48 protein-coding genes and 1 pseudogene (1 of these 49 running past the window's edge) are annotated in these 57,671 nt (G+C 52.9%); 37 read left to right on the top strand and 12 right to left on the bottom strand.

The features are described from left to right. From ppnN to NPX02_RS11880, 3 genes are all read right to left on the bottom strand, one after another. Positions 1 to 547, bottom strand: partial view of a nucleotide 5'-monophosphate nucleosidase PpnN gene (gene ppnN, locus NPX02_RS11890; protein ID WP_260293807.1) — the beginning only. 884 nt of this gene lie to the left of the window's left edge; the window shows 547 of its 1,431 coding nt (coding positions 1-547); the start codon lies at positions 545 to 547; its stop codon lies off the left edge, out of view. Positions 548 to 808: 261 nt separating this feature from the next. Further along, the gene (locus NPX02_RS11885) at positions 809 to 1,984 is read right to left on the bottom strand and encodes a vWA domain-containing protein (RefSeq protein ID WP_260293806.1); all 1,176 of its coding nucleotides are present in this window, start codon (positions 1,982 to 1,984) and stop codon (positions 809 to 811) included. Between the two features lie 6 nt (positions 1,985 to 1,990). Then, positions 1,991 to 2,836 carry an AAA family ATPase gene (locus NPX02_RS11880; protein WP_260293805.1) on the bottom strand — a complete coding sequence of 282 codons (846 nt, stop codon included), beginning with the start codon at positions 2,834 to 2,836 and terminating at the stop codon, positions 1,991 to 1,993. Between the two features lie 288 nt (positions 2,837 to 3,124). Here NPX02_RS11880 and NPX02_RS11875 point away from each other — a divergent pair, with 288 nt between their 5' ends. The 4 genes from NPX02_RS11875 to ppk2 all read left to right on the top strand — a co-directional run bounded on the left by NPX02_RS11875 (position 3,125) and on the right by ppk2 (position 6,576). Next, on the top strand, positions 3,125 to 3,406 hold the full coding sequence (locus tag NPX02_RS11875; protein WP_260293803.1) for a YebG family protein: 282 nt from the start codon (positions 3,125 to 3,127) through the stop codon (positions 3,404 to 3,406). A gap of 452 nt (positions 3,407 to 3,858) precedes the next feature. Continuing rightward, a complete protein-coding gene (locus tag NPX02_RS11870; RefSeq protein WP_260293802.1) occupies positions 3,859 to 5,157 on the top strand; it encodes a nucleoside recognition domain-containing protein in 1,299 nt (432 codons plus the stop codon). Positions 5,158 to 5,166: 9 nt separating this feature from the next. Continuing rightward, positions 5,167 to 5,580, top strand: coding sequence for an alternative ribosome rescue aminoacyl-tRNA hydrolase ArfB (gene arfB / locus NPX02_RS11865; RefSeq protein ID WP_260293801.1), 414 nt, complete (start codon positions 5,167 to 5,169; stop codon positions 5,578 to 5,580). 117 nt (positions 5,581 to 5,697) lie between these two features. Further along, on the top strand, positions 5,698 to 6,576 hold the full coding sequence (gene ppk2 / locus NPX02_RS11860) for a polyphosphate kinase 2 (protein ID WP_260293800.1): 879 nt from the start codon (positions 5,698 to 5,700) through the stop codon (positions 6,574 to 6,576). Positions 6,577 to 6,868: 292 nt separating this feature from the next. Here ppk2 and NPX02_RS11855 read toward each other — a convergent pair whose 3' ends face one another. Further along, positions 6,869 to 7,783 (bottom strand): DMT family transporter, encoded by a 915-nt coding sequence (locus NPX02_RS11855; RefSeq protein ID WP_260293799.1) that lies wholly within the window; start codon positions 7,781 to 7,783, stop codon positions 6,869 to 6,871. Positions 7,784 to 8,116: 333 nt separating this feature from the next. Between NPX02_RS11855 and NPX02_RS11850 the strand changes: the two genes are divergently transcribed. Both NPX02_RS11850 and NPX02_RS11845 read left to right on the top strand, forming a co-directional pair. After that, positions 8,117 to 9,544, top strand: coding sequence for an aminotransferase-like domain-containing protein (locus tag NPX02_RS11850; RefSeq protein WP_260293798.1), 1,428 nt, complete (start codon positions 8,117 to 8,119; stop codon positions 9,542 to 9,544). Positions 9,545 to 9,754: 210 nt separating this feature from the next. Further along, positions 9,755 to 10,426, top strand: a complete 672-nt coding sequence (locus NPX02_RS11845; protein ID WP_260293797.1) for a hypothetical protein — start codon at positions 9,755 to 9,757, stop codon at positions 10,424 to 10,426. A gap of 230 nt (positions 10,427 to 10,656) precedes the next feature. Here the strand turns inward: NPX02_RS11845 and NPX02_RS11840 are convergent, their stop codons facing one another. After that, on the bottom strand, positions 10,657 to 11,340 hold the full coding sequence (locus NPX02_RS11840; protein ID WP_260293796.1) for a DUF3334 family protein: 684 nt from the start codon (positions 11,338 to 11,340) through the stop codon (positions 10,657 to 10,659). Positions 11,341 to 11,647: 307 nt separating this feature from the next. Between NPX02_RS11840 and NPX02_RS11835 the strand changes: the two genes are divergently transcribed. Continuing rightward, on the top strand, positions 11,648 to 12,535 hold the full coding sequence (locus tag NPX02_RS11835) for an HDOD domain-containing protein (protein WP_260293794.1): 888 nt from the start codon (positions 11,648 to 11,650) through the stop codon (positions 12,533 to 12,535). A 52-nt stretch (positions 12,536 to 12,587) separates the two neighbouring features. On the opposite strand, the gene NPX02_RS11830 is transcribed toward NPX02_RS11835, so the two are convergent. The 3 genes from NPX02_RS11830 to NPX02_RS11820 all read right to left on the bottom strand — a co-directional run bounded on the left by NPX02_RS11830 (position 12,588) and on the right by NPX02_RS11820 (position 14,968). Beyond that, on the bottom strand, positions 12,588 to 13,157 hold the full coding sequence (locus NPX02_RS11830) for a phosphoribosyltransferase (protein ID WP_260293793.1): 570 nt from the start codon (positions 13,155 to 13,157) through the stop codon (positions 12,588 to 12,590). Positions 13,158 to 13,247: 90 nt separating this feature from the next. Beyond that, entirely contained in the window at positions 13,248 to 14,171 is a 924-nt protein-coding gene (locus NPX02_RS11825) for a DMT family transporter (protein WP_260293792.1), read from the bottom strand. A 47-nt stretch (positions 14,172 to 14,218) separates the two neighbouring features. Further along, positions 14,219 to 14,968: an alpha/beta hydrolase gene (locus NPX02_RS11820; protein ID WP_260293791.1), complete on the bottom strand. Its 750-nt coding sequence runs from the start codon at positions 14,966 to 14,968 to the stop codon at positions 14,219 to 14,221. Between the two features lie 443 nt (positions 14,969 to 15,411). On the opposite strand from NPX02_RS11820, the gene galE reads away from it, so the two are divergent. After that, complete coding sequence (galE, locus tag NPX02_RS11815) at positions 15,412 to 16,422, top strand: UDP-glucose 4-epimerase GalE (RefSeq protein ID WP_260293790.1); 1,011 nt, start codon at positions 15,412 to 15,414, stop codon at positions 16,420 to 16,422. Between the two features lie 12 nt (positions 16,423 to 16,434). Here galE and NPX02_RS11810 read toward each other — a convergent pair whose 3' ends face one another. Next, positions 16,435 to 16,644, bottom strand: a complete 210-nt coding sequence (locus NPX02_RS11810) for a hypothetical protein (RefSeq protein ID WP_260293789.1) — start codon at positions 16,642 to 16,644, stop codon at positions 16,435 to 16,437. A gap of 272 nt (positions 16,645 to 16,916) precedes the next feature. On the opposite strand from NPX02_RS11810, the gene NPX02_RS11805 reads away from it, so the two are divergent. From NPX02_RS11805 to NPX02_RS11795, 3 genes are read left to right on the top strand one after another with little or no spacing between them, the layout of a single operon-like run. After that, a complete protein-coding gene (locus NPX02_RS11805) occupies positions 16,917 to 17,207 on the top strand; it encodes an HPr-rel-A system PqqD family peptide chaperone (RefSeq protein WP_260293788.1) in 291 nt (96 codons plus the stop codon). After that, positions 17,204 to 18,127: an HprK-related kinase A gene (locus NPX02_RS11800; RefSeq protein WP_260293787.1), complete on the top strand. Its 924-nt coding sequence runs from the start codon at positions 17,204 to 17,206 to the stop codon at positions 18,125 to 18,127. The genes NPX02_RS11805 and NPX02_RS11800 overlap by 4 nt, the downstream gene beginning before the upstream one ends. Positions 18,128 to 18,129: 2 nt before the next feature. Then, positions 18,130 to 19,263 (top strand): nucleotidyltransferase domain-containing protein, encoded by a 1,134-nt coding sequence (locus tag NPX02_RS11795; RefSeq protein WP_260293786.1) that lies wholly within the window; start codon positions 18,130 to 18,132, stop codon positions 19,261 to 19,263. A 55-nt stretch (positions 19,264 to 19,318) separates the two neighbouring features. Here the strand turns inward: NPX02_RS11795 and NPX02_RS11790 are convergent, their stop codons facing one another. Next, the gene (locus NPX02_RS11790; RefSeq protein ID WP_260293785.1) at positions 19,319 to 19,915 is read right to left on the bottom strand and encodes an RNA-dependent RNA polymerase family protein; all 597 of its coding nucleotides are present in this window, start codon (positions 19,913 to 19,915) and stop codon (positions 19,319 to 19,321) included. A 952-nt stretch (positions 19,916 to 20,867) separates the two neighbouring features. Between NPX02_RS11790 and NPX02_RS11785 the strand changes: the two genes are divergently transcribed. The 25 genes and pseudogenes from NPX02_RS11785 (at position 20,868) to NPX02_RS11665 (ending at position 51,861) form a co-directional block, all read left to right on the top strand. Then, positions 20,868 to 21,662, top strand: coding sequence for an outer membrane lipoprotein-sorting protein (locus NPX02_RS11785; protein ID WP_260293784.1), 795 nt, complete (start codon positions 20,868 to 20,870; stop codon positions 21,660 to 21,662). 37 nt (positions 21,663 to 21,699) lie between these two features. Then, complete coding sequence (locus NPX02_RS11780) at positions 21,700 to 23,166, top strand: hypothetical protein (protein ID WP_260293783.1); 1,467 nt, start codon at positions 21,700 to 21,702, stop codon at positions 23,164 to 23,166. Between the two features lie 406 nt (positions 23,167 to 23,572). Then, on the top strand, positions 23,573 to 26,230 hold the full coding sequence (locus NPX02_RS11775; RefSeq protein WP_260293781.1) for an MMPL family transporter: 2,658 nt from the start codon (positions 23,573 to 23,575) through the stop codon (positions 26,228 to 26,230). A gap of 551 nt (positions 26,231 to 26,781) precedes the next feature. Continuing rightward, positions 26,782 to 27,420, top strand: a complete 639-nt coding sequence (locus NPX02_RS11770; protein WP_260293780.1) for an XrtA/PEP-CTERM system exopolysaccharide export protein — start codon at positions 26,782 to 26,784, stop codon at positions 27,418 to 27,420. 208 nt (positions 27,421 to 27,628) lie between these two features. Further along, entirely contained in the window at positions 27,629 to 29,212 is a 1,584-nt protein-coding gene (locus NPX02_RS11765; RefSeq protein WP_260293779.1) for an XrtA system polysaccharide chain length determinant, read from the top strand. Further along, a complete protein-coding gene (locus tag NPX02_RS11760; protein ID WP_260293778.1) occupies positions 29,209 to 30,186 on the top strand; it encodes an XrtA-associated tyrosine autokinase in 978 nt (325 codons plus the stop codon). The genes NPX02_RS11765 and NPX02_RS11760 overlap by 4 nt, the downstream gene beginning before the upstream one ends. 66 nt (positions 30,187 to 30,252) lie before the next feature. Continuing rightward, positions 30,253 to 31,641, top strand: a complete 1,389-nt coding sequence (locus NPX02_RS11755) for a TIGR03016 family PEP-CTERM system-associated outer membrane protein (protein ID WP_260293777.1) — start codon at positions 30,253 to 30,255, stop codon at positions 31,639 to 31,641. A 165-nt stretch (positions 31,642 to 31,806) separates the two neighbouring features. Further along, positions 31,807 to 32,943, top strand: coding sequence for a non-hydrolyzing UDP-N-acetylglucosamine 2-epimerase (gene wecB / locus NPX02_RS11750; RefSeq protein ID WP_260293776.1), 1,137 nt, complete (start codon positions 31,807 to 31,809; stop codon positions 32,941 to 32,943). Between the two features lie 7 nt (positions 32,944 to 32,950). Next, entirely contained in the window at positions 32,951 to 33,811 is an 861-nt protein-coding gene (locus tag NPX02_RS11745) for an XrtA system polysaccharide deacetylase (protein WP_335342556.1), read from the top strand. Beyond that, entirely contained in the window at positions 33,811 to 34,863 is a 1,053-nt protein-coding gene (locus tag NPX02_RS11740) for a FemAB family XrtA/PEP-CTERM system-associated protein (protein WP_260293775.1), read from the top strand. The genes NPX02_RS11745 and NPX02_RS11740 overlap by 1 nt, the downstream gene beginning before the upstream one ends. Positions 34,864 to 34,871: 8 nt before the next feature. Further along, on the top strand, positions 34,872 to 36,089 hold the full coding sequence (locus NPX02_RS11735; protein WP_260293774.1) for a TIGR03087 family PEP-CTERM/XrtA system glycosyltransferase: 1,218 nt from the start codon (positions 34,872 to 34,874) through the stop codon (positions 36,087 to 36,089). 4 nt (positions 36,090 to 36,093) lie between these two features. Further along, a complete protein-coding gene (gene xrtA / locus NPX02_RS11730) occupies positions 36,094 to 37,635 on the top strand; it encodes an exosortase A (protein WP_260293773.1) in 1,542 nt (513 codons plus the stop codon). A gap of 94 nt (positions 37,636 to 37,729) precedes the next feature. Continuing rightward, on the top strand, positions 37,730 to 39,637 hold the full coding sequence (locus tag NPX02_RS11725; protein ID WP_260293772.1) for an XrtA/PEP-CTERM system amidotransferase: 1,908 nt from the start codon (positions 37,730 to 37,732) through the stop codon (positions 39,635 to 39,637). Then, positions 39,637 to 40,830 (top strand): annotated as a pseudogene (locus NPX02_RS11720) (TIGR04063 family PEP-CTERM/XrtA system glycosyltransferase); the annotation flags it as partial. The gene NPX02_RS11725 and the pseudogene NPX02_RS11720, both read left to right, overlap by 1 nt. Positions 40,831 to 40,911: 81 nt before the next feature. After that, complete coding sequence (locus NPX02_RS11715; RefSeq protein WP_260293842.1) at positions 40,912 to 41,949, top strand: glycosyltransferase family 4 protein; 1,038 nt, start codon at positions 40,912 to 40,914, stop codon at positions 41,947 to 41,949. An 18-nt stretch (positions 41,950 to 41,967) separates the two neighbouring features. Next, on the top strand, positions 41,968 to 43,323 hold the full coding sequence (locus NPX02_RS11710; RefSeq protein WP_260293771.1) for a phenylacetate--CoA ligase family protein: 1,356 nt from the start codon (positions 41,968 to 41,970) through the stop codon (positions 43,321 to 43,323). A 47-nt stretch (positions 43,324 to 43,370) separates the two neighbouring features. Next, a complete protein-coding gene (locus tag NPX02_RS11705) occupies positions 43,371 to 44,381 on the top strand; it encodes a sulfotransferase (RefSeq protein ID WP_260293770.1) in 1,011 nt (336 codons plus the stop codon). Between the two features lie 61 nt (positions 44,382 to 44,442). Further along, the gene (locus NPX02_RS11700) at positions 44,443 to 46,269 is read left to right on the top strand and encodes an asparagine synthetase B family protein (RefSeq protein ID WP_260293768.1); all 1,827 of its coding nucleotides are present in this window, start codon (positions 44,443 to 44,445) and stop codon (positions 46,267 to 46,269) included. Positions 46,270 to 46,299: 30 nt separating this feature from the next. Continuing rightward, positions 46,300 to 47,277, top strand: coding sequence for a polysaccharide deacetylase family protein (locus NPX02_RS11695; protein WP_260293767.1), 978 nt, complete (start codon positions 46,300 to 46,302; stop codon positions 47,275 to 47,277). Continuing rightward, positions 47,277 to 48,005 (top strand): tetratricopeptide repeat protein, encoded by a 729-nt coding sequence (locus tag NPX02_RS11690; RefSeq protein WP_260293766.1) that lies wholly within the window; start codon positions 47,277 to 47,279, stop codon positions 48,003 to 48,005. Before NPX02_RS11695 ends, NPX02_RS11690 begins: the two co-directional genes overlap by 1 nt. Before the next feature lie 111 nt (positions 48,006 to 48,116). Next, positions 48,117 to 49,082, top strand: coding sequence for a sulfotransferase (locus tag NPX02_RS11685; RefSeq protein ID WP_260293765.1), 966 nt, complete (start codon positions 48,117 to 48,119; stop codon positions 49,080 to 49,082). A gap of 90 nt (positions 49,083 to 49,172) precedes the next feature. After that, positions 49,173 to 49,421, top strand: coding sequence for an acyl carrier protein (locus tag NPX02_RS11680; protein WP_260293764.1), 249 nt, complete (start codon positions 49,173 to 49,175; stop codon positions 49,419 to 49,421). A gap of 5 nt (positions 49,422 to 49,426) precedes the next feature. Then, entirely contained in the window at positions 49,427 to 50,245 is an 819-nt protein-coding gene (locus tag NPX02_RS11675; protein WP_260293841.1) for a hydrolase 2, exosortase A system-associated, read from the top strand. Further along, positions 50,245 to 51,153 (top strand): hydrolase 1, exosortase A system-associated, encoded by a 909-nt coding sequence (locus tag NPX02_RS11670; RefSeq protein ID WP_260293763.1) that lies wholly within the window; start codon positions 50,245 to 50,247, stop codon positions 51,151 to 51,153. Before NPX02_RS11675 ends, NPX02_RS11670 begins: the two co-directional genes overlap by 1 nt. Positions 51,154 to 51,183: 30 nt before the next feature. Next, positions 51,184 to 51,861: a GNAT family N-acetyltransferase gene (locus tag NPX02_RS11665; RefSeq protein ID WP_260293762.1), complete on the top strand. Its 678-nt coding sequence runs from the start codon at positions 51,184 to 51,186 to the stop codon at positions 51,859 to 51,861. Between the two features lie 32 nt (positions 51,862 to 51,893). Here the strand turns inward: NPX02_RS11665 and NPX02_RS11660 are convergent, their stop codons facing one another. Continuing rightward, positions 51,894 to 53,357, bottom strand: a complete 1,464-nt coding sequence (locus NPX02_RS11660) for an oligosaccharide flippase family protein (RefSeq protein ID WP_260293760.1) — start codon at positions 53,355 to 53,357, stop codon at positions 51,894 to 51,896. Positions 53,358 to 53,398: 41 nt separating this feature from the next. Beyond that, entirely contained in the window at positions 53,399 to 54,394 is a 996-nt protein-coding gene (locus NPX02_RS11655) for a hypothetical protein (RefSeq protein WP_260293759.1), read from the bottom strand. A gap of 233 nt (positions 54,395 to 54,627) precedes the next feature. Here NPX02_RS11655 and NPX02_RS11650 point away from each other — a divergent pair, with 233 nt between their 5' ends. Next, the gene (locus NPX02_RS11650; protein WP_260293758.1) at positions 54,628 to 57,618 is read left to right on the top strand and encodes a hypothetical protein; all 2,991 of its coding nucleotides are present in this window, start codon (positions 54,628 to 54,630) and stop codon (positions 57,616 to 57,618) included. The last annotated feature ends 53 nt before the right edge of the window (positions 57,619 to 57,671 follow it).

The following is a 57,671-nucleotide window of genomic DNA, read 5'->3' as shown; positions in this document are numbered from 1 at the left end:
CGCGCAGCCCGAGGTAGTAGCCGATCTCCTTGGTGTAGTCGTACTCCTCCACCGGAATGGCGTGACCGCCCCAGCAGACCACGGTATTGGGTTTCTTGCCGGGATGGAAGGCGCCGGCGTGGCGCAGCCGGTAGAAGATCTCGTGACTGATCTGCATGTTGGGCGCCAGGTGCTTGTGATTGCTGGCGGTATCGCGCAAATAGAGAATATCCCGCAGCACCGAGAACAGGTGGTAGCGGATACCTTCAATCAGTTGATCGTCAACAAAGGCCTCCGCCGGTGCGTTGGAAACCTCCAGCACAATGCCCTGATGCCGCTCCCTGACCTGGATATCGAAATCAGGGTACATGGACATCAGCTCCTCGCAGTTGTCCACCTGGGAGCCGGAACTGAGTACCGCCAGGGCGCATTTGCGGAACAGCCGGTGCAGGCCGGTGCCGGTGACGTCTCGCAGTTGTTCGATCTCCCGCCGGGAGAGGACGGCCATGTGGGAGGCGGGGCGGATGGTGCTATTGACTACTTTGTGAATTACTCGTTTTTTTAACATGGGACTTCCTGACGGGCCGGCATTACCCAGCCACTAAAAAATGGTTTTAGGTGGATACAGGGATGGGACAACTGCTCGGGACGGGTCGGTGTGAGACGTTTGCCAACGGTCGGATCCCCGCGATCCCCTTGTTTTTCTGTAATGGTTTAAGCATAGCCGATTACGGCGCAATCGTCCCGAATCCTTGGGCTACCGGTGTCCGAAGCTTACCGCCGATTATTTGCATTTTTATGAATTGACTTCCCCGGATCCCTGGCGTTGTTACTGGCTCAGCAGTTTCATGCCCCGTTCCAACCCCTCCAGGGTCAGCGGAAACATGCGGTTCATCATGATCTCGCGCAGCAACTGGATCGAATCGATGTAGGGCCATTGATGTTCCGGTTGCGGATTGATCCAGATGGCGTTGGGATAGGTCCCGAGCAGCCGGCCCATCCAGAGCATACCGGTCTCCTGGTTCCAGTGCTCCACCGAGCCGCCGGCATAGGTGATCTCGTAGGGACTCATGGTGGCGTCGCCGACGAAGATCAGCTGATAGTCCGAGCCGTAGGTGTGGATCACTTCCCAGGTGGAGAGGGGTTCCGCGCGGCGGGTGCGGCTGTCTTTCCAGACCGCCTCATAGACGCAGTTATGGAAATAGAAGTGCTCCAGGTGCTTGAACTCCGAGTGGGCCGCCGAGAACAGCTCCTCGCAGACCTGCACATGGTCGTCCATGGACCCGCCGACATCGAGAAACAGCAGCACCTTGGCCTTGTTGTGGCGCTCCGGCACCATCTTCAGGTCCAGCAGGCCGCCGTGATGGGCGGTGGAGCGGATGGTAGCCTCCAGGTCCAGCTCCTCCGGCGCGCCGCTGCGGGCGAAGCGGCGCAGCCGTTTCAGCGCCACCTTGATATTGCGCGTGCCTAGTTCCACCGAATCGTCCAGGTTGCGGAACTCCCGTCTGTCCCACACCTTCACCGCCTTGCGATGACGTGAGCGCTCCTGGCCGATCCGCACCCCTTCCGGATTGTAGCCGTAGGCGCCAAACGGGGAGGTGCCGCCGGTGCCGATCCATTTGCTGCCGCCCTGATGGCGTTCCTTCTGCTCCTCGAGGCGTTTTTTCAGGGTCTCCATCAGCTTCTGCCAGCCCATGGCATCGAGCTTTTGCTTCTCCTCTTCACTGAGATACTTCTCCAGCTGCTTGCGCAGCCACTCCTCGGGAATCTCGGTGGTGATATGCTCCCCGCTCTCGGTAATCCCCTTGAAATAACCACCGAAGGCCTGGTCAAAGCGATCGAACAGCCGTTCATCCTTGATCAGGCAGGTGCGGGAGAGATAGTAGAAATCGTCCACGCTGGAGAAGATGACCCGCGCCTGCATGGCTGCCAGCAGATCCAGGAACTCGCGGATGCTGACGGGCAGTCCGGCCTCCTTCAGGTGATAGAAGAACTCAACCAGCATGGTGGATCAGGAGCGGCTGCGACGGTGCATGAAGGCGAGGCGCTCGAACAGATGGACATCCTGCTCGTTTTTCAGCAGCGCCCCGTGCAGCGGCGGGATGGCCTGGCGTGGGTCGCCGCTGTGCAACGCCTCCGGAGGGATATCCTCGGCCATCAGCAGCTTCAGCCAGTCGAGCAGTTCCGAAGTGGAGGGCTTCTTTTTCAGACCGGGCACTTCACGCAGCTCGAAGAACACCTCCAGCGCCTGTTGCAACAGCTGTTTTTTCAGGTCCGGGTAGTGCACCGCGACGATCTGTTCCATGGTCGTCCTGTCGGGGAAACGGATGTAGTGGAAGAAGCAGCGACGCAGGAAGGCGTCAGGCAACTCTTTCTCATTGTTGCTGGTGATGATGATCAGCGGCCGCTGTTTCGCCTTGACCAGCTGCTGGGTTTCATAGACATAAAACTCCATGCGGTCGAGTTCCCGTAGCAGGTCATTGGGAAATTCGATATCCGCCTTGTCCACCTCATCGATCAGCACCACGGAACGGCCGTCATGGGCAAAGGCATCCCATAGACGACCGCGCACGATGTAGTTGCCGATATCGTGCACCCGGTCGTCACCCAGCTGCGAATCGCGCAGCCGGGAGACCGCATCGTATTCGTACAGCCCGTGCTGTGCCTTGGTGGTGGATTTGATGTGCCACTGAAACAGCGGCTGGTCGAGTGCCTTGGCCACCTCTTCGGCCAGCATGGTCTTGCCGGTTCCCGGCTCACCCTTGATCAGCAGCGGACGCTCCAGCTGGATCGCGGCATTGACGGCGAGCATCAGGTCGTCGGTGGCCACGTAGGTATCTGTTCCGTTAAATCGCATATCGGTTTCCGAGTACTCCGCCAGGTAATTGCGCTATTCTCCAACAAACTCGTTGCAATTGAAATAAAAGCGGCGGGTGCCGATTGGCTAAACCCGACAGGCTCCCAGCGCACATTTCGCTTGACGTTCTATACATGTTCTACGTATGATGTCCCCGACTTCAACGAAACCCGATCGAGCTGGGTCGATCAGAACCGGTCGGGATTTAAAGGTCGCTAATTCCACCCGTTCTTCCGCAACACTCGTTGGGTGGGATTTCATAAAGGTTCAGCGCAGGGTGAAGAGACTATGGCCGTTATTGCAATGTGGAAATGTGACCGGGACAACAGCATGTTCGAAGACAAAAAGGCGGCGGATGCCCATGACCGGATGCTGGGACTGGGCGAGCAGTTCGCCCTCCTGCTGGAACAGGTGATTCCAGGGGTCGATGAGAAGGCTGCCGAAGCGTTCGGGCTGGTGTTGGCAAGAAACAAGGAGTTGGTCATCCAGGCCTGCAGGGGAAGGCCGGAGGCGATGTCTGAAATAGAGTTGCAGGATGAGAAGGTCACCCGGTTGAACGCCGCCCGTTGACGGTTTCGGAAGCCGGTGGCACCGCGACCTTCCCCATACCCACTCGCTACCGGCTTCCACCTATCCGCGGTCCTATCCACGGTATAATGACGCCAAAATAAGACACGCCAGTATCCGTGGCCACCGATCATCGGGATGGTTTATAACTCAAGTTTCGGAGTTCACAAGGCGTCGTTCAGGGCGGGCTACCCCCTTTCCGGGACCGTCGGAGGCATGGATGCCGACGCCGAGCGTACAGGGATGTATTCACAGCGCGTCCCGGAAAGGGGGTGGCCCGCCCGGCGTCTGGAACTGAACTCCGAAATTTGAATTATAACTCGCCCTGTGGTCAACCACATGACCCGGCGCTATGAGCGAGTTCGCGAAGATCACCCTACGCACCCGCCTGGTTGCCCCCGCTATACAGATCGCGTATAAGCGGTAGCAGCCTAACAATAATCGCCCCTGTCCCCATGAATGTCGTCTTTTTCCTGCTGGTACTTATAGCCTTTCTGACCGCTGCCTGGCGGCAGTTCAGCCTCCCCGCGGCCGATATCACTCCTATGGATGCGCTCTCCCGGGCGATGATCGATTCGGCCACCGGCGCGGTGGAGCTGGCGTTGGGCCTGGTGGGCGTGATGGCGCTGTTCCTCGGCCTGATGAAGATCGCCGAACAGGGCGGCCTGCTGAAGATACTGGCCCGCCTGATCCGGCCGTTGATGGTCAGGCTGTTTCCCGATGTGCCGGCAGATCACCCCGCCATGGGGGCGATGATACTGAACATGTCGGCGAACATGCTGGGGCTGGGGAATGCCGCCACGCCATTCGGCATCAAGGCGATGCAGGAGCTTGACCGCCTGAACCCTTGCAAGGGGAGTGCAACTGATTCGATGGTGCTGTTCCTCGCCATCAACACCTCAAGCATTACCCTGCTGCCCACCGGCGTAATCGCCCTGCGGGCCTCGGCCGGTTCTGCCGACCCGGCCGGTATTCTGCCGACCACCCTGTTCGCCACACTCTGCTCGACCCTGGCCGCGATACTGGCGGTTAAAGGCTATCGGCGGTTTTTTCCGCTAACCCGGGAAGCGGTAGCGCGGCAAGCGGCAGATCCGGATGAAGCCGGGCAGGACAACGCGCAGCCAGACATTGCGCTGGCGGAGGATGAGGGCAGCGGTTACCCGACCTGGGTCTCCCTGACCGCACTGATCGGTTTTCTGCTGCTGATACCGCTGACGGTACTCTATGGCCAGGTCGTCTCGCCCTGGATCCTGCCGGGGTTGATGCTCGGTTTCCTGCTGTTCGGTGTGCTGCGCAAGGTGCCGATCTACGAAAGTTTTGTCGAGGGGGCGAAGGACGGCTTCCAGGTGGCGTTAAAGATTATCCCTTATCTGGTGGCCATTCTGGTGGCGGTCGGCATGTTCCGGGCCAGCGGCGCCATGGAGTGGCTGGTGGGGCAGATCGGCCAGCTCACCAGCCTGTTCGGACTGCCCGCCGAGGCGCTGCCGATGGCACTGTTGCGGCCGCTCTCCGGATCGGGTGCCTACGGGGTGATGGCCTCGATCATCAACGACCCCGCCATCGGACCGGACAGCTACATCGGCTACCTGGTTTCCACCCTGCAGGGTTCGACCGAGACCACCTTCTATGTGCTGGCCGTCTACTTCGGTGCGGTCCAGGTGAGACGCATCCGCCATGCCCTGGCGGCCGGTCTGACGGCGGATATCGTAGGGGTGATCGCGGCGGTGGTGGCGGTGTCGTTTCTCTATGGCTAAACTGATCCCATGCTGCATATCATCAATAGCATAACCATCTCCGAGAACGAGATTGAATTCAGCGCCATCCGTGCCCAGGGCGCGGGCGGCCAGAACGTCAACAAGGTATCCACCGCCGTTCATCTGCGTTTCGATATCAATGCCTCCTCCCTGCCACCCTTCTACAAGGAGCGGCTGCTGCACTTCAAGGATCAGCGCATCTCCAAGGAGGGGGTGGTGATCATCAAGGCACAGCGTTTCCGCAGCCAGGAGAAAAACCGCGAGGAGGCGCTGTCGCGTCTCAGAGAGCTGATCCTGTCGGCGACGCGGATACAGAAACCGCGTAAACCGACCCGGCCCACCCGCAGTTCGCAGAAAAGGCGCCTGGAGAGCAAGGATAAACGGGGCAGGATCAAGGCGCTGCGCGGGCGGGTGGATGAGTGAGGCGATTTGCCGGCACGGGTTGATTTAGCGCAAGCCCTGGCCATTGACGGTTGTTGTGGCGGTCCGGTTCGGGGCATCATGCAAGCTCAGCCGAGAGATAAAGCATCAGGGGGACGGATGGGCAATAAAAAGAAATCGAACAACAGGAGCGGGCGCGGCAAGGAGCGAATTCCCTACGTGGAAGAGTCACTGGATGAAGTGGCCGATGCGCCGATCCGGAAAATCAAGAATTCGGTGTATGAGGAGGAGCTGTTCCGACTGCAGCTGGAACTGGTCAAACTGCAGGCCTGGATCGCCCAGGAGAAACTCAAGGTGGTGGTCATCTTCGAGGGCCGAGACGCGGCCGGAAAGGGCGGGGTGATCAAGCGCATCACCCAACACCTCAACCCGCGCGTCTGCCGGGTGGTGGCGCTGCCGGCACCGACCGAGCGGGAGACCACCCAGTGGTATTTCCAGCGCTATGCCGCCCATCTGCCCGCCGGTGGCGAGATGGTGCTGCTCGATCGCAGCTGGTACAACCGCGCGGGTGTCGAGCGGGTGATGGGATTCTGCGACAACGAGGAGTACAGCGAATTTCTCCGCTCCTGTCCCGAGTTCGAGCGCATGCTGGTGCGCTCCGGCATTATCCTGATCAAGTACTGGTTCTCGGTATCGGACGAGGAGCAGGAGCGGCGTTTCCAGAGCCGTCTGGAAGAGCCGCACAAACGCTGGAAACTGAGCCCGATGGATCTGGAGTCGCGCTCCCGCTGGGTGGAGTACTCCCGCGCCAAGGATATGATGTTCGCCCATACCGACATCAAGCAGGCGCCCTGGTACGTGGTCAAGTCCGATATCAAGAAGCATGCCCGGCTCAACTGTATTGCCCATCTGCTGAGTATGATCCCTTTTGAGGACCTGACGCCGCGTGAGATCGTCCTGCCGGAACGCAAGGAGAGTCTGGGTTATGTGCGTCCGCCAATGTCGGACCAGACCTTCGTGCCGGAGATCTATCCCTGACGAGAAACAGCGAACCGAACAGTCGACAAGCGCGGACCCGCCCAGTCCTACCCTTTCCCACAAATACCGATGAACACGCGTGTAGGATGGGTGGAGGCGCGGCACCCTTGTTGACGGCTGTTCGCGGCGGTTGGGCGCGCCGTAACCCATCTTCGGATGCGGATACAGGTGCGCGATGGGTTGCGCGCCGGAGTGGGAGCCGGCGGAGAGTTCATGGGAGTGCTCCACCCATCCTACGCCCGGATGCAGTCCTGCCCACCTATGTGGATAAAGGGCAGCGCTAGCCCTCGTACTACCGCTCCCCGGCTTTTGTGGCTTTCACGGGCGTCCTGCCCTGATTGCGGATCACCAGAAAGACCCCGTAGGCGGTCAGGCTGATCCCGGCGATACCCCAGACGGTAAGCCGTTCATCGAACAGGATCCAGGCGATCAGGGCCGTCACCGGGGGCGTCAGGTAGAAATAGGCCGCCACCTTGGTGGCCTCACCCTCCCGGATCATCAGCATCAGCAGCAGGATGGCGCTGAGCGAAAGGCCGAAAACCAGCCATAGCAGCGCCGCGACGAACTGCGGTTGCCAGTCGATCTCCCGGGTTTCAAACAGCAGTGCCAGCAGGCTCATGATGAGGGCGTTGGCCAGATACTGATAAAAGGTACCGGTCAGGAGATCGATCCTGGCGCAGTAACGTTTCTGCAACAGGGTGCCGAAGGTGATGCCACACAGCGCCATCAGGGCAAACAACAGGGAGAGGTAACTGAACTGCAGGGTATGACTGTTGGCCTTTCCCAGCAGCAATACCATGGCCACACCGAGGATGCCCAGCAGCAGCCCGGTGAGCTGTTTGCCGCTGATACGGGCACCCATCCAGAGCCAGGCGATCAGGGCGGTCAGTATCGGCTGCAGCCCCACCAGCAGCGAGGCCATCCCGGCCGCCATGCCGGCGTTGATCGCGGCAAACACACCGCCGAGGTAGGCGGCGTGGACCAGCGACCCCACCAGCATGGAGTGCAGCGCCCCTTGGCGCGTGGGCCATTGCGGCCGGTAGAGGCGGATCAGGATCAGGAACACCCCCAGGGTGATGTACATGCGGATGGCGAGCACCGTAAAGGGTTCGGCGAAGGGCAGCGCATACTTGGCGCCGATAAACCCGGTGGCCCACAACAGGACAAACAGAATAGGGATCCAGCGCAGCAGTTGGGGTGAGGGCATAGTCGGCTTCCAGGTTAGGGTCGCGGTAAAAATAAAGTATTCCAAGATCGCACAGCCATCGGTTTGCTCACAAGGCGTGCAAAGGGGCGCATAGCGGGCCTATGTAACCCTTTGCACAACGCCGTGAGCAGGCCGAGGGCGAAGCGAGATGGGATAATTTATTTTTTTCGCGGCCCTTAAGTCAGGCATGAATATATAGGGCCCGTAACGGTGGTTATAGGGGCAGATCGGGCCAAAAACAGTGGGTACAGATTTGCCATAAGATAAATAATTTGCGTGTTGAATTATTTGTACCTATCCTGAAGGACCGATTAATTCTCGCCCGGGGGGCCGATGTACCTCTACCGGCGTCTCATGACCCAGATAGCGGATCAGATAGAGACGGGTGTGCTCAGACCGGGGCAGACACTGCCGTCGATCCGCGAACTGGCGCTGCAGCGCTCGGTCAGCCGTAACACGGTGATCCAGGCCTATGACCGGCTGGCCGAGAGGGGGCTGATCGCGCCCCGGGATCGGTCCGGTTTCTATGTCCTCTGCCCCCCTGTCAGAACGGAGTCGGCCACCGCCATCGATGAACTGATGCCGTCGACCCCGGGCCTGGATCACCTGGCGTTTTCGGTGGTCCGTTCCGCCGGTTCCAGCCTGCTGGCGCCGCTGGGCAGTGCCCATCCGAGTGGGGAATTCCCGGCGCTCCAGTCCTTTCGGCGAATCTACAATCGCCAGCAGCGGATTGCCCGCCGAGAGGAGGTGCGACTCACGCAGTATGAGGTACCGCCCGGCCATGCGGGGCTGCGCCGGCAGTTGGTGCGCCACATGGCGCGATCGGGGGCACTTGTCGACGCGGAGGAGATTGTCATCACCAACGGCTGTCAGGAGGCACTGAGCCTGGCGCTGCAGACCGTGGCCGCCGCGGGCGATATCGTGGCGGTCGAGTCGCCCGGCTTCTATGGCACCCTGCAGTGCCTGGAGGTGCTGGGGATGCGAATCCTGGAGATTCCCTCCGATCCGCTGCACGGCATCAATCTGGACCTGCTGTCCAAGGCGCTGGAGCGCTGGCCGGTACGGGTGATCCTGGTCAACCCGCTGTTCAGCAACCCGCAGGGGCATGTGATGCCCGAAAACGGGGCGAGGCGGCTGTTGTCGCTGGCCGAGCGGTATGATCTGCCAATAATTGAGGACGACGTCTTCGGCGACCTGAGTTATGAGAAGGGGCGGCCGCGCACGGTGCGCTCCTGGGATACCCAGGGGCGGGTGCTGCTCTGTTCATCCTTGTCGAAAAGCCTGGATTCCGATCTCAGGTTGGGTTGGGTTGCCGCCGGGCGTTACAGCGAACAGCTCTGTTATCGAAAATATGTGACGACCATGGCCTGTCGCGGTCAGATCCAGGCCGCCGCCGCGGAGTTCCTCTCCGGCAGCCGTTTCGGCCGGCATATCAGGACGGTCACCCGCTGTTACCGGGAGCGACGGGATTTCACCCTGGAGGCGATTAACCGCTTTTTCCCCGATCCGACCCATGTAAATATGCCCCTTGGCGGATTCCACTGCTGGGTCGAGTTGCCGGCGGCGGTCAATTCGACCCGGCTCTATAGCGAGTTGATGCAGCAGGGGATCAATGCCACCCCGGGGTCACTGTTTGGGACCCGGGGACAGTTCGACCATTTTCTCAGGATCAACTATTCGTGTATTAATGATCGTGAAAAATATACTAAAATATTCAAGAAGATAGCGAATACTATTAATTTTATTTGTGATACTGTTTGATGCTATTTTGTCAGAGTCCAGCGCTGTGCGGAGAGCTTCCGTGTGGAAGGATCCCAAGACACGCCGTAAACCCATCCCTGGGGGCTCGGCGGTGGCATCCCTGCCACCGACAGTCTTGGAATCCCCCCACCCGAAAGCACTGAGGAAGCCGACCCGAATCGATCTGACAACGTTGAATTAAGTGGTATTCCTGATTAAGGGCGGTAGTCGATGGCGAAAGAAGATGCACGTATTCCGGCGGAGATTGGTTGTCTTGATACCGAGAACCTGCGGGTCACCTTGATTTCGACCCAGGGGGCACACTGTGACGTCTGGCAAACGGCCGGTTATCACTTTGAGCGGGAGAAGAATCGCACCTTCGATATGGTGATAAAACGCCACACCCTGACCTGCCATTCCCTCGAAGTGATGATCTATCGGCGTGACTATGGGATGCTGAAAAAAAAGCTGCACGATATTATCCCCGAGGCCATTTTTGTGCGCACCCGCATCGATGGCGAGGAGAATATGCTGGTGCTGGCGCAAGCTTTCACCCCCTGGTTCAATCTGGCCAATCCGGCCATCGCCGACGACGCTATCCCATTGATGGCGAAGCTGCACAAGGCGAGGCTGCAACTTGGGCTGTTCATTCAGACAGCCAAGGAGATCCGTCGTGAACAGCAGAAGGTGATAGATCTATACGGTCTGGATAACCTGGTGCTGGACAAAAACAAGGAGGTCCGCTATCTGGACAGCTTCGAGGTGTTTTTTCACGAGGACCTGCTCTATATAATCGATGATCCCGGCGAGGATCTGCGGGACAAAATCGATGTTTCAGTCAAGCGCCTTGCCTACCTGGAGTTCGTGCTGGCGAGTGCCAATGAACTGGCGGCCACCCTCTGAAAGCGGCCGCGTTGTCCGGGGCCAGGACTACCTGTTACCCTCACAAAAGCCATTGAACACGCGAGGATGGGTGGAGGCGCAGCACCCTTGTTGACGGCTATTCGCAGCGGTCGGGCGTGCCGTACCCATCTTCGGATGCGGAAGCAGGTGCACGATGCCTGGATGCGGCCCGACCCGCTTATGGGTGAAGGGCAGGGCCAGGAACCGGTCAAACTGATCTTGACAGGATACTATATCCCCAGTTCATCCAGCAGGCTGTCCGAGTCGTTTCGATCATCACCGGAACCGGCCCGGGCGGCGGCGGCCCTTTTATTCGCCTCGCCTTCCAGGATGTCGTCGGGATCTACATCGCCCAGCTGCTCGAATTCATGCAGCTGGATAAACTCGGTTTTATCCATGGCAAGCTCAAGATAAAAAATATTGTTGCGCTGGGTGGTAAAGGTGACCCGGCGCGCCTGAGGCCGGTCCAGATTGGTGTTGATGGAGAGCAGCACTTCCTTGTTGATGGTCAGCATCTTGGGCTGATTCTGATTGATCGGCGTCAGCAACTGTTTGCCCACATTGCTGATGAAATCGCCGATCATCTGGTTCATGAGTTCGCCCAGCACGTTGCCGACCTCATCCGAAGTGTGGCTGACCGCCAACTCCTCGCGGGGTATGCCCATGTTCGAGAGGTAAGCCTGATAGAGCTCAAGGGCGGCGGCGGCAGTAAAATTGATCACCACCAGTCCGGAGAAGCCGCCATCGAACAGGACAAAACAGCCGATGTCCGGTTTCAGGCAGGTGCGGTTGATCTTCTGTACCATGGCCGAGTAGTTGATCTCGTTTTGCGTGGCGGTGGTGAGTACCGAAGTGACCGACTTGCAGAGCATGATCAGGATATCATCCGTGGTGACAATTTTTGTCTTCGCCATCGAGTAAAGCCTCGTGTTTTTATGTTTTTGTTATATAGTTGAAATTAAGTTATCGACCATTGTTCATACAACTTAGGGCCCGCGCAAGAATAATTCCGTAGTACCGAGGGCGTCACTGGGCCACGCCGGCAAGGCACACTTTGCAGGCAATGGCCGCTCCCGGCCATCCATGGCCTTCGCGGCATAAGTCCATCCATGGACAAACCTGTTCCCTTGCCAAAAAGCGTAACGCCGGCGGCGGGGGGCAGTGGCGACCGAATACCGGAACTTATTTTTGCGCGAGCCCTTAATAACCATACTGCACTCCATGACACCACGGCAACTGATCCGCAACGCCGGTGATCTCGTATCCCTCCCGGAGATCTGTGTTCGCATCAATCAGTTGGTCGATGATCCGACCAGTTCCGCAGAGGAAATGGCGCAGGTGATCAGTCAGGACGCCAGCCTGACCGCGCGGCTGCTGAAGATTGTCAATAGCGCCTTCTACGGTTTTCCCGGACGGATCGACACCATCGCCCGGGCCATTACCGTCATCGGCACCAGGGATCTGCGGGATCTGGCCCTGATGACGGCCGCCTGCGAGCTGTTCACCGGCGTACCGGCCAATCTTATCGACATGGAGCGGTTCTGGCACAGTTCATTGACATGTGGCGTGTTGGCCAGGCGCCTGGCCAGGTCCTGTCGGGTGCTGCACCCGGACAGACTGTTTGTCATGGGGGTGCTGCATGATATTGGTCGTCTGGTTCTTTTTCAGCAACTGCCGGTAGCGTCGCGGGATATTCTGCTCATCAGCAAGGGGCGTGATGATCTGATTGTCGCCGCGGAGCGGGAGGTGTTCGGATTTACCCATGGCGATGTGGGTTACGAACTGGCCTGCGACTGGCGACTGCCGGCGCCCATCTGCTCGGCGATCCGTTGGCACCATCTGCCGGAACAGGCGACCACCGATCTCATCGAGTGCACGCTTGTCTATATTGCCAACATCCTTGCCGATTCCCTGGTGTGGGACAGCGAGCCGGGAGTGGAGCTGGAGCGGGTGCTTCCCGGCAGCTGGCAGATCACCGGGCTCACTCCCGTGGAGTGTGAGCGGGCGGTCTCTGAAATGGGCGACGAGGTCCGTGAACTCTACGCCATTCTGATGCGGCATGCCCCGGCGCCCCAGCCTTCGCTGGTTAAGCCCGGCCTGCCCGACTGATGGGGCAGGCCCCGGGCCGAATCCTGGTGGGCGCAGGGCACCCCCTGCAAATCTACTCGATCAGCCCCTTGCTGCGAAATAGCGCTTCCATCTCCGGTTTGTTGGCCAGTATCTCCTGCTGGTCCAGGCCCTTCATCTCATGGGGAAAGACCAGCCACTGATCCGTCTCATGGACATAGTAATCGGGCGTCAGCGCGGTCCGGTTGTTGCCGGGTTTGTACCAGGGGGTGGCGATGCGGATCTGTTCCGGCATGTTGCGCCGGCTCTTCTCCCGCAGGGAGTCCAGGATCGCCTGCAGGCTCAGGCCGGAATCGAACACATCGTCGACGATCAGCAGGGAGCTGTCCCAGTCCATGTTGCGTATCAGATAACCGAGGCCGTGTACCCGCACCTCCTTGTTGCGCTCGCCGATGCCGGTGTAGGAGGAGGTGCGGATGGCGATATGATCCGAGGGTACGCCAAAGTAGTCCAGGATCTCCTGTACCGCGATGCCGACCGGCGTACCGCCGCGCCAGACGCCGACGATAAAGTCGGGCCGGAAGCCGCTCTGCAGTATCTCCAGTCCCAGGCGGAAGGAATCGGTCAGGAGCTGCTGGGCGGTTATGTAGTATTTATCACTCATTAGGAAGGGTTCTATGTGCCGGGTTATTGCGGGGGCGTGTGTTGCATCCCCGCGAGAATAGTTTGGGCCGGCCGGCGAAGGCAACCATTTTCAGGCGCTTTCCCGTATCGGCTGCTTCCCATCCCGGGGTGGGACGGGCGGTTTTCCCAACTGTTGCAGCACATTACCGGCAATTATCAGCAACAGCCCGGCGCCGCTGGACCAGTGGATCTCCTCGCCGACGATGAAATGGATCAGGAACAGGGAGAGGATCGGCGAGAGAAAGATCAGATTGGCCACCTTGGCGGTGCTCTCGGTCAGGCGCAACGCCTTGAGCCAGAGTACGAAGGTGATACCCATCTCGAACAGACCCACATAGGCGGCGCCGTACAGTCCGTTGATAGAATCAAATTCGAACCCGGCGGTAAGCCAGGTAATCAGGGCAATCACCGGAATGGCGAACAGAAAATTGAGGAACAGCCCGACCACCGGTTCCATGCGGCCGCGGGTGTTGAAGATCCAGAACAGCGACCAGATCAGGGTGCTGCCAAGGGCCAGCAGGACCCCGTAACCGTTGCTGAAGCGGAGTTCCAGGGGGGTGCCGTGGGTGGCAATCACCAGGATGCCGAAATAACTGATGCCGATGGCCAGCAGGTCGAGCCGGCGCAGATGCTGCTTGAGCAGGGGGACCGCCAGGATGGAGAGGGTGATGGCCCAGGTGTAGTTGAGCGGCTGCGCCTCCTGGGCCGGCAGCAGGTCATAGGCCTTGAACAGCACCCAGTAGTAGAGGCAGGGATTGAGCAGGCCCAGCGTGGCGCACAGTAGCAGGTCGCGGCGCGAGGTCTGCAGCAGCAGCCGCAAATGGCCCTGCCATAGCAATACCATGAGCAGTACCAGCAACGAGGCGATGCTGGCGTAAAACAGCAGCTGTATCGGTTCCAGGTGGCGCAGCGACAGTTTGAAGGCGGTGGCCACCGTGGACCAGAGCAGCACGGCGCTGCCCCCAAAGAGGTAGGCTTTGGCTTGCCGGGTCATCCGCTACCGAACCCGACCGTCGGACCGGATTGTGACGCCGGCAGCCATCAAAGCTGTTCCAGGGTGTTGAGGATCAGGCGCAGATCGGCCGCCTCGGACAGCCGGTGATCCCCCTGTTTGATCAGGGTGAGGGTGGCGTCCCCGCTCTCCAGCCGCTCGCAGGTCTGGCGGCTGAACTCCCAGGGTACATCCGGGTCCCGCATGCCGTGAAACATCCGCACCGGACAGTGAATGGGGATGGGCCTGTCCAGCAGGCAGTGGTTCTCTCCCTCTTCGATCAGTTCCCGGGTGATCGGATAGGGCTGTTGATTATCATAGTCGCAGGGGATCAACACGCGCCCCTCGCGGCTCAACTGCTGTTTCTGCTCATCCGTGAACATCGGCAACAGCAGTCGCCGGGTGAAATCGGTGGCGCAGGCGAGGGTAATCAGGGCGTGTACCCGTTGCGGCCGGACGAGGGTGGCCAGCAGCGCGAGCCAGCCGCCCAGGCTGGAGCCGACGATGAGCTGCGGCCCTTCGGTCAGCCGGTCGATGACCGCCAGGGCGTCAGCCAGCCACTCGCCGATGGTCCCGGTTTCGAATTCGCCGCTGGATTGGCCATGTCCGGAATAGTCGAAACGGATAAAGGCGCGCCCCTGTTCCCGGCACCACTGCTCCAGGGTGACCGCCTTGGTGCCGGTCATGTCCGATTTGAACCCGCCAAGGAAGAGCACGCCGGGCCCGGTGCCCTCCGTTTTGTGGTAGGCGATCCGTTTGCCGTCGGGCAGATGGAGGAGCCGGAGCGTAGCGGTAGTCACCGATCTTGATCCCGTACCAGGAAAAACAACGGATGATACCCCGCGGACGCGCTATTGCAACCGAGAAAAATCCACGGCCATGTCAAGTCGTGCGGCGTACCCGTCGGATCGCCACGCCCCATATCATTCACCCGCTCCGCTTCGTGCTGCCGCGAGGCTGTTAAATCACACTTCGCTGTTGCAGAATAGACGAGTCACACAGATTGGTAGCCTGGATGTAGCCCGCCGCATGGGATTTGAGACATCTGCGCTCTTCGCGGGCGGAATCCGGGATTGTGGCGGGGCGGCCTGGTTCCCGGATTGCGCCGCGCTGTTCATGTGGTTGTTTCCGTTTGAGAGTGGCGGCTGCATCCAGGCTACGGTGATCCCAGGTGTCAAACCACACCACCCTGTTGCAGAATAGCCCATCTCAATAAGTGCTCAATGGAAGTCAGGATAATCCAATGAAAGTACTGGTTACCGGCGGCGCCGGCTACATCGGATCTCACACCTGTGTGGAGCTCCTGGAGGCCGGTCATCAGGTGGTGGTCATCGATAACCTCTGCAACAGCAGCCGGATCTCCCTGGACCGGATTGCCGACATCACCGGCCGGCGCGTCTCTTTTGTCGAGGGGGATATCAGGGACCGGGATACAGTGACCCGGATCTTCTCCCGGGACGGTATCGATGCCGTGATCCATTTCGCCGGACTGAAGGCGGTCGGAGAGTCCGTCAGATTGCCGTTGGCCTATTACCAGAACAATATCACCGGTAGCCTGACGCTGCTGGAATCGATGGCGGCGGCGGGCGTAAAGCGCCTGGTATTCAGCTCTTCCGCGACGGTCTATGGTGATCCGGTCTCCCTGCCCATCGGAGAGGATTTCGCCCTGTCGGCATCCAATCCCTACGGTCGGTCGAAGTTGATGATCGAGGAGATGCTGCGGGATCTCCATGCCGCCGATGATGCCTGGGATATCTCCATCCTGCGTTATTTCAACCCGGTGGGTGCCCATGAGAGCGGGTTGATCGGGGAAGACCCGGGCGGTATCCCGAATAACCTGATGCCTTATATCTCACAGGTGGCCGCGGGCCGGCTGGAACGGTTGTCGATTTTTGGCGGTGATTATCCGACTGCCGATGGTACCGGGGTGCGGGACTATATTCATGTGGTCGATCTTGCCCGGGGGCATCTCGCGGCGCTGGACAAACTGTCCGGGCACCCCGGGGTGATCACCCATAATCTCGGAACCGGTCGCGGCTACTCGGTGCTGGAGATGGTGCGTGCCTTTGAGCAGGCAAGCGGCAGGATGGTCCCCTACCGGATCGACAGTCGCCGGCCTGGCGATATAGCCGCCTGCTATGCGGACCCGGCGCGAGCATCGGTCGAACTTGGCTGGCGAGCGGAACGTGAATTGGAGCAGATGTGCCGGGACAGCTGGCGATGGCAGCGCGCCAATCCGGATGGCTTCCAGTGATCCGATTTCCGCTTACGGTGCCGAATTTGATTTCCGGTAGATCAGCTCAACCTTCATCAGTATTGCCAGCACCATGAGGGCGACTCCAGTATTGAGCAGGGTCACCGATTCGAAACCGGCCAGGTAATAGAACCCCCCGAGTCTGGCCAGCCCCGCTGTCAGGCAGACCAAGATACCGATTATTCCCGCGATCGTTCCAATGTTTGCCAATAGTATATTCATCTCGCTCCCCTGCATGGCCCCGGAAGACAGACGCGAGCCCTAAGCGTAATCATAGGCAGCTTGCGTAAGGCTGCCTAGGAGTTTGTCGGTCAAGCCCTGCAGACTCCCGGCACATGCCGCACAGCATGCCTCCCGGGATCGCCGTTCGACGGGACAGAACGATAAAAACCGGGTATGCTAACAGCTACCCCTGTTTGTATATAACTACTTGATATTACAAGTAACAGGTAACAGTGATCAGCGCTATGAGTGGGATGGATAGAGCCGAAAAAATGGAGAGGAGATGGTTTGCCAATGCCCCGGATCAGTTTTGCTGGAGCATCTGGCCGGATGAGGAGGAGGCGGTGCTTTTTCATCAGGGGTCCGGCGATACCCTGATGCTGAATCCGCTGGGTGAGTTTCTGCTCAAACGGCTGCAGCTGGAACGGCAGACACCCTCAGAGCTGACGCGATCCGCCGCCGATTTCTTTGAGATTGACGCCAACAGCGAGTTGGCGGATGCCGTGCACCTCTCGCTGCTTACCTTCCGCTCCCTGGGCCTGGTTATCTCAGACTCGCTGTGAAAGTAGCCGATCTCAGCCAGCGTGACATGGCCGGCCAATTGACCGGAAAGGGGTTGCCGATACAGATCGGGCCTTTCTGGATCAATCTGCGCTCCACCATTCCCGATCTCCTGCGACACGTCGCCTTTTTTTACTCCGAGTACGAGACCACGGAATCCGCGCGGTTCTTTGATTTTCATATCACGCTGAAAAATGCCGGCGGTCTGCGGCGCTGGGTAAAACCCCAGGTACATTTCCTCCTGGACGAATACGCCCCGTTCAAGCCGCTGCCCTATATCCATGCCTTCGCCATGTTCGAGTGGGGTCTCAACTGGTGCATCGCCACCACCGCGCATCGCTATCTGATTATCCATGCCGCGGTGCTCGAGAAAGCGGGCCGCGGGATCATCATGCCGGGCGTGCCCGGCTCCGGAAAGAGCACGCTGTGCGCGGCCATGGCGCTGCGTGGCTGGCGCCTGTTGTCGGATGAGATGGTATTGCTGGATCCGGCGACACGGGCGATCACCCCGGTGCCGAGGCCCGTCAGCCTGAAAAATGAATCGATAGGGATTATTCGAGATTTCTCGGCTATGGCGGAAATCGGGCTGGCGGCGAAAGACACGGCGAAGGGAACGGTGGCTCATCTGAAACCATCGGCAACGAGCATCCGGCTGGCCGGCGTAACCAGCCGGCCGCATGCGATCGTCTTCCCGAAATTTAGAGCGGGCAGCCGTACCCGTCTGACCGAGAAAGCCAAAAACAGCGCGCTACTGGAGATACAGGAGAACGCGTTCAACACCCATATCCTGGGTAAGGTCGGATTTGAGTCGGCAACATCACTGATCAACAGCTGTCCGGTCTTCTCGCTGGAGTATTCGCAACTGGAGGAGGCGCTGCCGATCATGGAGCGGCTGATTGCGGATTCGGAGGTCCCCGCCTGATTATGGTTGAGCCGCTTATCATACAGGTCCTGGTATCACCGGATAGGATAACCCGGTTCTCCGCGGCCGACTGGGATCTCCTGATGCGCCAGGCAAAGGCGGCAAACCTGCTTGCCCATCTTCACCGGGTGTTACAGGAACGGGGGCTGGGGGACGCGATACCGGAAGGGCCGGCCCATCATCTGAGGGCCGCGAACCTGATTACCCAGCGCAGCGTGCTGGCGGTCCGCTGGGAGATCTCGCAGCTGCAGGAAGCGCTGTACAGCCTCGCCATCCCCATTGTCCTGCTCAAGGGGGCCGCCTATGTCCTGGCGGATCTGCCGATCAGCCGCGGGCGGCTGTTTCATGATATCGATATCCTGGTGCCCAGGTCAGCGGTCGAGGATGTAGAGAAGCGACTGTTGACGTGGGGGTGGCGTACTACCCATAGCAGTGCATACGATCAACGCTACTATCGTACCTGGATGCATGAAATCCCCCCGATGAGACATATCAAGCGCCAGACGGTGCTGGATATCCACCACTCAATCCTGCCGCTGACGGCGAGACTCAAGCCCGACCCGCAAAAACTCCTGGCGCAGGCAACCAACGATGGGGGGCAGGGGGATCTCTACTGGTTGTGTGACCTGGACCTGATCCTGCACAGTGCAACGCACCTGTTCCATGATGGCGAACTGGAGCATGGGCTGCGGGATCTGGTGGATATCGCCGAACTGCTGCGGCACTTTGCGGGGCGCGCCGGTTTCTGGCCGGCGCTGTGTGACCGGGCGGTGGAGATGGACTTGGTGCGTCCACTGATTTATGGGTTACGTTATGTCCAGCTCCTGTTGGCAGTGGACATTCCCGAAGATGTGACATTGTGGATGCGTGATCAGCTCCCCGGGAGCCTGCTCGGTTCAACCATGGATCGTCTGTTTCTCCGCGCCTTGCGACCGGATCATGCAAGTTGCGGGATGTGGGGCACCGGGCAGGCGCGCTGGGCGCTCTATGTGCGTTCGCACTATCTGCGCATGCCGATGAAACTGCTCATTCCCCACCTGGTGAGGAAGGCGCTGACGGGGGAAAATGAGGGAGAGCTGCCGGGGGAAGTACAGCGCTTTATCGCCAACAATCCGCGACACCGGGATCCCGGCTGATTTGACCCTTATCCGGCGGTTTGCGGTCAGACAAAATGATGAGTGTGCCTGGTCGTCAGGTCCAGGTGCTGTTCAGGAATGACTTGAAGTTGGTCACTTGACCGCCCAGCGTCGGATCGGCCCACAACGTCTTCACTTGATCCACACTCAGAACATAGTTGGGATCGGTCATCGCATTCAGGAGCGCGGCGATGATATGGAACTCGTCACTACCCGCTTCCGTGCACAGGATTTCATACATCGTACGGTTGTTTGCGTCCAGCGGACCGGACGTGAAATAGCTGTTGAATAGCGCACCGCCACCGCACTCCCACTGCGCGAAGGGGCCACCGCCCGAGAGGCAGTCGTTTTGGCCGGTGGGCAACGTACCGTCTTGTCGATAAGTGGACGCCATCGGCCAAGCTTCCGGGTGTTCCTTCCAGTAGCCGGGGCTAAGGCCCAGGTTACATTCACCACGATTCGGGTCGGACAGGTTGCCAGAGAGCATGTTCGAGAGGCAACCCACGCCAAACACGGGGCGTGATACCACCGACATCAATACAGGGGAGGCGAGCAGGCTCGCCTTGGTAAATTGCCTACGACTCGATGAGATGCCTTTCTCAATCGGACCATCCAGCTTTAAATCCTTGTTTGTCTCTCGATTCTTCGACATTACTTGTTACTCTATAGGTTATCTGAGCTTAAAATCGAGTGGCTTCTCGAGCCTGTTCCTGATCTGGCCTCAGGATTGTCCCTCATATTGTAGAAAGGTAGCACTTATTCAACGCTTGGAAAATGTTCGCAGAATAAGTGTAAAAATATCCGATAGATATCAAATAATCCCTTACCGGTTTCTATGGCTCGGAGTAGGGTGTTCGCCCACGATCATAATAATCCCCTAATTATCCGGTGGTTAGCGACACCAGGCAAATAGTTGTGCGGTTAAGGCATGGCAAGTTCTATTAGCTGACTTTAAGCACCGAAGTCGGAAATATCCCGCCACATCTATCAGTATAAGGCGTCTGCGTGATCTGTCACTATCGATGCAAATATCAAGCCACTAGATTTATAGTCAATATTATCAATAAGTTGATGAATAATTATTTGCGGGTTAAATGTACCGTGTAAAAAAAATCGACAGGTGTAGGGCATGGTGATATGGGCCAGGTTTCGCGTCGGTCTGGCTAAACCTTTCAGGGTGTTGCCGCCATCCGGGGCTAAACTATAAATGATTTTTACAACCGGTTAAAAACGCCGGGGAGTGGTGGTCGGGTGGCTGGATGAGCGGATCCCCATTGACCTTCGGTTGGCGTGTGGTTTCGGTACCTGTGGTTCTGGTTGTTACCGAACTGCGATAGCTTTCTCAACGTCTTATTATTAATGCTCGCATAATCAATGAGATACCTGATTTCTGAAATGGATTCGCCGGCTTGGATAATGTGAATGGAGAGAGTGGGGCTCGGCTCAGGCGTGGGATACCTGATGAAAAAATGGCAGTTAATTAAATTAACTTGCAATATATTCAACTAGTTATAGAATGTTTCAAATATGGATTATTAAGAGAGCCGGTCTGTTCTCGTCAAGGTAGAAGCGAAACCATGGTCACACAAGGCTTAGCCCGACGGATGATTGCAGCCTGTTTGCTGATGTCGCCTGTCGCCGTTCTTGGGAGTGAGCCTCTGAGCAATCCCGCGGGGACGGCGTTGGCCCAGGCGGTGTACGATCGACCCAATGGTAATGATTTCAGTGCCCTGGTGGTGATGACGCTTCAGGGAAAGGCGAGTCAATCCAGGCAGCGTGTGCTCTACAGCTACGCCAAGGAGAAGGGCGCCGGAGAGCGCTGGACCCTGATGCGCTTCATTCAGCCGGATGATATCGCGGGAACCGGGCTGCTGACCCAGGATCACCCCGGGGACGCGAGTGACCAATGGCTCTATCTGCCGGCGCTGAATAAGGTCCGGCGAATTTCATCTTCAAGAAAAGGCGGCCGTTTCGTCGGTTCCGACTTTTTTTATGAAGACCTGCTCGACCGGGAGGTCGACATGGATCATCACTACCTGCGGGGCACGGGCAGTGTGGGAAAGGTGCCCTGCGAGATCCTGGTCAGTACCCCCAGGGATCCGGATAACTCGGTCTATTCCAAGCGTGTCAGCTGTATCTACCGCAAGATCCTGATCCCGTTGAAAGTGGAGCTGTTCGAGCGGGGCAGGGAGAAGCCGAGCAAAATGCTTACCGCCAGAAGAATCAAGAAAATCCAGGGCTACTGGAGCATCCTGGAAAGCACCATGTATGACCTGGAATCCGGGCACCGTACCCAGTTGCTGACCGAAAATATAAAGTACGACCAGGATCTGCCCGACCGGCTCTTCACCCGGCGTGATCTTACCGACGATACCAATGAGAAGGCCTATCGCCCCTGAGTCGGGGCAGGCAACCTGAACAGGGGAACATAGCCATATGGCGCACTTGAACAATAAATTTGACAGCACCACACTATTAGCCTGGTTCTGTATCGCATTGTCGCCACTGCCCGCGTCGGCCGCGGAACCGGCGCCGGATGAGGAGCTGTTGATCATTGAAGAGGAGCCGGTGATTGATCAAGGGCGGCCTGCCTTATCGACGGAAGAGTTGTTGATCATTGAAGAACCGGGGAGTGACGAGATACTGCTTGAGCCGGAGGAGCAAAAGTCCACTCCGGGGAGCGACCAGGCGATTGCCGGGCGTAGCGATCTCTCCCTCAAGCTGGATGATTTGTGGGCGGAGTACGGGGTGTTCAACCGATCCGCTTCAAATGCCAGCGGCCAGGGTTATCTGCATGGCCAGGCAACGGCGCTCTGGAGCCCCTCCAGTCGCTGGGACCTGCAGGCCTCCGTACGGCTGGACGGCTATTTCCAGCACGGCAGTCAGGATTGGGAACATGCCACGCTTGATTATGATGAGACCTTCATCCGTTATCGTGCGGATAACTTCAGGTTGACCGTTGGGGCGCAAAAAATAGTTTGGGGACGGATTGATGAATTTCCCCCTACCGACCGCCTCAGCACCCATGACCTGACCCGCTATATCCTGGATGACCTGGCCGATCGCAGGCGCGCATCGCCGGCGATCCGCTATGAACACTTCTTCGGGGAGAAAAAGCTGGATGTGGTCTTTCTGCCCTATTTCAGGGAAGCTGAGTTGCCAGGCGTTGACAGTGTCTGGTTCCCGGTTAACCGGGAATCCGGGCAGATATTTGGTTTGAAATCCACCCCGGCCAGCACGGCACTGATCCAGAGTGCCCCGGTGGATGTCAATGCTTCGGATTCGGATGGTGGGTTCGGCATTCGTTACAGCGGCACGGGGGAGGGGTTGGACTACGCCCTGACCGTGCAGAAGGTTCGCCAATCGATCCCCTATTTCAGCTACAACAGTTCCCGTGGAGTGCTCGAGGCAAGATATCCACGTAGTTGGTTACTCGGCGGTGATCTCGGTGTGGAGGCGCTGGGCGCGATCTGGCGCCTTGAGGCAGGCTGGCTGAGTGATGCCCCGATTACCCGCGCCGATGGCACATTCGACACGGTCAAGAGCCTGAACTGGGGAGCCGGTGTGGAGTTCTTTCCGGGGGATGGCGATGCCCGGGTCAATCTGCAGTTGACCGGGTTCAATCATATTGACGCGCCAGCGGTGATAGACCGGACCGAGGTCTATCTGTTTGGCGGCTCGTTTGAGGTTCCTTTTGCCCGTGATCAATGGCGGGTGAAGGGGCGCTTTTATAAGGGGCTGGATACCCATGATCTCTATCTCAATCCCGAGCTCGCCTACATCGGCTGGGACTCCCAGGAGGTGTATCTGGAGGCGCACTACTTTGAGGGTGCCGCCGGTACGCCCGGCGCCTTCCATCAGGACAATTCACTGGTCGCGGTCGGGTGGCGCGCAAAGTTCTGACCCGAAGATTTTATGAATTTGCCTGATTACCCAACAGACTACTGCTAAAGTCAGATACCGTTTACAAAGCCGCGAATAAAAGCGAATAAACGCAAATAACGCGGTTAATCCTGTTGGGGAATGGCCGCTTCATCCAGACCACGGTGCTTGCCGGTGACGTAGGATGCCGGTGAGCTTGCGAACCGCATCGTTCACGGTAGGGCTTGATGCGGTTCGTGCCTCACCGGCATCCTACCCCGAAGAACGGGCTTATTCGTGTTCATTTGCGTCTATTGGCGGCTAAGGTTGTTCCTGATGATGGTTGAGTTAGATGGGTAATAAGGTAAATTTGGGCAGAGGTCGTGCCGAATTTGAATCAATATTGCAGGAGTGTATTCCAATGACCTGGGCTCACATCTGACTTCGCATGCAAGCTGACACCACCCTATACGCCCGCTATGATCACGATCGCAAACCGATAGCGATTCAGCATGATGGCATGTTTGTCTATGCCAATCCGGCCTTTCTCAGCCTTCTGGGCTATCAATCTTTCAGTGAGCTTGAGGCAGTACCGGTTCTCGACCTGGTGATTGACCGTCACAAGGATCGGCTGCGGGAGCACTTTTCCGAGGCGGGGAGGGTGCTCCGGAACGCCAGGGAATATCCCCGGGCCAAAGTCACCTTACTGAAAAATGACGGCGACCGTCTGGTGGCCATCATGAATTCCTGCTCTATCCTGGCCGATGGCGAGGAGTCGATCGAGTTTTCGCTCACCACCGAAGCGGACACGCAGTTGAAGTATATTTTTCTGCATCTGCCCTGGAAATACTACTTCAGTGTGCTGTTCCTGTTTTTATTCACGGTACTGCCCAATGGGCTGCTGCTGAATCTCAACATCAACAACGCCCCCAAGGTCTACCTGCCGGCGGACGCGCCTTCGGTGATCATTGATGATGAACTGCGGCGCCATTTTCCCAGCGATCAGGTCGTCCTACTGCTGTTCGAGGGAGTGGCGCTCTATTCGGACGGATTCGCCAGGTCATTGAATGCCCTGGCCGAGTCGCTGGCTGACCATCCACTGATTGATGACGTGGTGAATATGACCACGCAGGATCATATTCACGGGACCGAAGAGGGCTTTCTGGTTGAGCCGCTGCTCAGTGTCCGGAATCTGGAGAAGACCAGGCCACCGCAGAGGCTGGAGCGTGCACTCTCAGACCGCTTTGCCAGAAACGCCCTGGTGGCAGCGGACGGCAGTGCGGTTGCGATGCTGGTAATACCGGTCAAGATCGACTCGAGCCTCGAACGGTTGGCCCTGGAGGATGCCATGCTCGAGGAGGTCCGCAAGGCTCGCCTGGCTGGCTATCTGACCAGTATGGCTGGGCAGATCACCACCGATGTGGCGCAGATGAGATCGATGTTGCGGGATAATATGATCTTCATACCCGCCACCACGGTGATCGGTCTGTTCCTGATCTGGTGGCTGTTCCATCGCTGGCTTGCGGTGATAGTAGCCGGTGTGGTTATCGGGGTGGTAGTCAGCTCCACGGTGGCGTTTTATGTGGTTTTCAATCAACCGTTCAACCTGATATCCAGTATCATTCCACCGCTGCTGTCGGCTTTGACAGTGGCTGCGCTGGTGCATCTGTTCAACGCCCTCCATTTTGCTTCAAAACGCGGATTGACAGGACCACGCCGGGTACGCAGTGCACTCAACGAAGTGCAACGACCGGCGCTGTACACCGCCCTGACCACGGTGGCCGGCCTCTCATCGCTCGGTCTGAGCCCGATCCCGCCGATCAAGGTGTTCGGGCTGATATCGGCCGCCGGGGTGGTGCTGATCTATTTTGTAGTGATCCACCTGGTGCCGAATATCTTTGCCCGGTTTGACTATGCACCCTGGCCCAGCCGGAAATCGGGACTGGCCAGCCTGGACCGACTGGTCAGCAGACTGCTTCGTATCGGTGTCCGTTATCCGCTCTATGTGGTCGGTGTGGTCGGTGTAGGGCTTGGGCTACTCTTGCCTCAGATTGGCAATATTGTTGTCGAGACCAATATCCAGGAGTTTTTTTATCCCCAGCACCCGCTTCGCCAGGCCACGCAACATATAGAGGAGAAGCTGGTAGGCACTGCCTCCCTGGATATTGTTTTCACGGCAAAACAGCGGGGTGGGTTGAAGCAGCCCCGGGTGCTGAATGACATGCGGGCGTTTCAGCGCTGGGCGGAGGCGCAACCCGAGGTGGATAAGAGTATCTCCATGGCCGATTTTGTCGAGGAGATGCACTGGGGCTTCAATGCTGAGGATCCCGCGTACCGGCGTATCCCGGATAATATGGAATTGATCAGCCAGTATCTGCTGGTCTATGACGGGGAGGATCTGTTTGATTTTGTCGATCGAGATTACCGCATCGCCCATGTGAGCCTTAATGTGAATGTGCACGGTGCCAATGCGCTTTCCGAACTGATGGAGCGAATCAGAATCTATCTCGGCGAACACCCCTCAAACGGTGTCGAATGGGAGATAGCGGGTTTCGGGCGGCTGTTTGCGGATCAGGAGGATCTGCTGATAGAGGGGCAGGTGAAGAGTCTGTTCGGGGCGCTGGGGCTGATATTCCTGCTGATGCTGATACAGTGGCGTTCGATCGGCGGTGCACTGCTCTGCATGATACCGAACCTGTCTCCTATCCTGTTGATTTTTATCATCATGGGGATGTTTGGTCTGTGGCTCGATATGGCAACCGCCATGATTGCCAGTGTCGCGGTCGGCATCGCCGTGGATGACACCATCCATATCTATCACGGTTTCATCAGTCGTGTGCGTAAGGGTATCAGTCCGATCGCCGCCCTGGTCAAGACCTATAAGCAGGCGGGCAGGGCGGTCATGACCACGACGATAATCCTGAGTGCCCAATTCATCGTGCTGACACTCTCGGAATTTGTGCCGACGACCCATTTCGGGCTTCTGACCAGTATCGGTCTGGTCACCGCCCTGTTTTTTGACCTGCTACTCCTGCCCGCGCTACTGGTCCTGATATACGCCCGGCGTCCGTCCGCTATAACGCGGGACGCGCTGTTCATGAAATGATGGGGTGCCGGAGAGAGAGGCGGGAACGGTGAGGGCTGAGGCTGGATGTGCCCGTGTTCGGGGATCAACGGGCGGCAACGCCTTCGTCCGTTTGCCACTGCGCCTCCTGCAGGGGCATTCTCCACCAGGTAATCGACAAACCTATATTTCGTGATGGAATTAATCTGTTTAAGCGACTGTTTTAGAGCGTAAATAGGATCTAAACTTGATTTGCAGCGCTTAACCCTGGGCCGGTGATGAGAATGGTATTGGATTTTGCAGTTCACATGTTAGGATCAGTCCATTTATAATTGGCCCAACGGATAGCACTAGGGTAATATAAACCACAGTTTTGTTAATAAACCCAGAGGGTTGGATTGTCATCTTCAGGTTTTGATTGAATCTGTACCGGCTGGAGCCGGTCAATCTTCCATCAATTTGGTGGTCTGTTAGGAATGTAATCAGAACCGGGGAGTAGCGTGAGTCTGTGACGGGACTGTCAGGCCATTCCTTGTCTTGGCAAGGTGCTGGATGAACGGTTATACAACAATAGCATAAGGGAGAACATGCTCGTGCCTATCAATAAATCACTACCATATCGTCGATTGTTAACCCCAGGTCTTTTGATTCTCCTGGCTCTTCTGCTTGCCGGTTGCGCATCGAAATATCCCCAGGTCACCAGCGATCAGCTGAATGCGGAACAGGACTTCGACTACGTCATCGGGCCTGGAGACGAATTGAATATCTTCGTCTGGGGAAATGAGGAGCTGACGGTGACGGTTCCCGTGCGTCCGGATGGCAAGATCACGACCCGTCTGGTGGAGGATATCCCGGCCAGTGGCAAGACGCCCACCCAATTGGCCAGGGATGTTGAGAAGGCCTATTCCGAATATGTGAAGAATGCCGTTGTCACGGTCATTGTCGATGAGTTTGTCGGTGTCCCCACCCAACAGGTTCGGGTTGTGGGGGAGGCGGCGGAACCGCTTTCGGTACCGTTCAGAAAACACATGACCCTGCTTGATCTGATGATTGCCGTCGGCGGTTTGACGGACTTTGCCGATGGAAACAAGTCGGTGCTGATCAGAAGCGTTGGCGGTGAGCAGCAGGTCTATAATGTCCGGCTGGAAGATCTGGTAAAAGACGGTGATATCTCCGCAAATCTTGCGCTGATGCCCGGCGATATCATGATCATCCCCGAGGCCTGGTTCTAGACCGGCTATACGGACCTTCTGGCGGATTGGTATGTGCATGAGTCAGATCGGGTCACGGTCGCTGGTCGACCAAAACCCGATCTGACAAGTCGTTCATCCAGCCGGCAGTCCTAATTCTTGAACTGGCCAAGATCGCAAAAAGATATTTAACTAAAAACCAACAGGGACCTTGAGGTTTAAATCTCAACAATCACGGGCGTAGGGATATATGCGAGAACTCCTTGAGCAGCTTACAGAATATCTTCATGGTGTCTGGCGATTTCGCTGGGTAGCGCTGGCGGCGGCATGGGGCATCGCCATTGCCGGATGGATCGGCGTAGCACAGCTTCCGGATAAATATGAAGCCACCGCCCGATTGCACGTAGACAGTAATTCCATTCTCGGGCCGCTGTTGCGTGGCCTGGCAATCCAGCCGAATGTGGGACAGCGGGTTGCCTTGATGAGCAAGACGCTGCTCAGCAGGCCAAACATGGAAAAACTGATGCGTATGGTCGATCTCGACCTCAGGGTCAGAAACGATCAGGATAAAGAGACCCTGATAACGGAGCTGCGTGATAATATTGAATTGGAGGGTCAGCGTACCAATGCCTCCCTCTATTCGATCTCTTACACGCATTCCGATCGACTGGTTGCCCAACGGGTGGTGCAATCGCTGATCTCGATTTTCATTGAGAGCGCCTTGGGCGACAAGCGCAAGGACAGCGCGGGCGCCCAGGAATTCCTGGACAAGCAGATTGCCGAATATGAGGTCAGGCTGGCGGAGTCTGAAGCCAGGCTGGCCGACTTCAAGCGGCGCTACGTGGGCACCATGCCGGGGGAACAGGGTGGCTATTATCAGCGTCTGGAGATGGCCAAGGGATTGCTGGGTTCCGCACAACTGGAACTGCGCGAAGCTGAAAACCGGCGTGCTGAACTGCAACGTCAACTGTCTGGTGAGGAACCCGTGTTTCTCCCCAGCGGACAAGATGAATTTGGGACGCCCTCTCACCTGGATCAACGCATTCAGAATCTCCAGTCGCGTCTGGATGAACTGTTATTGAGGTACACCGAACGTCATCCCGATGTGGCGGAACTCAAAACCATTATTGCCAATCTGGAAGAAGAGAAAAAGAAGGATTTCGAGTCACGCCAGTCCGAACCGTTGGCGCCACAGGCCGGCCTGCAGACCAGTCCGGTCTATCAGCAGATGCGCAGTATGCTTTCGGAAGCGGAGGCACGGGTGGCAGAGCTCAAAGTGCGGGCCGCGGAGTATGAAAGGCGGGCCAAGGCGCTGGAGGAAAAGGTGGATCAAATTCCACTGATTGAAGCGGAACTGCAGCAACTCAATCGTGACTACGAAGCCGTTTCTCAACAACATAATGCCTTATTGAAACGGCGTGAGTCCGCACATCTATCGGGAAAAGCCGAGCAGGATGCATCCGAGGTGAAATTCCGCGTCATTGATCCCCCGTTTGTTCCACTCAAGCCGTCCCAACCCAACAAATTGTTGCTGAATGCGGCGGTTTTTCTGGGTAGCCTGACAGCGGGAATAGGCTTTGCGCTGCTTACTTCGCTGGTGCGTCCGGTTTTTTACAGCCGTGGCGCCCTGAATCGAATAACCGGATTACCGGTACTGGGCTCAGTTGCGTTTGTTCCTTCCAAGGCACAAATACGGCGGGATCGGCTTGCGGGGGCCATGTTTGTTTCCCTGATTCTGTTGCTGGGAACGCTTTTTATCGGGGTCAACCTGATGCATGACCTGGGCTTTGATCTGATAGGGAAAGTACAAAGTCTGGGGGCCAAGATCTTATGAGTATTATCGAAAAAGCCATAGAAAAGCTTAATGCCGAACAGGCCGGTAAAGACGATGTACTGTCAAATGACCCCAACAAGGTGCTGGACCACACGGTCGCTTCGCATGCAGCTGAACAATCTCATGTGGAGGTACGGGAAAAATCGGTTCCCCCTGCATTTGATCAGCTGCAGGACGCTGGTGCGGTACAAAGGAATGGCAAAATCGTGGATCTGCCCATCGCCTATCTCAAGTCACTCGGCATGGTGACGCCGGATGATCCGCGCAGTAGAGTGGCTGAAGAGAACCGGATCATCAAGAGACCGTTGCTGATGAATATTGCCGGCAAAGGTGCCACCACGGTCGACAATCCCAACTTGATTATGGTGACCAGCGCACAGCCGGGTGAAGGCAAGACCTTTACCGCGCTCAATCTGGCTATCAGTATCGCCATGGAGCAGGACAAAACGGTGTTGTTTGTCGATGCCGATGTTGCCAAGGCTTCGGCGGCAGCACTGCTGGGTATATCCGATGACTGCCCGGGTCTTATCGATCTATTGATGGACAAGGGGACCAGGATCAGCGATGTACTCCTTCATACCAGCATTCCCAATCTGCGTATTTTGCCGGCGGGACATGCTCATGAGCGATCCACCGAATTGCTCGCCAGTGCGGACATGCAGCAGTTGATGAAGGAATTGGCACAACGGTATCCGGATCGGGTAATTATATTTGATTCCCCTCCCATCCTTTTCACAACTGAAGCAGGGGTGTTGGCCAGTCTTATGGGGCAGATAGTCTTTGTGGTAGCTGAAACCCAGACCCCACAGGGGAAGGTTGTTGAGGCGCTCAGTTATCTTGGGTCGGAAAAAATCATCGGGCTCCTGCTCAATAAATCGACCAATAAGGGAAATGGAGCGGATGGCTATGGTTTTGGTTATGGCTACGGATACGGATATGGGTACGGCTACAATCGTGATCGAAAAAATAATTAACAGGGGCTTAATTTAATGGTCAGTATGGGGAGATCGTATTTTTCAACTTGTATAGTCGGATCCGGCTTGCTGCTGCTGTCGATGACGGTATCCGCGGCTGAATGGACCCGGTCGGCAAGTATTAATGCCAGTGCCGTCTATAGCGATAATATCAATCTGGTCAGTACTGGTAAGGAGAGCGAAATCAACGGGATACTGACGCCGAGTATCGCGCTGCACGGCGAGGGTGCACGCGCCAATCTCGATCTGGTCGGCGCCCTTGAAATCAACAGCCAGAGCGGCAATAACGATTCCGTCAATCCACGCCTGCAGGCGGACGCCAATGCGGAACTTTACGAACGGGTGGCTTTCCTCGATTTCAATGCCACGGCGACCCAGAATGCCATCGATCCCCTGGCCGTTACGGGCACGGACAACCTGAGTAATCGTGGCAACAAGACAACCACCTACAGCTACAAGTTCAGCCCCTATCTGAAGCATCGCTACAAGGGGCTGGCGGAGATGGAACTGCGTTATACCTACAATGAATTGAGCCACTCGGAAGATAACGTTACCGACACCAGTAGCGAGATGTTCAATCTATCCATCGACAGTGGCAGCGACTTTACCCGGGTAACCTGGGGGTTCGACGCCAGCCGCCGCACCACCGACACTGACCAGGGCGAGGTGAGCCGGTTGAGTTCACTGGCTCTGCGACTCGGCTATCGGATCAACCGCCAATGGCGCCTCAACGGATTGGTGGGCGATGAGTCCAATGAATTCACCTCCACCCAGTCGAGCCGTGACGGATCTCTCTGGGATATCGGCGCCACGTGGACGCCCAGTGCCAGGACCGTGCTTGATTTCGGCATCGGCGAACGGTTTTTCGGCAGCACCCGGCGGCTGAGTCTGAGTCACACCTCAAGGCGTTCGATCTTGACGGCAAGTTATACCCACGAACTGACCGATTCCACCTCCCTGTTGAGTAACCAGGTGGTGTTTCCCGCGACAGATCCATTTGGTCAGCCCATTATTAACTCGGTTACGGGCGACCCGTTCCTAATTTCCGGCAATTTGGCGACCATCGGCACCAGTACCTTTGTTGATGAACGGCTAGCGCTCTCCTATACCCTCAGGGGGCGCCGTACCCGATTGACCCTGAACGCCGATACGTCGGACCAGACCTTTCAGGATTCCACACGCAAAGTATCCTTAACGGGGCTTGGCGCGTCCCTCAGTCGAACCCTGTCCGGGAAGGTGTCCGCGGATGTCGGCCTGAACTGGAATCAGCAGGAGGAGAGCGGCACCGGCAACCGGGAGTCGGACACCTGGCGATTGCAGGCCGGGCTGAATCAGCGGCTGGGCCAGAAGACCAATCTCCGCTTAAATTACAGCTATACCGATCGCAGTTCAAACCAGGCAGGGCAGAGCTACGAAGAGAATAAACTGGCCCTGACCCTGATACACACCTTGTAGAAATCCGACTGGATGCTCCTGTCGCATTGGCAGGATCCAAGCCATGACTACCCACTGCCGCCGGTGGTGCATTGAAAAAACACAAAGGTGTCGAGACGTGAATGCCACAAAAACCGAGTCTCTTCTCCCCAGTATGGGGAGCGGGTTAGTGGGACGCCACTGACCATGTCTGCAATTATCACCAATATACTCTGTGTCGTGGGTGCACGGCCAAACTTCATGAAGATCGCCCCCATCATGCGGGTGTTCAAACGTCATGAAACCACCCTGGCCGCAACCCTGTTGCATACCGGGCAGCACTACGATGCGGCCATGAAAAAATCCTTTTTTGACCAGCTGCATATTCCTGAACCGGATATCGACCTGGGTGTGGGCTCCGGCAGCCATGCCCTTCAGACCGCGGAGATCATGCGACGGTTCGAACCGGTGCTGGACGACTTGAAGCCAACGGCGGTGCTGGTGCTGGGGGATGTCAACTCGACAATCTCCTGCGCCCTGGTAGCGGTCAAGAAGGGTATTCCCGTAATCCATGTGGAGGCCGGTCTGCGCAGTTATGATCGGGGTATGCCGGAAGAGGTGAACCGGGTACTCACGGATCAGATATCGGACTTGCTGTTCACAACGGAAAGAGGCGCCGAAGCCAACCTGCTGCGCGAGGGCATCGCGGCCGAGCGGATACACTTTGTGGGGAACGTCATGATCGACACCCTGCGTTACAATCTTGACCGAGCAATTGAGCCGATGGCCTTGTTCTCGTCCGCGGGCGGTGAAATAGAGCCTGAAAACTTTAGCGCCGGTTATGGGCTGGTGACCCTGCACCGGCCATCCAATGTCGATAACCCGGCAAACCTGAAGTGCCTGCTTACCGAGTTGAGATCAATCAGTGACCGGCTGCCGCTAGCTTTTCCGGTACATCCGAGAACCGCCCAACGCATCAAAGAGTACGCCCTGGAGAACCTCCTCAACTCACCACGCATACTACGTCTGCCACCGCAGGGTTACCTGGAAATGCTGGGTTTGATGCGGCATGCAAAGCTGATCCTGACCGACTCCGGAGGTATACAGGAAGAGACGACCGCGCTGGGGGTTCCCTGTATCACCCTGCGGGAGAATACGGAGCGACCCATTACAGTGGATGAAGGGACCAACACGGTTGTGGGTACCGATCCCGAAAAAATCCGGACATGTGTCGGTGAGGTGCTTGGCAGCGGCGGCAAGCAGGGAAGGGTACCGGAATACTGGGATGGGCGCGCGGCCGAGCGGATTGCCGAGGTGATCATCAATTGGGCCCAACAGAGGTGAATTGATCGTGTCCGGTGATTCGGTAACATCCGGGAGTGCCATCACCAACGCCATGACTATAGATGTGGAGGACTATTTTCATGTCTCCGCATTTGAACACCATTTCGACAGGTTCCGATGGGATGAGCAGGAGTGCCGGCTTGAACGGAATATGGGAATTATTCTTGAATTACTGGCACATCATCGGATAGAGGCTACATTTTTTACTCTCGGTTGGGTTGCCGAACGCTATCCCGGGTTGATTCGTGCCCTGGTTGACGCCGGACATGAACTGGCCTGCCACAGTTACTGGCATAGACGCGCGAGTAATCAGAACAGAACAGAGTTCATGGAAGAGATAATCGATACGAAAAAACTGCTGGAAGATATTGGAGGCATCGCGGTGCTGGGCTATCGCGCCCCCAGTTACTCGATAGGCGCCGACAATCTCTGGGCACATGAGGAGCTGCAACGTGCCGGTTATCGCTACAGCTCGAGCATCTATCCCATAAGCCATGATCACTATGGTATGCCGTCGGCGCCCAGGTTTGCTTATCGCCCGATAGCCGATTCGGAATTTCTCGAGATCCCGATCACCACATCCTATGTACTCAACCGGCGTCTGCCGGCGGGCGGTGGTGGCTATTTCCGCTTTTTTCCCTACGCTTTTTCCAGGGCCATGTTGCGTAAGGTGAACAATAAGGAACAGCAACCGGGGATATTCTATTTCCATCCCTGGGAGATCGATCCCGGGCAACCTAGACAACACGGTATCGGCTTTAAAACGAGATTCAGGCATTATCTGAATCTTCATCACACGGAAAAACGGCTGAACCGCCTGTTCTCCGATTTTCACTGGGGCAGGATGGACCGGGTATTTTTATCGTAATGGAATCGACAAAAACTTCGAGAGAAGCGATCACACTCCACGAACTCGACAGGGTGGACTATGCGCGCTGGGATCGGTTTGTAAAGGATGCGGCGGACGGTACTTTTTTTCATCTTTCCGGCTGGAAGGAAGTGATCGAGCAGGCTTTCGGATTCAAGGTATACTTTTTCTACACCGAACGGTCCGGGCAAATCACCGGAGTCCTGCCGCTGGGGCATGTGAAAAGTGTCCTTTTTGGTAATTCACTGATTTCGCTCCCCTTCTGTGTCTATGGCGGCGTGATCGCCGCAGATGATGAATCCGCGGTGGCGCTGAGGAGGGCTGCCTGTCGGCTGGCAGACACCCTGGGTGTGGATGCTCTGGAACTGAAAAACCGGGCACCGTCCAATCAGGGTTGGCCGGTCAAGGAGCTGTATGTCACGTTCAGGAAAGAGATCTCGCAAGATCCGGAAGAGAATCTCAAGGCCATACCCAGAAAACAGCGAGCGATGGTTAGGAAAGGCATCAACGCCGGACTCTCCAGCGAAAGTGTCGAAGGTTGCGACAGATTTTTCCACATCTATTCCGAGAGCGTCCGGAATCTCGGTACGCCGGTCATGCCGCTGAATTACTTCCAACTGCTCAGGGAGGTTTTCGGTAACGATTGTGAAGTACTGATGGTGACCCATGAGGGCAAGGATATTGCCGGCGTCATGAGTTTCTATTTCAGGGATGAAGTATTGCCTTACTATGGGGGCAGCATTCCCCTGGCCCGTAATCTGAAGGGCAATGATTTCATGTATTGGGAGTTGATGCGGCGTTGCGGAGAGCGTGGAATCAGGGTCTTTGATTATGGCCGCAGCAAACTGGATGCAGGTTCCTACAGCTTCAAGAAAAACTGGGGTTTTAGTCCGGAACCGCTGCATTATGAATACTATCTGGTGAAATCCACGGCTGTTCCGGAAATCAATCCAAACAATCCCAAATATCAGTTGCTTATCAAGGCGTGGCAAAAACTACCGCTCCCTGTGGCCAACAGGATAGGCCCGTTTTTAGCCAGGAAACTGGGCTGATTGTGCCAATGAAGCCGGCGCTGCTTTATCTCTGCCATCGGATCCCTTATCCCCCCAACAAGGGAGACAAGATCCGCTCCTATCATCTGTTGCGTTATCTTCGTGAACACTACCGGGTATACCTGGGCGCGTTCATCGATGACCAGCAGGATTGGGCGTATACAGCGCAGCTGGAAAGCCTGTGTGACGGCTGCTGTTTTGTGGATCTGAATCCCGGAAAGGCGCGGATAAAAAGTATCTCCGGCCTGCTGAGGGGGCAACCCCTGACGTTGCCCTATTATGCCGATGTGCAAATGAGCCAGTGGGTAGACAGTATCGTGGCGGAGCAACAGATCGCCCGCGCCATGGTCTACTCTTCGGCCATGGCTCAATATGTCACCGGGCAACTCGCCAGACTGGAGCGACGGGTGATCGACTTCGTCGATATCGATTCAGATAAATGGCGCCAGTATGCCCTGAGGAAACAGTGGCCGATGAACTGGGTGTACCGGCGTGAGGCGAACAAACTGCTTGCCTATGAGCGGTCCCTTGCTGCGATTTTCGATGCCAGCTTGTTTGTCTCGTCCGCCGAGGCGACCATGTTTCGCAGCCTGATTCCGACCGATCATGAAAAGATCGCCTACTATAATAATGGAGTTGATACCGACTATTTTTCCCCTTCCCGGGATTTTGTTAATCCCTACCGGGATGGTGATGAAGTCCTGGTGTTCACCGGTGCAATGGACTACTGGCCAAACATCGATGCGGTCAGCTGGTTTGCAAAGGAGGTTCTGCCGGAAATCACACGGCTTGCCCCCAAGGTGCGTTTTTATATCGTTGGCAGCAATCCCTCCGACTCGGTGAAACAACTGGCTAAACATGACCGGATTGAGGTCGTCGGCAGGGTGGAAGATATGCGGCCCTATCTGCAATTTGCCAGGGCCGCGGTGGTGCCAATGCGGATTGCACGGGGGATACAGAATAAAGTTCTTGAAGCCATGGCGATGGAGAAACCGGTCATCGTGAGTGATCAGGGTTTTGAGGGAATTACTGCCGAACCGGGCAAAGAGCTACTGCTGGCCAACACGACAAAAGAGTTTGTCTCCTATATTCCCAGGTTGGTTTCGGGTGCGTATGATGGCCTTGGTAAGGATGCCCGTATCCGAGTGAAAAGAGATTTCAGTTGGGAAGCGAACCTGCCTATTGTGTACCAGTGGCTGGAGGCGGAAAAAGGGATTGGAGGATGAATCAATGAGTTCGCAAAGGGAAGTGTATTCGGAAGTATCCTCCTGGTCTGCCGCATTGGCGCTGACTATCCTCCTGATCGCGGCTATCATCGGCCTGTTTTATGACACAGCCTGGTCTATGGTCTCGATCTGGTATCGATCGGAAACCTTTGCCCACGGTTTTATTATCGCACCCATTTCCCTGTGGTTGATCTGGGGGAAACGAACTGCCTTGCAGCAACTGGTCCCTCAGCCCGAATACCGGGTGTCGATATTGTTGCTGAGTGGGGGATTTCTCTGGTTAGCTGGATATCTTGCCGATGCCCTGGTGATACAGCAGTTGGCCCTGGTTTCGATGCTGATCTGCGGCATATGGACACTGCTGGGCAATCGGATAGCCTGGTTGCTGGCCTTCCCGCTGGCCTTCCTGTTTTTTGCGGTTCCGATGGGCGAGGATCTCGTGCCGCCCCTGATGGAGATTACCGCAACGGCCACAGTCTATCTGATTAAACTGACCGGGGTTCCGGTTTATCGGGAAGGACTGTTCTTTTCTCTCCCCTCAGGAGACTGGTCGGTGGTAGAGGCCTGCAGTGGTGTGCGCTACCTGATCGCCTCTGTCACTCTTGGTGCACTGTATGCCCATTTGACATATACCCGTCTGTCGAAACGGGTGCTGTTCATACTGGCGGCAGTGATTGTGCCGATAGTTGCCAATAGTCTTCGTGCCTACATGATTGTTATGCTTGGCCATCTCAGTAACATGAAGATTGCAACCGGTGTTGACCATCTGGTTTACGGCTGGCTGTTTTTCGGCCTGGTAATGCTGATTCTTTTTTCGGTCGGGGCAATCTGGCGCGACCCGCATCGGGCGCCGGCGCAGGACACCGACCAGGCCGATCCGCCAAACGGAATGGACTACCGCCGACTGGTCGCGTCATCGACCATCGTCCTGCTGAGCGCCGCGGTCTGGCCAATCATGGCGTATGCCATGGATAACCGACAATCGCTGATTGACAATCATCCGCTGGCGTTACCGGGCCGGATTGCGGGCTGGGAAGGTGGGTCCGTTTCCGGAGACGCGTGGTTACCGCAATTCAATGGCGCCAGTCAGGTTGTTCACCGCCAGTATTACCTTGAGCAACGACAGATCGGCGTATCCATTGGTCACTATGCACAGCGTAAAAAAGGTAATGAGCTGATCAATAGTCAGAATCTGCTGTTGGGGAAGGATGAAAAAAAGTGGCGTATAACCGATACCGGTAAAGTCATTCTGCAGATCAAGGGTGAGCCGCTGGAAATAGATCAGTTCACGGTCAAGGGAGGAGATCAACTTTACCAGGTACTGACATGGTATCGGATAGGGGATACCTACACTTCAAGTCGTTATGAAGGAAAGTTGCTTGACGCCTATTACCGATTGACCTTTGGACGGCAGGATAGCGCCAGGGTGGTGATAGCCATTCCGAGGGATTTGGCGCGCAATGAGGTGATGGATTCCGAGCAAAAATTTCTGGACCAGATGCTTCCGGCGTTGGAAACGACCCTGGATCAGTTGGTAAGTAACTAACAGGACCGTCATTGGTGAAAATCGTGTCTCCCTGTTGGATGCTTAACGGTGTTACCGGACACAGTAGTTAACAACAAAGAAAGAAACAGAATTTATGTGCGGGATAGTTGGAATATTTGATACCACGGGCCAACGGGAGATTCCCGCCGGCCTGCTGTCCCGGATGAATCAGAGCCAGTTTCATCGTGGGCCGGATGAAGAGGGTACGCATACCGAACCCGGACTCGGGTTTGGCCATCGCAGGCTCTCCATTATCGATCTGGCCAGCGGGCAGCAGCCGCTGTTCAACGAAGATCACACCGTAGTCGTCACCTACAACGGCGAGATTTACAATTTTCCGGAGCTTTCCGCTGAACTGAAGGCCTTGGGACATCAGTTCCGTACCCATTCGGATACCGAGGTGATAGTGCATGCCTGGGAAGCGTGGGGGGAGTCCTGCGTTAATCGATTCAGGGGCATGTTTGCCTTTGCCGTGTGGGACAGAAACCGGGAGACCCTGTTTCTTGCCCGGGATCGCCTCGGTATCAAACCGTTATTCTATACTGTGCTGCCCAATGGTCATTTTATTTTTGGTTCAGAACTGAAATCGTTAAAGGTCCATCCGGAATTATCCCGGGAGATAGATCCCGCGGCAGTTGAGGAGTATTTCACCTTTGGTTATATCCCGGAACCGAGAACCATCTTCAAACACGTTTATAAGCTTTCGCCGGGATTTTCACTGACCCTGCATCGTAACCGGTCTATACCCGAACCCAGACAATATTGGGACGTCGGTTTCAAACCTCATGCTCCTCAAAGCGAACAGCAGGCCGGGGAAGAGTTGATCTCGCGTCTTGAAGAGGCGGTAAAGATTCGGATGATTGCCGAGGTGCCGTTGGGGGCATTCCTTTCCGGCGGAGTCGATTCCAGCGCCGTGGTTGGATTGATGGCAGGACTCTCGGACAAGCCGGTGAATACCTGTTCCATCTCCTTTGGTGATCCAAAATTCAACGAGTCCCAATATGCCGCCATGGTGGCGGAAAGATTTCATACTGCCCACCGGGTGGAACAGGTGGACCCGGATGATTTTGACCTCATCGACCATCTGGCCGGTCTTTATGACGAGCCTTATGCCGACAGTTCGGCATTGCCGACCTATCGTGTCTGTGCGTTGGCGAAGAAGGAGGTTACCGTTGTTCTGTCTGGTGATGGCGGGGATGAAAACCTGGCGGGTTACCGGCGTTATCGCTGGCATACCTATGAGGAACGTATGCGCTCCATGCTACCCGCGGCCATCCGGCAGCCCCTGTTTGGTACTCTGGGATCGATATACCCCAAGGCGGATTGGGCGCCCCGGGTATTCAGGGCAAAATCAACATTTGAATCAATGGCACGCGACACCTTGCAGGGTTACATGCACAGTGTATCGATTCTTTCCAACCAGATGCGCAGCCAACTGTTCAGCGACAAACTGAAACGTGACCTGCAGGGATACCAGGCCATTGAGGTGTTTCGACGCCATGCGCGCCAGGCACCGACGGATCATCCCCTTTCACTGGTCCAGTATCTGGACCTGAAGACCTATCTGGTAGGGGATATTCTCACAAAAGTGGACCGGGCCAGCATGGCCCATGCCCTGGAAGTGCGTGTGCCGATCCTGGATCATCAGTTGGTAGATTGGGTATCCGGCTTGTCACCCGACTTGAAACTCAGGGGACGGGAAGGAAAATATCTGTTCAAGAAAGCCCTGCAGCCCCTGCTGCCGAACGATATTCTCTATCGGCAGAAGATGGGCTTTGCCGTTCCGCTGGCCAGCTGGTTCAGGGGACCGTTACGGGACAAGGTACGCGCCAGTCTATTAAGCAGCGAGCTGCTGGAATCCGGCCTGTTCAATCAAAGCTTTCTGGAAGCATTGGTAAATCAACACCAGTCAGGCGCTCGGGACTACAGTGCGAGTATATGGACGTTGATGATGTTTCACTCGTTCCTGAAGAGAGAGATGACGCAGCGGGTGGCTGCCTAATGAAAATCCTGCACATACTTGACCATTCCATACCGCTGCATAGTGGTTATACCTTCCGCACCCGCGCGATTCTGGAACAGCAACAAAAGTTGGGCTGGGAGACGGCCCATATCACCAGCAGCAAGCATGTCGCCGATGCGCCAGACACGGAGGTGGTCGATGGCCTGCAGTTTTACCGAACCCGGTCAACCGGATCACTGCTCTCGCGGCTGCCGTTATTGAATCAGTTGGATGTGATCACTTCCCTGAGCAGGAGACTGGATCAGGTCATCGCCCTGGAAAAGCCGGATATTCTGCATGCCCATTCACCCAGCCTCAATGGCATTGCGGCCTTGCAGGCGGGTAGAAAACATAATCTGCCGGTGGTCTATGAGTGTCGCGCATTCTGGGAGGACGCCGCGGTTGATCATGGCACCAGCAAGGAGTGGGGTCTGAGATACCGCATTACACGGTCGATGGAAACCTACACATTCAAGCATGCCGATGCGGTGATCACCATATGCGAGGGATTAAAAAAAGACATTGTCCAGCGGGGTATTGATGAGGAAAAGATTACCGTCATACCGAATGCCGTTGATGTAGAAAAATTCAGCTACTCCATAGAAAAACATGCAGGCCTGGAGTCTCAGCTGGGTTTATCCGGTAAAGTCGTTTTAGGCTTTATCGGCTCTTTTTATGCCTATGAAGGATTGTCTCTATTGATACAGGCATTGCCGGGAATTCTCGAAAAACAGCCAAACACCCGACTGCTGCTGGTTGGGGGTGGCCCACAGGAAGAGAGACTCAGAGCACTGGTTACTGATTTGGAGCTGGACCAATGTGTATGTTTTACCGGTTGGGTTCCCCATGCGGAAGTGACGGATTACTACAGTCTGGTGGATGTCTTCGTCTACCCCAGAGAAACCATGCGTTTGACCGACCTCGTAACACCCTTGAAACCACTGGAAGCGATGGCGCAGGGAAAGCTGGTACTTGCGTCAGATGTTGGTGGCCACAGGGAATTGATTAGAGATGGATATAATGGACGACTGTTCAAAGCCGATGATTTGAACTCACTTGTTCATACCGCGCTCGATCTGTTGCAAAAACTGGATGCATGGAGGCTGTTTAGAAAGCATGGCAGGGAGTATGTGGAAAACGAGCGGAGTTGGCCATCAAGCGTCGCACGTTACCGGAAAATTTATACACAGCTTGTAAGCTTCGGAAAAAAAGTGGACAGCTTGTACCCTGGCCAAATAGTTCTGGTAGGTCCGTTGCCGCCACCTTTTGGCGGGATGGCGAATCAAACCCGACAGTTGTGTGAATTGTTAAGTGCAGACGGATGCAATGTCAAGGTCATCCAAACCAATGAACCTTACGCGATTTCCTGGGTGTCTGGAATCAAAGGGGTGAGAGCGCTGGTCAGGCTTGCGCCTTATGTCTGGAAGCTCTGGAAATTTATAGGCAAGGGACATGTGGTGCACATCATGGCCAACTCGGGCTGGTCGTGGCATCTGTTTTCTGCGCCGGCGATCTGGGTATCCGCAATGCGTAGAGTGCCGGTAATAGTGAATTATCATGGCGGAGAAGCTGGAAATTTTTTTCACAAATCCTTCAAGTGGATAGAACCAACCATGAGGCGAGCAACAAAGGTAGTGGTTCCTTCCGGTTTTCTTCATCAGGTATTTCAGGAATACTCACTGCAGAGTGAGATCATTCCGAATTTTATTAATCTGGATCGGTTTCTAGTGCCCTCGGGCAGGGAATTGAAAGGCGAGAGTTACAGACTCATTGTCTGTCGAAATCTTGAGGAAATATACGGTATTGATACGGTGATAAAGGCGTTTTCGATAATTGTGAAGGTATTGCCGAATGCCCGTCTCTATATTGCCGGTGAAGGGCCTGAAAGACAGGATTTGATCAATCTCGCCGCGGATTTGAATGTTTCAGAAAATGTTGATTTTTTGGGTAGCCTGACGGTTGATGAAATGGCAGGCCTGTATAAAAGCGCCGACTTGATGCTGAATGGAAGCCGTGTAGACAATATGCCAAATGCACTATTGGAAGCGATGGCGAGCGCCTTGCCGACAGTTACCACTAAAGCCGGTGGCATACCCTTTATGGTGGAAGACGGGGTAACAGCTGAACTCGTTGATGTTGACGACTGGCAAGCTATGGCGCGGGCTGCTTTATCCCTTCTTCAAAACGACGAAAAGTATCGATTAATGTCACAACAGTGCTTGCAGGATGTCGCAATGTACACCTGGAGTACAGTAAGCCCCTCGTGGATTAACGCTTATAAGGAAGTATCCGGTTCTATAAGTGTGAACTAGATGATTCTAGGTATGCCTATGTATAGTTACACAAAAATGGTCAGCAATATTCTGTTTCCGCTTCATGAACGGCTTAAGCAGCATACCTCCGTTTCTGTAAGAAACTCAATGGAGCAGAGTCAATGGTGGAGTTCTGACAAATTAAAGAGTCTGCAGATATCAAAGCTCAGATCAATGATGTCAGATGTTTATAAAAATGTTCCATATTATACGACTCTGATAAATGAGAGAGGGCTTAACCCGGAGGATGTTGACTCGGTGGAATGGGTGCAGAATCTGCCGTTCCTGACAAAGAGCATTATAAAGTCAGATACAGATAGTTTTAAATCGAAAAAAGTTTGCAGTCTTAAGCGATTCAACACAGGTGGCTCATCGGGTGAGCCGTTAATCTTTTATATTGGAAAAGAGCGAATTAGTCATGATGTAGCCGCAAAATGGCGTGCTACCCGCTGGTGGGATGTTGATATAGGTGACCCAGAAATTGTGGTTTGGGGATCACCTGTCGAACTCGGGTCTCAGGATTATGTCCGCGCAATCAGGGACTTTTTTCTGAGAACCCACCTCATCCCGGCATTTGAGATGTCGCAAGAAAATGTTGATAAGTTTATTGAGCAGATACGCAGAATAAGACCGGCAATGCTGTTTGGGTATCCTTCCTCTCTTTCTCTAATCGCTTCTCATGCAGAGAGAAAATGTGTGGCTCTGGATCAACTGGGTGTCAAGGTGGCATTTGTTACATCTGAGAGGTTGTACGATGAACAGAGGGCTAAAATAGAGCAGGCATTCGGATGTCCTGTCGCCAATGGCTATGGTGGACGGGATGCCGGTTTTATAGCCCATCAATGTCCTCATGGTGGCATGCATATTACGGCAGAGGACATTATTCTGGAAATTATCGGAAAAAATGATGAGGTGCTCCCTGCAGGTGAAGTCGGAGAGGTAGTCGTCACTCATTTGGCCACCAGTGAATTTCCATTTATTCGATATCGTACCGGGGATGTAGCGGCGATTGACTACCAGCCTTGTGCATGCGGACGAGGACTGCCCTTGTTGAGTGAATTACAGGGGCGTACAACAGATTTTGTAGTGGCGCAAGACGGGACGGTGATGCATGGGTTGTCCTTAATTTACATTCTTCGGGATACATCCGGCATCGAACTTTTTCAGGTGATTCAGGAAAGCAAAAACAAGGTGACTGTAAGCATTGTGCCAGGGGATCAATATCATAATGAAAATAATATCGAAATTGTTCGGCAGTTTAAACAGAGGTTAGGTCAGGGCGTGAATGTGATTGTTAATCTGGTGGAAAATATAGAAACGGAAGGATCTGGAAAATATCGCTATATAAAGAGTTTGGAAAATCATTTTGGATAATCAGAGAAATTGCATTATTCAATACTCTGAAAAGTTAGGAAAAACCAATGGATGGTAGCAAAAAACTCTTACTTCTGTTTGGAATGCCAAGATCGGGAACGACGTGGTTTGGTAAGGTATTTGATAGTCATACAGAGGTGATTTATAAACACGAGCCGGATTCTATGAAGCGAATGGATGACATTATTCCGCTATTCCCTGATATTTCCAGGCAGTCTGAATATGAACTAGATGTCAATCAATATGTCGCGCAGATGTTGCGTCTAAATTCCGTCAGAATAAGTGGGAAATTCCCCATTTTCAGAAAGCAGGGGCAGACAGAGTTTTCCTATCAGACCCAGAAAACATACATTTTAGCCAGGAAGACACTTGATAGACTGCTAAAACAGGAAAGCGTGTGGAAATCCGATGTAAATATTCACAATAATCGAACCTACGTATGGAAATCGATAGAGTCAACCGGCAGGATGGGGGTGCTTCTAGGGTGCATCCCGAATTCGAAAGGAATCTTAATCGTAAGGCATCCCTGTGGATATATCGCTTCGGTGATCCGTGGGCAGTCAAAAGGAAAGTTCACAGAAAAAAGCAAATCTGAAACAGATTGGGGCTATTATGAATTGTTATCGAATAGTCCACTCGCCGAAAAGTATCAACTTTGCATGGAATCTTTTAGAAACATGCGTCCAGATGAAAGGCTGGCTTGGCGCTGGGCGCTGGTAAATGAAAAGGCTTACAACGATATTCTTAATCTGGAAAATGGCATGCCGGTCCGTTATGAGGATCTGTGCGAAAACCCATTGGATGAATATAAAAAACTTTTCCGATTTTCCGGTCTGTCATGGGACTGCCAGTCGGAAGAGTTTTTGAATGCCAGTATTTTGGGTAATAGTTCAAACTACTACAGTGTCTTTAAAAACCCGATGCATAGTGCCGGCAAGTGGAAACAGGAACTGGAAAAGAGTGAAGTTGATCGAATACTATCGATCGTTCAGAAAACAGAAATAGGTAGTTGGTATTTTTCTGGTATGGAAGGAAAGCAGGATCCTTCATCGCAGTAAGTTTCGTTTGTGAGAGTTATATTAAATATAACAAAATATTTTGAAAGGATATTGGAGTACCGTGAACAGGTTTGTCGGCTGGTTTAACACGTCATTGAACAGGAACGAATCCATAAACGTTCTTGAAAGTCTGGATTATCGGCAAGGGTCCGGCAGAACACCTGAATTTTCAGTTTCGGATGATATCGCTATAGCAAGTTACCCAGAATTCGTCTCAATTAGAGCTGACATTGTCACCGTATTTAACGGGCATATATATTGGGATGAATCGATCGCTTTAGAGCACTCCCTGGAACCAACCGCCGAAGGTATATACAGAGCATATACAAAGTTTGGTGACAAATTCCTGAAACATATGCGGGGTGCGTATTCACTGGTTGTCGTAGACCGGAGTAGAAAAATAACATTAATGGCCCTGGATAGGATAGGACAGGATAACCTGTATTATTCGATGACCGGGTCAGGCATCGCTTTTGGAAACAAGTTATCGGATGTTGTTAAACATCCAGAAGTCAAAAAAAGTATATCCAGTCAGGCGATATACAATTACATCTATTTTCATCATTGCCCAAGCCCTGGAACGATCTATGAGGGAGTTCATAAGGTCAGGGGTGGGGAATTTATCGTATGCAATACGGAAGGCCGGTCAATTTCGGAATTTTACTGGATTCCAGAGTTTTCAGAGAATAGCAATATTTCCGTGGAAAAGATGGCTGACGAACTCAGAGAAGTTCTCGGTTCATCGGTAAGTCGTTTGGCGTTGGAGCCAAACACTACAGGCGCATTTCTAAGTGGGGGACTGGATAGTTCTACCGTTACCGGCTTATTGGAAAAGACTTTTCCCAATGAGTGCAATTCTTTTACTATCGGCTTTCCAGTGGATGGTTATGATGAGACGAAATTTGCCAGAATAGCATCCAAGCATTTCGGCACGCTTCATTACGAATACATACTTACTCCAGAAGACACCCTTAATACGATTGGAAAGGTCGCTTCCAGTTGTGATGAACCGTTTGGAAATTCTTCAGCCATACCAACCTATTACTGCGCTAAACTGGCGAAAGAAAATGGTATACAACGTTTGCTGGCTGGCGATGGCGGTGATGAACTGTTTTCCGGTAATACAAGATATTTAAAACAACTGGTCTTCGAGCGTTATCAATATGTTCCCAATGTACTCAGACCAGCCATTGGTTCGTTGGTGAAAAATTTCCCAGAAGAAATATTTGGCAATAGGCTGCCGCACAAAATAAAGCGCTATATAGAGCAGGCGAGCACACCCTTACCGGATCGTCTGCAGGACTACAATTTTTTACATCGCCACTCTGCATACGATGTTTTTTCAGAAGAATTTTTGGAAGATATTGATGTCGGTGAACCTCTCGAATTATTGCGAGAAAGTTATAACAGGCCAAATGATTCAACGGCGTTAAACAGAATACTATACATGGACTGGAAAACTACACTGCAGGATTGTGACCTGGTTAAAGTGAATAGCATGTGTAAACTCGCCGGAATAGAAGTTGTGTATCCAATGCTTGACGATGACGTGATAAACCTAAGTACAAAAATACCCTCGCGAATTAAAATGAAGGACCATCAATTACGATGGTTCTACAAGTATACATTCTCTGGCTTTTTGCCTGATGAAGTGATTAACAAATCCAAGCACGGATTTGGTCTGCCTTTTGGCATATGGACAAGAGAAGTGCCGGAGCTCCGGGAGTTTGCATATGACAATATTTCAGATTTATCAAAACGACCCTATTTTAATAAAAAATTTCTCGATCATTCAATTAAGATGCATCAAAGTATACACGCCTCTTATTATGGGGAGCTCATTTGGATACTAATGATGCTTGAGCTATGGTTTTCTACAAGGGAATGACGAACATTTATTTACTCAAAACATGATTCTATGAAGCAGCTTAATAAAAATATTATTTTTCCGGCATTGAAGGCATTTGGTAATATGGCTTCAGGCGTAGGCTCGGCGAAGAAACTCCAGGTAATGATTTATCACCGGGTACTGGATAAAACCGACTTCATGCGACCGGGAGAAGTATCAATGGAAAAATTTGAATGGCAGATGGATCTCGTTAGTCGGTATTTCAACATTATGCCATTATCTGAAGCCGTAAACAGGTTACGCTCATCTCAGCTTCCATCCAGGGCACTTTCAATTACGTTTGACGATGGATATAGAGACAATTTGACAAACGCTTTACCGATTCTTAAAAAATATTCTGTTCCAGCTACAGTATTTGTTTCCACAGGCTATCTTGATGGCAATACAATGTGGAATGACAAAATAATTGAATCGATACGATTGCATTCAGCGGACACGATAGATTTAACGTCCATCGGCTTGAGTATGTATAAGGTTGATACCGACAAATCACGAAAAAATACAACTCAAGAGATAATTCTCAGTTTGAAGCATCTTCCCCAGAGTGAGCGAGAAAATAAAGCTGACTATATTGCATCACTAACGAAAGCAAGCTACGCCAGGTTGATGATAAGTAGGGATGAGTTGATCGAATTAAATAACAATGGGGTGGAAATAGGTGCCCATACGGTTTCGCATCCAATATTGTCAAAGCTTGAAAAAGATACGCCGCTAAGTGAAATAGCGAATGGAAAGGAAATGCTGGAGGAAATTCTAAAACAGGATATAACACTGTTTGCATATCCTAACGGCAGATATTTGAATGATTTTAACGATGATCATGTGAAGATGGTTAGGGACTGTGGGTATTCTGCAGCATTTACTACAGAGATGGGTGTGGGCAGTAACAAATCAGATATTTTTCAATTACCGAGATTTAGAGCGTGGGATACTACCGAAGAGAAATTTCTCGCCAGAATGATGCTTATGTATCTCAAGGAGAGATAATGAAATATTGTTTACGATTTGTAGTATTTATATTATTCCTGATGACCGGAGCACCAGTATATTCCTTTGATATTGAAATGACTGATTCAGAGTGGATAACTTGGCCAGAGTACTGCAAGACACGTTATGCACAACTGGGTGCAGGAAAAAATCCAAGATTTAAAAAATATGCATCTTCTTCGAAACAGGATAAATGGATAAGAATACTGGGGTGGGAAAATTACCGTGGTGTACAGCACTTTTGTACAGGTCGTATTTGGTTACAACGCGCCGCCATAGCTGGATCGGAAAAGGAAAAAAGCTGGGCATACGAAAGGGCAATATCTGAATTTTCCTTTAGCTACTACAAGGGGAACAGTGATGCGCCATATTATTCAGAGTTGTCTTCTTATCTGGCCAGGGCACTTTACAAAAGCGGTGAGGAAAAGAAAGCATATGATATCCTTGATCATGCGTTGACTGTAAAACCAGAGCAACCATATGCCTATACCGAAAAGGCGAAATTGCTTCGGTATGAAAATGAAGCTAAAAAGGCAGTGGAGGTATTACAGCTTGGGTTGGAAAATGTTGGAAACCACAGCATGAATATTCATGTGTTTCTTGCGCACGCCTATTATGACCTGAATGATTATAAGCAGGCCAAGTATCATTCCGATCAGGCCTATTCGCATGGATATACGATACCTGGATTAAAACAAAAGATTGATGGATTGAAATCTGCTCAATGAATAGATATGTGTTTTGCTTGTGACAGTGCCGATATTTTATCAGGTGATGACTGTGTCAGATTCTCGTAGTCTTATTATTGTGAATAATGCTTTTAAAGTACCTTTTATTCAATGAAGATTAATACAGACAATGCCAAGGCGTTGGCAAGGGGCTATGTCAATCCATTCTTGTTTAAATTTTGGCATGCATCGGAGTACGACATATCAAATACTGTACTCATTTCCGGATGTAATAGAAGTGGCACTACATGGCTGGCTGAGTTGATTGCGGCTGTGCCCGGGTCAACTATTTTATTCGAGCCCTTTCATGTTCAGAATATGAAAGAGGCGAGAAAAATTGGCTTTAAAACCAGAAACTATGTGTTCCCTGAAGCAGACTGGCCAGAAGGTGAAGAATACATACACCGGGTATTAACCGGGCAAGTGTTAACGCCCTGGACCACATCACACATCCCGATGCGCATAAAATATAATATCGATCGTTGGGTCGTGAAAGATATCTGTACCAATCCTATGCTGGAATGGATAATCGAGAAATTCCCAATACGTCCCCCACTACTTCTGCTACGACATCCGTGCGCGGTGCTGGCTTCCATCATTAAACGCGGGTGGGGTGACAGCTTATCGATGTATATTCAGGCCGATCAAGCGTTCACGGAGAGGTATCCGGAATTTCGATCGGTATTGGCCGGTCTGACTACTGTAGAGGAAGTGTTCACGGCACGCTGGTGTATAGACTATTATCTGCCGCTATCTATGGAAAGGCCATATCCTTTTCAACTTGTGTCGTATGAGCAGTTGCTTAACCACGGGCCGGATGCTTTGGTTCCTGTATTCGAGAGACTGGGCTTAGATATGCCCGAACATATAGATCAACTCTTTCACAAGCCCAGTGCCAAAGCCAGCCATGATTATGCACGACAGAGGAAGACTCCCGGTTGGCACAAGATTCTGAGTAAGGGTCAAATCGAGCGCATGTTGATTGTTTTAAAACATTTTGACATGGATTTTTATCAGGACGACCCTGAGCCGGATTATCAAGCACTGTTTAGTGATAATCCATTACGCTTAGGATAAATTGAATCTTTGGATAATTTACGCTCGAATGGATCAGGGTTAATGACCAGTGACATCATCTGAGAAATTTGATTTGGAATATTAAAGTTTATGAATACTGAAGAGTCTGTAATACATGTCGTATGCGAAGTTCTGCAAATTCCGGAACGCGTTTCGAATATGAATCAATCAACCGAGCTGCTTGGTGCTATTCCAGAGTTCGATTCGATGGCTGTTGTATCGATCATTACGGGTCTGGAAGATGCCTTCGATATCTTTATTGAAGATGATGAAATCGATGCTTCCATGTTTGAAACGGTTGGTACCTTAACGAAGTTTATGGACCAGAAACTGGTTTGAATTTTGTGTCCATTTCCTGTCGGCCTTTTTTTCTCAAGGGACCATCAGGGTACCTTTTTGTTATGCATTTTCTCCCACAAGGGGACAGTCGTAACGAGGTGGTGATTCATGTGCCTCCACTGGCTGAAGAGATGAACAAATCCAGACATATGGTGGCGAAGCAAGCCAGAATGCTTTGTGGGCTTGGCTATGATGTGTTGGTGGTTGACCTTTTCGGTACGGGGGATAGCGAGGGTGGGTTTGAAGAAGCTACCTGGGATCGTTGGCTGGATGACCTGGAATTCGTTTACAGATGGACAGAGGAACAGCAGTTTGAAGCGATCAACTGGTGGAGTCTCAGGATGGGCAGTTTGTTGATTTCCGATCTGGTACGGCTTAGGCAATTGAATGCTTCCAGGATTGTATGCTGGCAGCCTGTCATTAATGGAAGAAATTTATTGGGTCAATTTCTCAGGTTGCGTATCGCTGCTTACCTGGAAAGTAGCGATAAAAATCAGTCGGTTAAAGACTATATGACTGCTTTTGAAAAAGGGAGCGGCATTGAGGTGGCCGGGTACCAGGTATCTCCAGGTCTGGCGCTACCGCTAGCAAACGCCAAATTTGAAGATGTTTCAAAAAATTGTAAAAAACTGGCATGGTTTCAATTGACAACCCTTCCCGGCAAATCCATCGGCCCGTCGGACCAGATCATATTGGATCAACTTTCAGATAACGGATTAGAAGTGGTATCAGGCATGATTCAAGGCGCTCCATTTTGGTTTACACAAGAACTATCGCTATCCCATCAACTACTCGATACAACATCTAAATATTTCACACATTAATGTCCACTGAGACCCCAATCAGCTTTAAATGTAATGACCAACAACTTTTTGGGATATTACATTGTCCTGAAGTGCCGCAGCGAAGTGGTGTTTTGATCGTGGTGGGGGGGCCGCAGTATCGTGTCGGCAGTCATCGGCAGTTTGTCTTGTTGGCACGTTACCTATGTAATATGGGAATTCCAGTATTTCGGTTTGATTATCGGGGGATGGGAGATAGCGAGGGTAATCTAGCCGGCTTTGAGAATGTCGAAGATGATATTCTTGCCGCTATAGATACATTTTATGAATATTCTGAAAATCTTCGCCATGTAAGCCTTTGGGGTCTGTGTGATGCGGCGACAGCGATTGCCTTCTACGGACACAAGGATAGTAGAGTTAAAAAATTAGTTCTGTTGAATCCTTGGGTGAGGTCCGAGGCAGGCCTGGCTAAGGCCTATTTAAAGACCTACTATCTGGGCAAACTCATGAGCACTTACACATGGAAACGGCTGGTTACGGGTGATCTCGATATCCGGGAAGGGATTAAATCCCTAGGCGGACATATAAAACAGGTGTTCGGTGGACCTGGGAATCGAGCGAAGTATAACCCGGTAGGCAACAAAAAATCCGGCTTTCAACAAGGACAGCAAAAAGATATTTCTCCCCCCCTTGATAAACGACTGTTCTATGGGCTACAGCACTTTAAAGGATCGGTGCTGATTATACTCAGTGGGAACGATTTAACGGCGGAAGAATTTAAAAACACTTTAAAGGAAAATAGAGGTTACAGGCGTATCCTCGGCAGGTCCAATACCACTATCCTTAATATAGCCGATGCGGATCATACTTTTTCGAGAAGACACTGGAGTGCGGAAATGGAAAAATTGAGCTTGGAATGGTTAATTGAGCCGAACGAAACTCAAAATTAATTACCCGATTTTATTCAGATTACCATTTCTATGCGCAAGTTGAGAAATCTTTTCAGGGAATATCCGTTCACACTGGCAGTAGAATATCTTCTGAGACGTGGATTAAGTGTCATTGGCGTAGGCTATCACCACTATCTACTCACCGCGCAGCCGGTTCCGGATACTCCTTGGCTCAATCGAAAACGTGCTTCATCTTATCGGATAGACAAGATCATGGAGGATGACTACAACAGCGACTGGTTTCCTCGTCCAGCACACATTATCAAGTCAAGATACAGACAGGGGGCCGAGTGTTGGGTTGCCTTTAAAGGAGACCGGGCGGTGGGTTGTCAGTGGCTGATCAAAGGTCCCTATATAGAAGATGAGGTTAGATGTATTTTTAAACCTGGGCCGGAAGAAAATACGGTTTGGGATTTCGATATTTATATAGTACCGGAATTCCGCTTTAGCAGGCTTTTTTTGCAATTATGGGATACCAGTAATGCTTGGATGCGCAGTCAGGGGATTAGCTGGTCGGCAAGCAGAGTTGATGCGTTGAATCTGGATTCGGTCAAGTCACATTCCAGCATGGGTGCATATATCGTGGATCACGCCTGGTTTGTATCAATTGGGGCGATGCAGATAGCAAAGTGGAGAGGACGCTTTCACCTGTCGTTCGGCACAGGGTCTATTCCGATAATCGACGTCAAGACTGGAAAACTGTATTAGGGGGATTCGCCAGAAATAGACAGTTGGTGATATTAAGAAACACTGGAAAACTTCTTTTTAATGATATCAATCAACATTTTTTCTATACCGTCTGGCATTCCGAAGAGTCTCCACATTAGAAAAAGTACGGATGTATAGATAGCCATGCCTGAGACTGATTGAATGAGCAGCATTATGATTTTTGGCATATCGACCAGCGCTGGACTAATGATATAAATCGATAATGCCATGATAGTTGTAGAGATGCTGGGTCTCATTAGTGACTTGATGATTTCTTTGAAGCTGATATTCAATTCTTTCAATGCAAAATAAGAGACTGACAAGAAGCTGAATAATGCAGATACTGCCATGCCAATGGCAATGCCTATAATATCAAATAGCATGTAACCAGCGACCACGAAAAGCATTCTGATGGCGAGGCGAAACCACATCAGAAGGTTAACTTTTCTTTCCAGGCCAAGCGCGATGAGGGGATGCTCGGATACAATGAAAGTGATGCTCTCCAACGCACCATACACACCGAGCCATTTCAAATAGATGATTGATTCGATCCACTTTGGCCCAAGCAGCACATATACCAGGTTGTCGGAAACCATCCAAATGCCGGCACCTATAGGAATACAGATGGCGGTAGCGGTATATATAAGTTTTTTGTAAACGCCTGTAAATATTTTTCTGTCTTCTGTCAGGCGGGACAAGTTTGGAAAAAGGCCTCGGCTGGCAGGCGTTACCAGTTCTTTAGTGAAAATCGAGGATAGCTCATTAGATACATTATAGATACCCATCAGGCTGGTTCCCGAATTTCCTCCAACCACAATGACATCGAACTTGTTGTTCAGTAGTTTTGCGGTAGCCATGGGGATCATTGCGATGGCAAATTTCAGGTACTCCCGTAAATATCTAAAGCTGATACCGGGTCGGTAGGGATGCATGATATAGCTCAATACAACTGCGATGATTTCTGCACCCAGAGACCCAAATATCATAGCCCAATAGCTTTTTAAATACAGTGCCAGCATGATTACGCAGGCGAAGCGTATCAACCTTGCATAAATCATAAAGCGGAAATCAAAAGCAAACTGCAGCTCTTTTCTGGCGATAATCAGACCGACGTTTCTAAAGCTGAAGACTATTTTCAAGAACGCCAATACATATATAACGTCTATGATTCTGTCTTCCTTGAAGTAGGCCGCTGCCGCAGGTGCCAGCAAGACCATGAGCAGGGCGATGATCACTCCTTGCAATATGCTTACAGTCCAAGCTGAATTGTTGTGGTCTTTCGAGTTTTCCTTTGTCCTTATGAGTAAAAGAGACACATTGATTGTGGACATTTCTTCAATCAGGGCAATAAATACCGCTGACATGGCAAGAATGCCGAAATCTTCTGGTGAGAGGAGTCTGGCAAGAATAACCGTATTGACCAGTCCAATTGCCTTCATGCTCCATCTCATGATGATGGACCAGATCACTCCCCCAACAATTTTTGTCTCTACCATGAGGTTTGGCTGCTTACCTTTAGTGCTCTATTTTGAATTGCTTAGGATGGTTCATTGATTACAGAATAAATTGCATGAATTGACTCTTCCGGTAGCGGGTAGTCTGCCACAATTTTTCCTGACTTCAGGTCAAAGGCCAGAATGGATGCATATGTGAATACATCGTTTTTATTTCGCTTGGCCAGTTTCTTAACCCACGCAAGTTTTCCCTTTGCTCTCGTTTTTCTTAAGCGGGAAAATCCAATATACAGAATGTCATCGTCTATCAATAACCCTCTGCACCACCCCCGGACACCGTCAAATTCGGTAAGTTTGTTAATTTCCAGTGTTTCGATAACTGTTTTCTGATTAGCATCCGCAATCATTATGCAGCCATCAACGGCAGTAAAAAATATTTTGTCGTCCAGCACCACACCGTCATGAACGGCTATACCACTACCTCCCGTTATATCAATAACAGATGCGAAATCATCCAGGCAGATGGCGTCTTCTTGAGTACAGCGGGTAACCCATATCTTGCTATTGGCTTTAAAGACATAGTTGGGGTGGCATTCGTGTGGGCGTGTTGAATGTACTTGACGGTAATCCGTGTCAGCCAAGAACCTGTGCCAGGTCGATTTGCCTTCTGCATTGATCAATTTCACGATGTTGCCTTCCTCCTTGTTCAGGACGGCTACCGTATCCAGTCCTGTCGAGGTGGCGTAGAGGAAGCCATCGATAGCGGTGACCGAATGGATATTTTGAAAGCAGGGGTGGGAGATTGTCTGTAGAACCTTTAGCTCCGGATAGTTGTATTTGCGAATCTCAGTATCCATCGGGAGCCAAAGAGTGGCCTTCTCCACGTATGCCGAAGTAAACTGAAGGTTGGGGTGCTCATTGGGGAAATTTTCATTACCCTCGGCTACCGAAAGCAGTTCTGTTACAGCACCACTTTCCAAATTCAGTTTTAGTAATTTGGCACAACCATAGTACTTCCCGTCTCCCAGTTCGAATCCATTTGAACGCTCCAGTGCGCCGGTAATCAGTATATTTTTCATGCAGCTATTTACCAAGTATTGTGTGGAATTGGACCGCTTGATCCACTGGCCTGTTTGACTGGTAATTTTATTACATTGTTAGCGGCCTTCGATAGATGAATCATCAGCTATTTCGTAGTAACGGCGAATATATAATATGATGCATGGGTGACACAAAATTGGCTGCCGGCAAGCAACCGAAGTTTTAACCAATGATTGGTGGGGATGTAATGGGTCTAAGAATATTAATTATTATGATGATAATCAGTTGGTTATATGTTCCGGTTAGCCAGGCTGCTGAATCACAACTTGTGTTGCTGGCAGAATTGACCCATAACCTTGCGCCTGGGCAGTGGTTGGAATTACCCAATACCAGGATTCCATTAATATCCAGTGAAGAGTTAAAGGCGATACAGCAACAGCATGGAGGGCAGCCCATCATAGGTAAAACCGGGCCACGGTCAGTTATCGATGCATGGAATAGTGCAGCCTTTGATGGTAAACGCCATCAGTGGTACTTTTTTGGGGGAGGGCACGCCGATTATGGAGGGAATGAAGTATACGTGTTCGATTTTCGTTCCCTGGCCTGGACCAGGCTTACGTCGCCATCGCCATTGAACGGTGAAAACCAGGCACAGCTTGGCAAGGATGAGTGTTTGGTTCCAAGGACTGGCCCCACGCCGGCCCATACCTATGACGGCTTGAGTTGGAATCCGGCAACCGAATCCATGTGGTTGTTTCAGTCCCGAGGGTATTGTGGCAATGGTCGCGTCAGGCGCCTGGAGATTATCTGGGAATTCGTGCCCGGGATCGCTCAATGGAATAAATATCCTGTACCGGGTTTGGACCCGGGATTTGCCACTACCGCCTGGAATCCGGTAACAGAAAGAATCGTGTTGCGGAATTATGAATATGGCCAATCCGCTGCGGGGGCCATGGAAATCGGTGCCGGAGCGAAGGTCTATCGTCGAAACAATAAGGCCATGGGGCAGGGCGGCGGTAATATGACTTACGACCCTGAAACAGGAGAAATGTATATTCTACGCCCTGATGGCATTTACCTGCAGGGATTAGACGGTAAAGTTCTGCCCGATACGGTTCGTGTTCAAGAATATCCGAATGCCGCGCTTCGGAATCAAATAAGAATGGCCGGTTTCGCCTATCATCCTCCATCGAACAAATTTATTTTATGGTCTGGTGGTACCAGGACCTGGAGCTGGGATCCGAAGACGGGGGAATTTGTCGAATTGATGAATGGTACCGATGGGCCTGATTCCACCCAAAACCGTGTTTTCGACAAGTGGGTTTACCTACCGGAACTTGATGTGTTTGCCGGTTACAATAATTATTCTTCAGGGGTGTGGATATACAAAGCCAATTTTACTGGCCCTCTTAAAGGTACAGGTCCTACCATATTTCAAGGCCGCGCAAACACCCTCGGTTCAGGTGGTGATCCATGTGAAACGATTAAAATGGCGTGCCGGTTGATCGTTGACAGCCAGGATCGGAGCGCCTTGAGAAATGCGCTATCGGCACTGCCCGAAGCAGGTGGTGTGATCATTCTTTCACCAGGGAGTTATGTGATCTCCAAGGACAACTTTTTATGGCTATCCGGTTTGAAGCGATTGAAAATAATTGGCGGGTTTGGCCCATATAGCCGTATACCAGCAAGACTGGTCATAGATAAAGACAATCCGCCGAGTGCCTTGATTCCATGGAATGCCACAAATGGAGACCTGACTATTGAAAACCTGGTCATCGAGGGAGATGGGCATAATTGCGTCTACACCACACCTAAACTCCGCCAACAGGCTATTGATTTGGTCAACGTGACATTCATAAATTGCGGAAAAAACCCTGGTAATCTACTGAGCAATAAAGTCGAGGATAAAAGAACCTCAAAAAGTGGAAAGAGTATTGCTACCCCTCAAAAAGCAAGCGCAGGGAAGAGTCCGCCAATCAAAAATCGTTTTCGGTCATCAGCAGTTCCCCGCGATGTGGAGTGTGGACGGTATAAAGGTCCTTGCGTGGTGCTGCGTGAAACAGAAAACCCGCTTGCCGTTAAACAGGCGATCAAAAAAATCCCTCTGAGCGGGGGGACGTTGGTGGTGCTGCCTGGCATTTATCCGGTCTCCAAAAAGGGTTCTTTATGGCTCAGCAAACGTCGATGGCTGACCATAGCAGGCATTGTGGATGATTCTGGTAATGCGCCTCATTTCAGGGGTATTGAGGGAGATGCCCCCAACGCTATCATACCCTGGGGCGGAACCAATGGGGATTTGACGATCAGAAACCTGGAGATATCCGGGGCTGGCAGTAACTGTATTTATACCGGCAGTCGGTCAGGCAAGCAAATTATACGTTTATACAATGTCAATATCCATCACTGTGGCCACCATGTATGGATGAATGGTTGGGATAAACCCAATAAGTGGGACAATGAGGTATATGCCGAGAACAGCTCATTTCACCATTCCGGGTTAACCCATGCTGTTTATATTGACCGTATCAAGAAAGCTGAATTTAAAAATGTAAAGGTGTATGCCCCGAAAACGTTGCATGCGTTTAAATGCGTGGCGATAGAATGCAATGTATTCGATAGTGACATCTCGAATGGGACCCTGGCGGGGGATTGGGATAAATCCAGCCACTGGACAACCCATGAGCGCCTGGTCGGCTATTTGGGCAGTGCTCCCATGTCACTGGTAGCCTGTCAAAAAGGGCGGTTCGAGAGAAACACTATCACATTCCGTTTTAACGCCGAGCGTGGCACTGGTGGGACAGTCATAACCAGACAACCACGACATGATATCTATGGATGTGATCAACCACCTTATAAGTCAGACGACTTTAACGATCCAGAGTTTTGGAAACAGGTCGTGGCGGGTGGAGTGGAATTGCCTGAGGTACTGAACAACAAGAAATTATTTATTGCCAAGTGGTCCAACAATACCATTCGCGTGTTTGGGGAACGGGGGTCGAACACGCATCTAAGAATTATCGCCAATAAAGGGACTGCACCGGTCACGGCGATCGAGAAGGGAAGCACCAAGCTTAAATATTTGCCCCGACCACCAGGTTGGGTGGAGCGATCCAGGGATATTGTAACCGGGAACTGTTTTATCGGATTTACACCCAACGATGTCTTTGACAGTTCTCCCTGGGGAAATATGAGCGATGAAAGCGGCGATCCGCCTAAAGCTAGAGACCGGGTTTATCTTATTGGAGCAAACACCTGCAAATAGCGTGTGTAGATTTGACGTGCTGATCATGGGTTGACGATTTTGGAACTTCTGTC

The organism is Sedimenticola hydrogenitrophicus (assembly GCF_025175675.1).
GTDB lineage: Bacteria > Pseudomonadota > Gammaproteobacteria > Chromatiales > Chromatiaceae > Sedimenticola > Sedimenticola hydrogenitrophicus.
The sequence above is the reverse complement of the archived record's forward strand: the minus strand, read 5'-3'. Positions and strand labels throughout refer to the sequence as shown.

What these genes read in the sequence shown, in the direction of transcription:
- NPX02_RS11885 (WP_260293806.1), bottom strand. Translation starts at nt 1,984, where the DNA reads ATGCTGGTTGAGTTCTTCTATCACCTGAAGGAGGCCGGACTGCCCGTC.
- NPX02_RS11880 (WP_260293805.1), bottom strand. Translation starts at nt 2,836, where the DNA reads ATGCGATTTAACGGAACAGATACCTACGTGGCCACCGACGACCTGATG.
- NPX02_RS11875 (WP_260293803.1), top strand. Translation starts at nt 3,125, where the DNA reads ATGGCCGTTATTGCAATGTGGAAATGTGACCGGGACAACAGCATGTTC.
- NPX02_RS11870 (WP_260293802.1), top strand. Translation starts at nt 3,859, where the DNA reads ATGAATGTCGTCTTTTTCCTGCTGGTACTTATAGCCTTTCTGACCGCT.
- arfB (WP_260293801.1), top strand. Translation starts at nt 5,167, where the DNA reads ATGCTGCATATCATCAATAGCATAACCATCTCCGAGAACGAGATTGAA.
- ppk2 (WP_260293800.1), top strand. Translation starts at nt 5,698, where the DNA reads ATGGGCAATAAAAAGAAATCGAACAACAGGAGCGGGCGCGGCAAGGAG.
- NPX02_RS11855 (WP_260293799.1), bottom strand. Translation starts at nt 7,783, where the DNA reads ATGCCCTCACCCCAACTGCTGCGCTGGATCCCTATTCTGTTTGTCCTG.
- NPX02_RS11850 (WP_260293798.1), top strand. Translation starts at nt 8,117, where the DNA reads ATGTACCTCTACCGGCGTCTCATGACCCAGATAGCGGATCAGATAGAG.
- NPX02_RS11845 (WP_260293797.1), top strand. Translation starts at nt 9,755, where the DNA reads ATGGCGAAAGAAGATGCACGTATTCCGGCGGAGATTGGTTGTCTTGAT.
- NPX02_RS11840 (WP_260293796.1), bottom strand. Translation starts at nt 11,340, where the DNA reads ATGGCGAAGACAAAAATTGTCACCACGGATGATATCCTGATCATGCTC.
- NPX02_RS11835 (WP_260293794.1), top strand. Translation starts at nt 11,648, where the DNA reads ATGACACCACGGCAACTGATCCGCAACGCCGGTGATCTCGTATCCCTC.
- NPX02_RS11830 (WP_260293793.1), bottom strand. Translation starts at nt 13,157, where the DNA reads ATGAGTGATAAATACTACATAACCGCCCAGCAGCTCCTGACCGATTCC.
- NPX02_RS11825 (WP_260293792.1), bottom strand. Translation starts at nt 14,171, where the DNA reads ATGACCCGGCAAGCCAAAGCCTACCTCTTTGGGGGCAGCGCCGTGCTG.
- galE (WP_260293790.1), top strand. Translation starts at nt 15,412, where the DNA reads ATGAAAGTACTGGTTACCGGCGGCGCCGGCTACATCGGATCTCACACC.
- NPX02_RS11810 (WP_260293789.1), bottom strand. Translation starts at nt 16,644, where the DNA reads ATGAATATACTATTGGCAAACATTGGAACGATCGCGGGAATAATCGGT.
- NPX02_RS11805 (WP_260293788.1), top strand. Translation starts at nt 16,917, where the DNA reads ATGGAGAGGAGATGGTTTGCCAATGCCCCGGATCAGTTTTGCTGGAGC.
- NPX02_RS11795 (WP_260293786.1), top strand. Translation starts at nt 18,130, where the DNA reads ATGGTTGAGCCGCTTATCATACAGGTCCTGGTATCACCGGATAGGATA.
- NPX02_RS11790 (WP_260293785.1), bottom strand. Translation starts at nt 19,915, where the DNA reads ATGTCGAAGAATCGAGAGACAAACAAGGATTTAAAGCTGGATGGTCCG.
- NPX02_RS11785 (WP_260293784.1), top strand. Translation starts at nt 20,868, where the DNA reads ATGATTGCAGCCTGTTTGCTGATGTCGCCTGTCGCCGTTCTTGGGAGT.
- NPX02_RS11780 (WP_260293783.1), top strand. Translation starts at nt 21,700, where the DNA reads ATGGCGCACTTGAACAATAAATTTGACAGCACCACACTATTAGCCTGG.
- NPX02_RS11775 (WP_260293781.1), top strand. Translation starts at nt 23,573, where the DNA reads ATGCAAGCTGACACCACCCTATACGCCCGCTATGATCACGATCGCAAA.
- NPX02_RS11765 (WP_260293779.1), top strand. Translation starts at nt 27,629, where the DNA reads ATGCGAGAACTCCTTGAGCAGCTTACAGAATATCTTCATGGTGTCTGG.
- NPX02_RS11760 (WP_260293778.1), top strand. Translation starts at nt 29,209, where the DNA reads ATGAGTATTATCGAAAAAGCCATAGAAAAGCTTAATGCCGAACAGGCC.
- wecB (WP_260293776.1), top strand. Translation starts at nt 31,807, where the DNA reads ATGTCTGCAATTATCACCAATATACTCTGTGTCGTGGGTGCACGGCCA.
- NPX02_RS11740 (WP_260293775.1), top strand. Translation starts at nt 33,811, where the DNA reads ATGGAATCGACAAAAACTTCGAGAGAAGCGATCACACTCCACGAACTC.
- NPX02_RS11735 (WP_260293774.1), top strand. Translation starts at nt 34,872, where the DNA reads ATGAAGCCGGCGCTGCTTTATCTCTGCCATCGGATCCCTTATCCCCCC.
- xrtA (WP_260293773.1), top strand. Translation starts at nt 36,094, where the DNA reads ATGAGTTCGCAAAGGGAAGTGTATTCGGAAGTATCCTCCTGGTCTGCC.
- NPX02_RS11725 (WP_260293772.1), top strand. Translation starts at nt 37,730, where the DNA reads ATGTGCGGGATAGTTGGAATATTTGATACCACGGGCCAACGGGAGATT.
- NPX02_RS11715 (WP_260293842.1), top strand. Translation starts at nt 40,912, where the DNA reads ATGGCGAATCAAACCCGACAGTTGTGTGAATTGTTAAGTGCAGACGGA.
- NPX02_RS11710 (WP_260293771.1), top strand. Translation starts at nt 41,968, where the DNA reads ATGTATAGTTACACAAAAATGGTCAGCAATATTCTGTTTCCGCTTCAT.
- NPX02_RS11705 (WP_260293770.1), top strand. Translation starts at nt 43,371, where the DNA reads ATGGATGGTAGCAAAAAACTCTTACTTCTGTTTGGAATGCCAAGATCG.
- NPX02_RS11695 (WP_260293767.1), top strand. Translation starts at nt 46,300, where the DNA reads ATGAAGCAGCTTAATAAAAATATTATTTTTCCGGCATTGAAGGCATTT.
- NPX02_RS11690 (WP_260293766.1), top strand. Translation starts at nt 47,277, where the DNA reads ATGAAATATTGTTTACGATTTGTAGTATTTATATTATTCCTGATGACC.
- NPX02_RS11685 (WP_260293765.1), top strand. Translation starts at nt 48,117, where the DNA reads ATGAAGATTAATACAGACAATGCCAAGGCGTTGGCAAGGGGCTATGTC.
- NPX02_RS11680 (WP_260293764.1), top strand. Translation starts at nt 49,173, where the DNA reads ATGAATACTGAAGAGTCTGTAATACATGTCGTATGCGAAGTTCTGCAA.
- NPX02_RS11670 (WP_260293763.1), top strand. Translation starts at nt 50,245, where the DNA reads ATGTCCACTGAGACCCCAATCAGCTTTAAATGTAATGACCAACAACTT.
- NPX02_RS11665 (WP_260293762.1), top strand. Translation starts at nt 51,184, where the DNA reads ATGCGCAAGTTGAGAAATCTTTTCAGGGAATATCCGTTCACACTGGCA.
- NPX02_RS11660 (WP_260293760.1), bottom strand. Translation starts at nt 53,357, where the DNA reads ATGGTAGAGACAAAAATTGTTGGGGGAGTGATCTGGTCCATCATCATG.
- NPX02_RS11655 (WP_260293759.1), bottom strand. Translation starts at nt 54,394, where the DNA reads ATGAAAAATATACTGATTACCGGCGCACTGGAGCGTTCAAATGGATTC.
- NPX02_RS11650 (WP_260293758.1), top strand. Translation starts at nt 54,628, where the DNA reads ATGATGATAATCAGTTGGTTATATGTTCCGGTTAGCCAGGCTGCTGAA.